Origin of the sequence: Pseudoalteromonas sp. C2R02 (genome assembly GCF_018860845.1) — a bacterium.
Classification (GTDB): Bacteria; Pseudomonadota; Gammaproteobacteria; order Enterobacterales; family Alteromonadaceae; genus Pseudoalteromonas.
In genome coordinates this window covers 1-56314 of record NZ_JAHKQC010000024.1, presented here as the reverse complement: position 1 = coordinate 56314, position 56314 = coordinate 1, and the positions used below count along the sequence as shown (strand labels likewise).

The following is a 56314-nucleotide window of genomic DNA, read 5'->3' as shown; positions in this document are numbered from 1 at the left end:
TGTATCAGCAGACCGAATTTATTAAAGAACGAAACATAAGCATAATCAACAGATTTTGCTTGGTGACAATAGCGTTTTGGACCCACCTGATCCCATGCCGAACTCAGAAGTGAAACGAAACAGCGCCGATGATAGTGTGGGGTTTCCCATGTGAAAGTAGGACATCGCCAGGCTCCTAATTAGTAGAAAGCCCAACTCAATGAGTTGGGCTTTTTGCGTTTTGGAGTTTAATATTATTCAGACTAAAGATGCCAATACATCAGGCTCCACTCTCATAATCACAAGAAGAACTCGATACAGAAATGTATTGTTTTTTTGGATTGAGATATTAATTACGAGTAACCTAATCGCAGCTCAAGGCCCGCCTACGTATGTACCTAATAAATCGTCGTTTTTATACTATTTATTAGCCTCTTTCTTTTAATAGAACTACCCGCTTCTAGCCTATTTATTACAGAAATGTTATAAAACAAAAAATAATAAAAAGAAATACTTACATGAAACTTCCAAAGGTAGGGCCAGCCGTTCTAGTTACAGCGGCATTTATAGGACCAGGTACTGTGATAACGGCTTCTCTTGCTGGGGCTAACTATGGTTTTGCATTATTATGGGCTTTGTTATTTTCTATGGTAGCGACCTTAATCTTACAGGAAATGGCATGCCGCCTAGGGGTTGTTACTCAAAAAGGTTTAGGTGAAAATATAAGAGAAGCCTGTACAAACCCATTTCTTAAACTGATAGCAATAAGCTTAACTGTTTCGGCTATTGTGATTGGCAATGGGGCTTATCAAAGTGGTAATATTTTAGGTGCAAGTTTAGGGCTTTCAAATCTCTTTTCTGATATTTACATCACAGCTAACATTTCCTTGTGGCCAATCCTTATAGGTTTTATTGCTTTTACAGTTCTAATAAAGGGTAGTTATAAAATAATTGAGCGGGCACTTATGGTACTTGTGGGTTTAATGAGTATCGCATTTATTGCAACAGCTGTTATTTCAAAGCCTGATCTTGGTATGTTCTTCTCTGGTCTTTTCATTCCAAGCATTCCTAATGGAGCAACTTTGACTGTAATTGCATTAATAGGAACGACTGTTGTACCTTATAATTTATTTTTACACTCATCTAGCGTAAGTAGTAAATGGCAATCACCAAAGCAATTACCTGAGGCGAGGAAAGATCTCTATTTTGCAATCCCTTTAGGTGGATTAATTACGATTGCAATTGTTTCTACAGCAGCATCGGCATTTTTTGGAAGAAATATATCGATTAATAACGCTGCAGATTTAGCACCCGCATTGGCTCCAATCTTTGGTGATTATTCTAGTTTATTTATTGCAATAGGGTTATTTTCTGCTGGTATCTCCTCTGCGATCACTGCGCCGCTTGCAGCAGCTTTTGCTTTAAGTGGCATTCTTAATTTAGATAAAAGTTTAAATTCATATTCATTTAAAGGTATCTGGCTTAGTATTTTATTGATCGGCGTTATAATAGCTAGTTTAGGATATAAACCTGTATCTATCATTTGGTTTGCCCAAGTTGCTAATGGTATTTTACTACCTTTAGTCGCGATTTTTTTAGTTTGGGTTATGAATTCAAAATTACTGGGTGATTATAAAAATAATAAGATACAAAATTTATTAGCTATCAGTGTTGTTTTGGTTACTCTTTTATTAAGTGGCCGAAGCTTAATGTCGGCTTTTGGGATGTTGTAATATGAAGTATATAGATATTAATTGCGATTTAGGCGAAGGTAAATCTCTAGTTGATTGTGAGCATGATGCTAGAATAATGCCTTATATTTCTAGCTGTAACATTGCTTGTGGTGGTCATGCTGGAGATGAAAGTATTATCAAACAGTCTTTACTTAATGCAAAATTAAATGGGCTTAAAATAGGTGCTCACCCAGGATATGAGGACAAAGCAAACTTTGGTCGTGTTTCTTTAGATATTTCAGTCGAAGAAGTCGTAACGAGTATCCAAAAGCAACTTGATTTTTTTCTCAGGATTTCATCAAAACTTAATATTTCAATACATCATATTAAGTTTCATGGTGCGTTATATAATGATCTAGAAAAGCAACCTCAATTAGCCTCTAAGCTAGCAGAGCTAATAAAATATAATTATCTATCCCTAAAAGTTTATGGTCTTGCCAATGGTATATTTGAAAAGCGGTGTATTGCACTCGGTATTGATTTTATAGCCGAAGGTTTTATGGACCGTACTTATGTCTCATCAGGTCATTTAACACCTAGAAGTGAAGAAAATGCTGTTTTGACTGAACAAGCTCTAAGTATCGCTCAAGCGATATCCTTAGCCAGCAATCAAGGAATTAAAACCAGTGATGGTAAAGTTATTACACCCCAGGTGAAAACAATTTGTTTGCATGGTGACAATCCTGAAGCAATTACAATCGCCAAGGCTTTACATTTTCAATTAACCTCTGCTGGATTTTTAATATAGTGAAAATTGAGCAATACGAAATAGTAATGAATGGTGATTCTGCTATTACAATATTATTTAATGATGTTATTTCAGAGGCGTTAACTAAAAATATTACTTGCTTGTCTGAGGTGTTTAGAAATAATTTTCATGAGTTAATAATAGATATTATTCCTGCATATCAAAGTTTAACTGTTTATTTTGATAATGAAAAAATTAAATTTGATAAGTTAACCAAGGATATTGAGTTATTATTAACTCATCCATTACCACAGAAAGTCTATCAGCCAAAAATAATCGAAATTCCTGTGTGTTATGAAGATGAGTTCGCTCCAGATTTAGAGTCGCTTGCCTACTATTGTAAGAAAGATACAGCGCAAGTGATCATTGAGCATACTCAAGCAACTTATTTGGTTCATATGCTTGGTTTTTTACCTGGGTTTCTATATTTGGGGGGTCTATCCGCTAATTTATCTTGCCCTAGGAAGTCGACTCCAGCTATTTCTATTCCTGCCGGTTCAGTGGGTATAGGCGGAAATCAAACCGGGATCTATCCGGTTTCAAGCCCTGGAGGTTGGCATATTATAGGACGCACACCTTTAAATTTATTTAATCCGAACTCTGAACTACCATTTATTGCAAATCCACTTGATAAAGTTAAATTTTCATCGATATCTAAAGATGAATTCTTAGCAATTAAGGAGTGTCTTTAATGAGTTTGTATTTTATAAAATCAGGAATGCAAACGAGTATTCAAGATCTTGGACGTCAAGGGCAAATGCATAATGGTATATCACATAGTGGTGCTATGGATCTTATTGCGTTGAAGGTGGCTAATTGGCTTCTATCTAATCCCTTAAATAGTGCAGTAATTGAAATCACATTAGTTGGACCAGTAATTCGATTTGAACAAGATATGTTTATTGCGATCAGCGGTGCACAATTTGAACTCAGCTTGAATAATAAATCTATTCATAACAATGAAAAAATCCAAGTCACCAGTGGAGATATTTTGTCTTTTGGTAAGTTAATTAATGGTACGAGAGCATATTTAAGTCTTTCTACAAAAATTGATGTTCCCAAGATCTTTAATAGTTATTCAACTCATTTAACAGTTAATTTTGGCGGTTATAAAGGAAGATCCTTTAAAAATGGTGAAAAATTAAATTGTCTCCTACTAGATAGAAATAAAAAAGATGACAAAAAAGTTCCCAAGTATGTAAATAACGCATATACAGGAAGCTATATTCTTAGATGTACAACATCAGTAGAAACCAATTTATTTACTGAGAAACAAAAGGCGAACTTTATCGCTAAAAAATACTCTGTTAATGCCAACTCTAATCGTATGGGAATTAGACTCAACGAAAGCGCATTAGAGTTTGAAAATCCGATAGAAATAACATCTAGTGGATTGATGCAAGGCAGTATTCAAATTACCCCGGCTGGTTTACCTATTATTTCATCTGTGGATGGGCAAACAATTGGTGGCTACCCTAGAATTGCCAATATAATTACTTCAGATCTCCCTTTATTAGGGCAACTTAAAGCGAATGATAAAGTTAGCTTTATGTTTATATCCCATAATCAAGCGAATAAAATATTTAATAAGCAACAGCAAGCATTAAACTTTTTGGATAAATAATTTAGTTCCTCTTTTACTTTGTTAAAGTATTAAATGCTTTAACTACTCTCGTCACGTCCTATTTTTAGACTTTTAATTTATATTTCTTCACAAAGAAGCAACTCATTGATTTTGTTTTTAAAGTGTCATATTTGTAAAATAATTGTTGGAATATTAAATAAAATATATTGCATGCAATGTTAATTTTGTGTTACTTTGTACCTGCTTTAGGGGAAGTATGCTTTTTATTACTGTTTGTATCGAGTAGGAAATCGAGTGTTTTAAATAAAAGCAAAAAGCATTTTATTAATAATGAAATAACAATAGAGGGTAAAATGAAATTAAATAAATTATTTGTAGCAGTATCGACACTACTCGTAGGCGCTTCAGCTTTTGCTGCACAGCAACCAAGTGCGCCTCAATCAGCACCGACAATCCATCAAGAAGAAAAGCATGTCCATGGTATTCCTGAGGTTGTAAATAAAAATACACCTCAAGCACACAGTATTTATCAGCCTATAGATACTAAGGCTTTACATAGTTTAGATAAGCACTCTGTAAATAATACAGTCATGGCTGCTGCGGCATGTGATGTCAATTCATTTACTACTTCAAATGCAAATACTTTAATTAACGCAATAAAATCTCAGGGTTCTACTTGTGTAAATGAATTATTTAATGCTTCTTCTAGCATTCAGCAATCAGCTTATTCGTCAGATAATATGTATTCAGTCGCAAACCATCTTAAAGGTCTTTCGCAATCTTATACCGGTGGAGGTGATCCGGATATTGAAGCGATGTTTTTATACTTAAGAGCAGGTTATTATGTTGAATTTTACAATAATAACGTTAACTTTGTTTCTTGGGTAAAACCGGCGGTTAAAGGTGCTATTGATGCTTTTGTTAATAACGCGCATTTTTATGATGATAATGATGGTCACGGTAAAACATTATCTGAAGTTTTAATTACTATGGATAGCTCTGAGCAACAAGATGTTTATTTACCGGTAGTTAAAGAATGGTTAAGCCGCTGGAATCAAAGTTATGGTGCTAAGTGGAATATGAGAAGCGCAGTAAATAGTATTTTTACTATTTTATTTCGTGGTCAATATAACGATAATTTTAAAGCTTTAGTTGCAAATGATACAACATTAGTTAGTCGCTTAAATAGCTTTACTCAACAGTCTTGGATGGTTAATTCTGATTCAGAATATTTAATCGCTAATGCAGCAAGAGAGCTCGGCCGCATGAAAATGTACACAGGTACTTCAATTCAGGCTACGGTTGATTCAGGCTTAAATAAAATTTTCTCTACTTATCAAATGTATGGCAATGGTGATGCTGTTTGGTTAGGTGCTGCAGATACTGCGAGTTATTATGGCAATTGTAATGATTATAATATTTGTGGGTATGGTGATCAGTTAGAAGCACAAGTACTTTCTCAAACTCATATTTGTAGCCCAACAATTAAAATTCGCTCACAAAACTTAACTGCGACTCAGCAGGCTTCAGCATGTGCCACTATGGGTGCAGAAGAAACTTATTTCCATAATAAAATGGAATCAGGCAGTGTGCCTATCCCAGGTGATAACAACGACCAGTTACAAGTTAATATATTTGATAGCTCAAATGATTATGGCAAATATGGCGGCCCAATTTTTGGTATTGATACTAATAACGGTGGCATGTATTTAGAAGGTGACCCATCAGTTGTTGGCAATATTCCAAACTTTGTTGCTTATGAAGCTGATTACGCAAAAGCAGATCACTATGTCTGGAACTTGGAACATGAATATGTTCATTATTTAGATGGCCGATTTGATTTGTTTGGTGATTTTAATACACCAACAGAAAAAGTAGTATGGTGGGCTGAAGGTGTTGCTGAATATGTTGCAAATCAAAATAATAACCAAGCTGCAATAGATACAATTCATGATGGTTCGGTTTATAGCTTGAGTGCTGTATTTGAAACAACTTACGATGGTTTTGATCAAGACCGAATTTATCGTTGGGGCTATTTAGCAGTTCGTTTTATGTTTGAAAGACATTTTAGCGAAGTTAAAGCGATGCTAGCTGAAACTCGTGCCGGTGATTGGACTGCATATAAAGCACGTTTAAATACTTGGGTCGCTAATTACAGTAATGAATTTACTACTTGGACTCAAACAGTAACGAGTGATACTGGTGGTGGCACGAATCCACCTGCAAATGAAGCACCTATCGTAGATATTAATGGTCCGTATACTGGTGATACAAATATGGCTATTAGCTTTAGTAGTAATGGTAGTTACGACCCTGATGGTACTATCTCTTCATATGCATGGGACTTTGGTGATGGTTCAACAAGTACATTAACTAACCCTAGCCATGCTTATACAAGCGCAGGTCAATATACTGTTTCTTTAACTGTATTAGACAATAACAACGCAACGGCAACAACAACTACTTCAGCAGATATATCAGGTGTAATAGTTCCTGATAACAGCTTGCAAAATGGTGTTTCGATTAATGTTGTTGGAGCGCAAGATTCAGAAACTTTCTATACGATGGAAGTACCTGCAGGAGCAACTGATTTAAGCTTTGAAACTTCAGGTGGCGCCGGTGATGCTGATTTGTATGTACGTTTTGGTTCAGCACCTACAACGAGTACATATGATTGTCGTCCATGGAAAGGTGGCAATAACGAAACATGTACTATTTCAGATGTTCAAGCTGGTACATATCATGTAATGCTACGTGGCTATAATAGTTTTGATACTAATCTTAAAGGTAGTTTTGTAGGTGGCTCTCCAGTTGGTAATATGCCTAATGCATGTGCTGTTCAAGGCCCTCAAACGGGTGGTGAATTACAAAACGGCTCAGAGGCTTGTTTAGGCAGCGGTACTACATGGTTAACTATTGGTGATGTGAGTGCACATTCAAGCATTGCTATCACGTCAGGAAATGGTACAGGTAACTTAGATTTAGAGTTTAGTAACCTAGGGTGGCCAAATAGCTCAAATACTCAAGGTGCTTCTTATAATTCAGGAAATGGTGAATGTATTTACCTAACTAATTTAAGTGAGTACTGGGGCTACATTAAAGTGTCAGGTGAATCTGATGGTGCATCAATAGTTGTTGATTTTGATACAGCAGGGTGTCGTTAATTTAGTTTCTTTATTATTCAAAAAGCCACGGTTTTCCGTGGCTTTTTTGTATTTAAACATATTTTATAATAAGGAAGTGTTGATATTACATGATGTTATAAGCTAGTGTACCTCTTTAAAGGAGAGGTTATGCTAAGTGCTAAAAGTGATTTAAGTTCAACAAATGTTGATTGGTGGTTTATGTATAAATTACCTAAAGGATGTGGGCCTGAAGATAAGGTTAGTTTAGGTAATGAGTATTTATACTTTCAATCAGGACAAAAAACAGCATTAAGTTTATCAAGCAATAAATTAGGCAATGGCCCTCAAGGGGCTTTATTTAATACTTTACAGCAGCTATTTGAAAGTCAAAGTCCTAATGTTGGTTGGATACATTATAATGATGAATATCCAGCTTCAATGCAAAATTCAGATTTTCCACCCAATGTACCTGCAAAATTCTATAGTCAAAATGCAAGAGCTAGCGACAGAGGTAAACCTATAGATCATGGGCATAATGGCCATTGTAAAGGGACATTGGCGTTTGATTTAGAATCAGATACTGCTTTTTGGTTATCTCATTCAACACCACGGATCCCTGGATTGCACTTAGACAATGAACAAGCATTTTTTTATCCTGAGTATGCAGATCAATATGCGCAAACTTTTATCTGTATTAGCTTAAAAAATGTCGCGGCAGCTCAATCAATCGCAAATGTATTACAAGAGCAACATCAACCACAAGTATTTGGTAGCCAATTACCATCAATAATCAAACAAGATTCAGAATATTCTGAGCTTTGGCAATTAGCACAAGGCTCTTTACCTCCTGCTTATAGTGAAAAATATGCTGAAAAACACGGTAAAAAAAGTCCATCAGATCTTACTTTTAAGTCAAAAGAAGGAAAGTCATTTAGGTTACTCGCAAAAAGCGGTGCTTGGTTTGATGATTTTTGGATTGATTTAGTCGGGCCTACCTTAGAAGTGGATTTACGAATAGAAACCTGGCGTAGATTAACAAAAACAGCAGTCCTCCCAACAAAAGACGGTAAAGATATCCCTGATGATTATGGTAAACAAGATTTCATAACGACTTATAAAGGGAGGGAGTATCACCATGAGTTTAAGGATTTAGGTGATAAAGAAATTATAGATGAAATCACCCATGTAGATTTACAAATGCTGAAAGACCATAAAGGAAATATGCTGAGTGATTATCACTGGTCTTATACTAAAGATCACGCTAAATGGGCTATATCTGAAGAGGCAATAGAGCGCGGTAAAACAGATAATGAAACAGATATCCCAACTCATATAAGTTGGGTATGCATTGCTGATATGAACCGAATGACTTCACAAGAAAAACGTGGTGGTGGTGCGATATGCTTTCACGAGCCGCTTCTTTGGCAAAGTTTAAACGAAATAGAAAGAATAAGCGGAAAAATAACTTAAGGAATGAAGATGAAAGTAAAAATTAATTTAGGCGATGAACCATCGGTAAAGTTGGCATTTTCCTACCCAAATATCCCTACTGATAAGCAATCATTAGCTGAAACTGTGCTTCATTGGTGCACACAAATGTTAGAACGCGATGGTTTTTCGGCTAAAGTGGTGAAGGCTGAAGTTATTGTTCAGGAACAAGATGAAAAAATTGAAGTTAAAAGCAAAGAAGATGTGGCATGTTCTGTTAATGTTGAGGCGAAAATCAATTTAAGCAAATCCCATGTTTATTTACAATTAGAAGGGGATGATACGCTTGCTGCTGATTTTGCTATTTATGCTGAAAGATTACCTAAATTACTTAATATCGGTTTAAAAGCATTAAATGATGTTTTTCCAAAATTAGAGAAGGCTGGTAAGTGGGATCCTGAAAAAACAGATAAATGGCGTTTCTTTTTACCATTAGGCTTACCTATGGTTAAACAAAAGTCATTACAATTTTTCCATTATCCGCCAATACGCTTATTAAACCCGATGCAAGATTATTTACAAGATCCTGTGCCTGTACGCTGGGAAGAGCTTTTAATGGCCAATGGCTTAATAACAAAAGCACAGACTCGACTTTATGAAACGGTAATTGATGCCACTCCGATTGCTGCACCAGACGATCAAGGCTCTAAAGTTCCAAAAAATAAAGACAAATTTAAATATGGTTTAATTCCAATAGAGTATTTTACACAGTATCAAAAAGATTTAGTTGAACTGCTATTAAATGATTCAGCTCTTGACTCAGAGTTTACTATTCCTGTTGTGATTTACGGTAAACATCCAAGAGAAGAGTTCGAAACAGTATTTCTCAAAGACACAGATCAAAAGCTAGGGATCAATAAAGTTGCGATAGCAGAAATTATTCCAGGTAAAAAAACGGCTGTTTTAGCTGCTAATCATCCTTATCGTTTCTATGCCCAAGGTCAAATTGGAGATAATTCAAATAAAAACTTTGTTGGCAGTGGTGAATTAGCACCAGGAAAAAAAGAAGGTGTAACAGCTGTTATGAAAGCGGATTTAGCCGCAGCACGTTGGCAAATACTAATGGCTGATAATCCAAATAAAAATCCACATGATTTAATTGAGGAATGCATAACATATTGGAATGATGAAGCGTTATCTGAACAGGTTAATAATCTTGTAGCACATCAAGGTTCATTGTTTTATCCTGATCCTAATTCTGAATCACTTGAGTTTGAGTTTAAAGTGCCACTTTAGTCGACTTTTAAAGAAGTCAGTTTTCTTTTACTGACTTCTTTTCTTTATACTAAACTTAATTTTATACATTCTATATATATTTTGAGCATGATAGGTTTTAGATTTTATTCACTATTATCAATTCTTCTGATTATCATTTTTTGTTTGATGATAGCTCCTGCCTCCGCAAAAAAAACACGTTATACATTAACAATTAATACGGAAGAAATGTTGCCATATAATTTCACTTCAGATTCAGGAGAAATCATAGGGATCAATGTAGATATCATTAAAGCCTTATTTTCTAATGCTGGAGTTAATTACGATATAAAGTTATATCCTTGGACCCGTGCATTTAAAAAAACGCATACCCTAGAAAAAAATGGCTTAATTTCTACAGCTCGCACGGCTGACCGAGAGCAGATGTTTAAATGGGTTGGTCCTTTAGCTTCTGGTCAAGGGTATTTATATAAATTAAAAAGTAGGGGAGATATGCATTTAACATCATTGGATGATGCAAAGAAGTATTCTGTGGCTATTGTTAGAGGCGGTGTTTACCAAGACCTATTCGAAAACTTAGGATTTAAAGTGGGCGAAAACCTGATGCCATTTTCTTATTCAAAACAATATTTTCAGCCATTTTTATTAGGAAAGGTAGATCTGATTTTAGGCTCAGATATTGTTTTACCTTATATATTTCAAAAGCTCGGTTTTAACATTGATCTAGTTGAACCAGCGGTGAAAATGATTGATACACAAGGCAACTTTTTAGCTTTGAATATAAACACTTCTGATGAAATAGTTAAAATCTTAAATGATGAATTACAAAAATTGAAAGATACTGGAGAATTTAAAAAAATAATTGATTCGTATAAATTGAATTAATACGGTTTAGGTATTAAAAAGGAAGCCGAAGCTTCCTTTTTTAAATGAAAAATTAGCTTATTTATAATAGCTTAAACATTTTTCTACTTCGTTTTTAGAGCCTAATATTACTTCAACTCTTTGGTGAATTGCTTCTGGTTCAATATCTAAGATAGGTTGGCCATTTGCAATAGCTAAACCGCCTGCATTTTCAACTAACATCGCCATTGGGTTTGCTTCATATAATAAACGTAATTTATTTGGCTTTTTAGGATCTTTAGTATCGCTAGGGTAAGTAAAAATACCACCACGACATAAAACACGATGCACATCGCCTACCATAGCTGCAATCCAACGCATGTTGAAGTTTTTAGCACGAGGACCAGTATCACCAGCAAGTAAATCATTTATGTAGTTTTGCATTGGTGCGTGCCAATGTCTTTGGTTTGACATATTAACTGCAAACTCTTGTGTATCTGCTGGGATGGTTACAGATTCTTCAGTTAATAAGAAGCTACCGTGCGTTTTATCTAATGTATATAAACGTGTTGCTTTACCTGTTGTAAGTGCCAACATCGTAGATGGGCCATACAATACATAACCTGCAGCAACTTGTTTTCTACCAGCTTGCATAAAGATGCTTGGATCAGCTGCATCAGAACCTTCAGGCGCTTCCATAATAGAGAAGATAGTACCTACCAATGAGTTAATATCGATATTTGATGAACCATCTAATGGATCAAAAGATACAATATATTTCGCATCAGGGTTACCTGCTACTGTGTAGTCTTCTTCTTCTGAAGCGATAGCTTTTACGTAACCAGACTCTAATAAAATGTCTTTCAATAATTGATTAGACAGCACATCTAATTTTTTTTGAGTTTCACCTTGAATATTTTCATCTAATGTTGAACCAAGTACGCCTGATAATGCACCTTGACCAACTCTGAATGAAATTTCTTTACAGGCAGCAAGGGTTGTTCGGATCAAAGATAGTAATTCTCTTGGACAGCCATCTTCAAGCAATACCGGTGGTAATCTACGCATTTTTAATTCCTGAAACTAATAGTATGTATGATTTTTGCAGTAGTGAGAGTGCAAAATCAGTAACGCTGGTTAATTAATTTGTTTGATAATTCTGTATATTGTGTATCATTCTAACAATATTTTTAAGTTATTAACTTAAAATATCAAACTTGAACTTAACTTTAACTACAAAAATAAAAGATAAAACTATGCTAAAACTTAAGTCTTTTGTACTTTTAACTTCACTCTTGCTGTTATCTATTGTAACTCAAGCACACGCCGCACTTAAATCTATTGACGATTTTACCAAGGATATGAACAGATTTCCTGGCTATTTCACATTTTTTTATGATGAAAATAGCGGAAATTTATACCTAAAATTAGATAAATTAGCTCAACCTTTTTTATTACAGCAAAGTTTACCCCATGGTTTAGGGTCTAACGATATTGGTTTAGATCGTGGGCAGATGGGTGAAACACGCTATGTTCAGTTTGAAAAAATGGGTAATAAAGTGATGTTAAGACAACTTAATACTTATTATCGGGCAAATACCTCAAATAAAGCTGAACAACAAAGTATCAAAGAAGCATTTGCTTCTAGCATTTTACATGGTTTTAAAGTTTCAGCGCAAAATGCTGACAGCGTTTTAATAGATTATACACCTTACTTATTATCCGATGTGCATGGTGTATCTCGTACTCTATCTAAGCGTAAACAAGGTAGTTATTCAGTCGATAAAAGCAGAAGTGCTGTATTTATGGCGCGTTCAAAGTCTTTTGCTAAAAATACAGAGCTTGAAGCTGTGTTAACTTTTAAAGGTTCAAAACCTGGTAAGCATGTTCGCCAAGTATCAGCTGATCCTTATTCAATTAGTTTAAATTTACATCATTCTTTAATTGAACTGCCCGATGATAATTATCAGCCCCGTAAATTTCATCCGCAATCAGGCTACTGGAGCATAGAACATAAAGACTATGCAGCACCATTAGGTGAATCTATGTTTGTACGTTATATCCCTCGCCATAGATTAATTAAAAAGGACCCAAGCGCTAAAATCAGTGAGCCAGTTGAACCTATTACTTATTATTTAGATCCGGGCGTACCAGAACCTGTAAAAACAGCATTATTAGAGGGTGCACGCTGGTGGGATGATGCTTTTACAGCTGCGGGCTTTAAAAATGCTTATGTAGTTAAAATATTACCTGAACACGCCGATCCTATGGACATTCGTTATAACGTAATTCAATGGGTTCATCGCGCAACACGGGGTTGGTCATATGGTTCATCTGTCATAGATCCTCGCACAGGTGAAATTATTAAAGGTCATGTGACTTTAGGTTCGTTACGTGTTCGCCAAGATATCTTATTAGCAGAATCATTAGCAGCGCCTTATAAAACAGGTAATGAGTTAAGTGATGATCCTGTTCGCGCACAATTACATAAAATGGCGCTAGATCGTATTCGCCAGTTAAGTGCGCATGAGGTTGGACATACACTAGGTATTGCACATAACTTTTCATCATCTATAAAAGACCGTGCTTCTGTAATGGATTATCCGCACCCACTTATTAGCTTTAATGAGAATGGCAGCTTAAATACACAAGCCGGTTATGCGGCAGGCATGGGCGAGTGGGATACACAAGTCGTTAAATATGGCTATAGTGAATTTGGCCAAAACGAAGCGCAAGAATTAGCTGCAATCTTAGCTGAGAATAAAAATAAAGGGTTAGAGTTTATATCTGATTCTGATGCAAGACCAACAGGCGGCGCGCATCCAACAGCGCACCTTTGGGATAATGGCAAAGCACCTGCAGCTGAATTGACTCGTTTATTATCTATTCGTAAAAAAGCGCTCAATCAGTTTGGTTTAAACAATATTAAGTCTGGTACTGCAATATCTCAATTGGAAGAAGTTTTAGTGCCTTTATATTTATTACATCGCTTTCAAGTTCAAGCGGTTGCTAAACTGATTGCTGGTGTTGATTATGATTATGAAGTTCGAACGGGTGATACTGCAAAAGGCGCTCAAATCGTAGATAAAGGAAAGCAGCTGGTGGCTTTGAATGCTTTATTAACCACGCTTGATGCAAAAGTGTTGGTTATGCCTGAATCAATATTATCTTTGATCCCGCCTAAAGCATATGGTGAATATAAAACACGTGAAAGCATTAAAGGCAGAACAGGTCTTACATTAGATGCGATGGCATTGGCAGAAACATCAATCAATCATAGTTTAAAGCAATTATTAAATAGCCAAAGACTAAACAGATTAAATCAACAAGGTGCTCGCTCAGCTAATAACCTGAACTTAGATGATTTAATATCAGCATTAAATAAAGCTGTTTTTGAGAAAAACGAAGATTCAGGGTTAACTGCTTTAGTTGCAAAACGTATTTCATATTTAACGGTAAAAGCGATTGCTGATAAAGCAGCTGATACAAATGTTGAGCCGGAAGTACAAGCACAACTAAAATTTTACTTAGTCAATTTAGCTGATGAGTTAGGCGAAGTATCATTTTGGCAAAATAAATCTGCAGCAGATAACCAGTTTAAGGTATATTTGTCACAGCAAATTAAAACGTATTTAAATACTGGAGAATGGTCTAAAGATTTTAAAGCTTTAGCTATGCCACCAGGTTCGCCAATTTAATCATGTTTTTATAATATATTTTTATTTGCCCGGTTTATCCGGGCATTTTTTTAGGATGAATTTTCTCTCTATGCATATTCATATTTTAGGTATTTGCGGCACCTTTATGGGTGGGATCGCAGCTTTGGCTAAATCTCTGGGACATACAGTTACTGGCTCAGATCAAAATGTTTACCCGCCTATGAGCACTCAACTTGAAGAGCTAGGCATTGAGTTAACACAAGGGTATGACCCAAAACAGCTAGAGCCTAAACCTGATATGGTTGTGATTGGCAATGCGATGAGTCGTGGTAATCCATGTGTGGAATATGTACTAGAAAAAGGTTTACCTTATACATCAGGTCCTGAATGGCTAAAGCATAATTTATTACAAGACTGTTGGGTATTAGCTGTATCAGGAACTCATGGCAAAACAACAACATCAAGTATGTTAGCTTGGATTTTGGAATATGCGGGATTAAAACCTGGCTTTTTAATTGGTGGCGTAGTGCAAAATTTTGGTATTTCAGCCCGATTAGGCGAAACACCATTTTTTGTAATAGAAGCTGATGAATACGATACAGCTTTTTTTGATAAGCGTAGTAAATTTGTACATTACCTACCAAGAACCTTAATTTTAAATAATCTTGAATTCGATCATGCTGATATATTTAAAGATCTAGAAGCAATTCAAACCCAATTCCATCATTTAATGCGTGTGTTACCGCAAAATGGTAAATCGATTTGGCCAAGTGAAGATAAAGCATTAGAACAAGTGATTGATAAAGGTTGTTGGAGCGAAACGGAACAATTGGGTAAAGATTGGTCATATAACTTATTAGCAGAAGATGGAAGTGAGTTTGAAGTTTTACTAGCCGGACAAGTTTTAGGAAAAGTAACTTGGCAAGCAATTGGCGAGCATAATGTAAAAAATGCCATGATGGCAATTTCAGCCGCCAGACACGTTGGGATTTCTGTTGAACACGCTATTGATGCGTTAGCTGAATTTATTTCTCCAAAACGCCGTATGGAATTATTAGAAGTAGTAAATAATATTACTGTTTATGATGATTTTGCCCATCACCCAACTGCAATCAAAACAACTTTAGCAGGTTTAAGAGCTAAAGTTGGTAATGCAAAAATACATGCTATTTTAGAGCCGAGATCTAACACAATGAAAATGGGTGTTCATCAAAATACACTGATTAATTCATTAAGTGATGCTGATAATGTTTATTTATTTGAACCTGAAAACCTTAATTGGTCATTAGCACAAGCAGCCAAAGAGGTTGATGCTGACTGCTTACAAAATATTGATGGTATAATTGCGAAAGTACTTGAAAATATCAATCAAGATGAGCATATATTGATTATGAGCAATGGCGGCTTTAACGGTATTCATCAAAAGCTGATCGGCGCATTAAAAAATAAATTTGGGATCACAAATGCTTAAAACCAACACTGAGTTTAATTCGCCAATTACTTTAGCTTTTAGTGGTGCATCTGGTGCACCATATGGTTTAAGATTATTGGAAGTATTAGTTGCTCAAAACTATCAGGTATATGTTCTGATTTCATCAGCTGCTCGCGTAGTACTTGATACTGAATCTGATATAAAACTTTCTGGTAATGAGGGTAAAGCAACTGAGCAATTAACCGCTTTGGTAAATGCGAAACCAGAACAAATAAAAGTATTTGGCAAAGACAATTGGTTTAGCCCGGTTGCTTCTGGCTCGGCTGCACCTAAAAAAATGATTGTATGTCCTTGTAGTGCAGGTACTGTATCAGCAATTGCCATGGGGGCTTCTGATAATTTATTAGAGCGCGGCGCTGATGTTGTGATTAAAGAGCGCGGCCAATTAATCTTAGTACCACGAGAAACACCCTTTAGTGAAATACACTTAGAAAACATGTTAAAACTGGCAAGAATGGGCGTCACCATAATGCCTGCCGCACCCGGTTTTTACCATAAACCACAAACAATTGATGACTTAGTAGATTTTATGGTTGGCAGAATTTTAGACCATTTATCTATTGAGCACGACCTTCAAAAACGTTGGGGCTATCAGTCCTAGTATTTCAGAAATTTATTTTTTGGTATCTGCGTCGGATACCCATAAAAAGAGAATAAAATGACAGTTGCGCTTAGTATTTCTGGTTTGAAAAAAACCTATAAAAATGGGGTTGAAGCCGTAAAAGGTATCGACTTAAAAGTAAATAAAGGTGATTTTTTTGCCTTGTTAGGTCCAAATGGTGCAGGTAAATCGACCACAATTGGGGTTATTGCTTCTCTTGTGAATAAATCACAAGGTAAAGTCGAAATTTTTGGTCATGATATTGATACTGATTTGGAGCTTGCTAAGTCTGAACTTGGTTTAGTGCCACAAGAATTTAATTTTAGTATGTTTGAAACCCTAAATAATATTTTGGTAACACAAGCAGGTTATTACGGTGTGCCACGCAAGCTTGCATTTGAGCGTGCTGAAAAATACCTAAAGCAACTAGAGCTTTTTGATAAAAAAGATATGGCTGCGCGTACTTTATCTGGCGGTATGAAGCGAAGGTTAATGATTGCACGTGCATTAATGCATGAACCTAAAGTATTGATTCTTGATGAACCAACTGCGGGTGTGGATATTGAGTTAAGGCGTTCTATGTGGGAGTTCTTGCAAGAACTTAACGAGCAAGGCGTCACAATAATATTAACCACCCATTATTTAGAAGAAGCCGAGATGCTTTGTAAGAATATTGCGATAATAGATAAAGGCATCATAGTTGAAGATACCAGCATGAAGTCTTTATTAGCAACATTGGATAAAGAAACAATCATTTTGGATTTAAAGCAGCCAGTTAAAAAAGTAAATTTGAGTGGTTATGATTTTAGAATGACTGATGATCACACATTAGAAGTTGATATTGTTAAATCTCAAGGTCTAAATAGCATTTTTGAGCAGTTAAGCGCACAAGAGAATACGGTTTTAAGTATGCGTAATAAATCTAATCGATTAGAAGAGTTATTCATTTCTTTATTAAATAAAAACAAAGCAAATAATAGTGAGGTTGCATAATGGATTTTACAGGTAACCTTATCGCGTTAAAAAGCATTTGGATTAAAGAGTGTATTCGTTTTTTACGAATTTGGGTGCAAACTTTAGTACCGCCAGCAATCACGATGACACTTTACTTTGTGATATTTGGTAATTTGATTGGTTCTCGTATTGGTGAAATGGGCGGTTTTAATTACATGGAATTTATTGTTCCAGGGTTAATTATGATGTCGGTTATTACTAACTCGTATTCCAATGTCGCCTCCGCCTTTTATTCAACTAAATTTCAAAAAAGTATTGAAGAATTGCTGGTATCTCCGGTGCCCAATTACATTATTGTATTAGGTTATATGGGCGGCGGCATGACTCGCGGCTTATTAGTTGGCTTAATTGTGACTTGTGTTTCAATGTTTTTTGTTGATATTCAAATTCATAATTTAGGCATTATTGTATTAACGGTCTTTTTAACTTCAGCAGTATTTTCATTGGCTGGGTTAATTAATGCGGTGTTTGCTAATAGCTTTGATGATATCAGCATAATCCCTACATTTATCTTAACACCACTGACTTATTTAGGTGGCGTATTTTACTCAATCACATTATTGCCTGATTTTTGGCAAACTGTATCGCAAATAAATCCTATCATTTATATGGTAAATGCTTTTAGATTTGGATTTTTAGGCTATACAGATGTGAACTTAACAGTGGCATTTACTGTATTAGTTGTATTTATTACTGTGTTATTTATTACCGCATTAACATTAATTAAAAAAGGCATAGGGCTACGTCATTAATGAATGAATCAAATTCAAATCCAGCTAATTCAAGAAGTATTACAACTAACCAGACAGGCTTAAATGAAAAGCTTGATGAGGTGGTTTTACGTCACTTAAATGCTGAATTTAAAAAGCCAATTAGCGAACATACACAAATTGCATTTGATGAAATCAATGCCAAAGTTAAAGCATTTGGCGGTGATATTATTTTAGACTCTTGCTGTGGTGTAGGTGAAAGCACAGCTAATATCGCTAAGTTGCACCCTGATGCTCTGATTATCGGGATAGATAAGTCTGCGCATAGGTTAGAAAAGCACGATGTTGAGTACAAACAAACTGAAGAAGGCCAGTATATTTTAGCTCGTGCAGATTTAAATGATTTTTGGCGTTTGGCTGTTGAGCATAAATGGAATATTAGTCACCATTATTTGTTATATCCAAACCCTTGGCCTAAAGCAAAGCATTTACAGCGTCGTTGGCACGGTGCTGCTGTTTTCCCTTATATCATTCAATTAGGTGGCAAGTTGGAACTGAGAAGTAATTGGAAAACTTATGTTGATGAATTCGCTCGTGCATTAGAACTTGCAAAGCTTAAAACGCAAGTGGAGCTCTATCAATCAGATGAGTCAATTACACCATTTGAGCGAAAGTATTGGGCTAGTGGCCAAAAGAGCCATAGGCTTGTTATAGCGTTATAGCTTACAAGATATAAAGCGGACTATTATGTTCGCTTTTTTTATGACCAAATTTCAATCTATGGAAGTGATTTTAAAAACAAGTTTGCTTAATTTTTATTTATAAATTCGCAATATTTGATATTTTAGTTACAAATAGACTGACAAATTTAGCTAATAACGAGACATTTTATAGATTTTTGAGTAAAGTTAACGAAATTTGCTAAGACCTTAACCGTGATTAGATCAAATTGTTTACTTAAAGACAGTCAATGAACGAGCAACAAATGAATATAAAGCGCAGTGCAGTAGCTTCTGAAGAAAGTTTAATGCGGATTTTTACCGCTCCCGAAGCGCCGGGATCAACTTTAAATAGAATCGAAAAAGAAATTTCAAGTAACTTAGTGGGTTTTTTAAATGAAAACATAGCCGCTATTGAAAAACCTTTACATGAAATTGAGAAAGACTTTCAAGACTCACAAATACCAGAGCAACCCACATTTGTTTCTGATCATGCTAATACCATTATGGAAAAGCTTGTTGCTCATTCTGTTCATACGGCTGCGCCTAGTTTTGTTGGCCATATGACCTCTGCTTTACCACATTTTGTTTTACCTTTATCTAAGCTAATGGTTGGTCTAAATCAAAACTTAGTGAAAATTGAAACATCAAAAGCATTTACGCCATTAGAAAGACAAGTTTTAGGCATGATGCATCATTTAGTATATGGCGAAAATAATGACTTTTATCAGAAGTGGATGCACAGCGCTAAAAACTCCTTAGGTGCTTTTTGTTCTGGCGGTACTATCGCTAATATTTCTGCATTATGGATCGCACGCAATCGTTTATTAAAATCTGATGGTGACTTTAAAGGCATTACAAGTGAAGGCTTGATGGCTGCAATGTTGCATTATGGTTATAAAGGACTCGCTGTTTTAGTATCTGAGCGAGCCCATTACTCTTTGGGTAAAGCTGCAGATATTTTAGGTGTTGGTCGAAACAACTTTATTGCGATTGAAACTGCTGATGACAATAAAGTTAATGTACAGGCTATGCGAGAAAAAGCACATGAGCTTGAAAGCCAAGGCATTAAAGTGATGGCTATCGTGGGTGTTGCTGGTACTACTGAAACGGGCAACATAGATCCTTTAATAGAATTAGCGGATTTAAGTGAAGAGCTAGACTGTCATTTTCATGTTGATGCAGCTTGGGGTGGCGCAACTTTATTATCGAACAACAATAGACATTTGCTCAAAGGCGTAGAAAGAGCTGATTCAATTACGATAGATGCACATAAACAAATGTATGTGCCTATGGGATCTGGATTAGTTTTGTTTAAAAACCCTGAAGCTTCAAATGTAATAGAGCATCATGCTGAATATATCTTAAGAAAAGGTTCAAAAGATTTAGGTAGCCATACATTAGAGGGAAGTCGCCCTGGAATGGCAATGCTAGTGCATGCATGTTTGCAGATCATTGGCCGTGAAGGCTATGAAATGTTGATTGATAAAGGCATAGAAAAAGCCCGTTTTTTTGCTGATTTAATTCATTCATCAAATGATTTTGAGGTGGTTACTGAGCCTGAACTGTGTATTTTAACTTACAGGTATGTACCACAAAAAATTAAACAACTGTTACTCGCAGAAGGTGAAGACGCCTTAGATGAGCAAACAAAGTTAGATATCTATATCGCATTGAATCGATTAACAGCAAGTATTCAAAAGAGACAAAGGGAACAAGGGTTTTCATTTGTATCTCGTACACGATTAACACCTGCTCAGTATAATAAATTACCAACAGTTGTATTTAGAGTTGTTTTGGCAAATCCTTTAACTTCTGAGCAGATATTGAAAGATATTCTTGAAGAACAAAAAGAGTTAGCTGCGAGTGACCCTATTTTCAAAAAATACTTAAGTAAATATTGCGAATAAAGGACATTTTAGCGAAGCTTCATCATAATGAGCTTCGCTAAAGTTATTTTATCTTTGATAAAGGCGATAACTTACTTGCCCTGCATTTTTTTCTTTTATTAATTGCCAGTTGTTGGGTGCTTTAAATCCTTTTAAGTCACTTTCTATTTCTAAATATATTAATGCATCTTCATTGAGTAGAGAAAAATCTTCTAGTTTTTGGCAACTTATTTGTGCAAGGTCTTGTCTAAATGGCGGATCTACAAATACTAAGTCAAACTTTTCATTTAACTGTTCTAATAATTTCAATGTATCACCTACAAATAGCTGCGCATTTTCAACTTTTAGCGTTTGTAAATTGTCTTTAAGCTGTTTAGCTGCCCCTTGATCTAACTCTAAAAAAGTCGCACTTTTTGCGAACCTTGATAAAGCTTCAAAACCTAAACCGCCAGAGCCTGAAAAGCAATCCAGCACCTTGGCATCTCTGATATCTGTCATTAGCCAATTAAAAACGGTTTCTTTTACACGATCAGTTGTTGGTCGTAATCCTGTTACATCTTGCACTGGTAGTTTACGACCACGATATTGACCGCTAATGATCCGAATATGACCTGCATTGCTTTTATTTGATTTAGTCGTCTTTTTCTTCATCTTATGTGAAAGTCTTCTATGAAAGTGTTAACATTGCAAGATTGCGTATATATACATTTTATCAGATTTATTTGAGTGGTTATTAACAAGCATGGCAAAAAAAAATAAATTTCTTTCTTGGTTAGGTTTTGGCGGCAAAAAAGATAACGAAGAAACACAAAAAGCAGAAGAGTTAGCAGCACAAGAAGCCGCTGAACAAGCAAAAATTGAAGCAGAACGTTTGGTACAAGAAAAAGCTGAACTATTAGCAAAAGAACAAGCTGCAGAGCAAGAACGAATTGAAGCTGAGCGTTTAGCGCAAGAAAAAGCTGAACTGTTAGCAAAAGAGCAAGCTGCAGAACAAGCTCGAGTTGAAGCGCAGCGTTTAGCGCAAGAAAAAGCTGAACTATTAGCAAAAGAACAAGCTGCAGAGCAAGAACGAATTGAAGCGCAGCGTTTAGCACAAGAAAAAGCTGAACAGTTAGCAAAAGAGCAAGAACGAATTGAAGCTGAGCGTTTAGCGCAAAAAAAAGCTGAACTATTAGTAAAAGAACAAGCTGCAGAGCAAGAACGAATTGAAGCAGAGCGTTTGGCTCAAGAAAAAGCTGAACAGTTAGCAAAAGAGCAAGCTGCAGAGCAAGAACGAATTGAAGCTGAGCGTTTAGCGCAAGAAAAAGCTGAACTATTAGCAAAAGAGCAAGCTGCAGAGCAAGAACAAGTTGAAACGCAGCGTTTAGCGCAAGAACAGGCAATAGTTGAAGCAGAACGTTTGGCTCAAGAACAAGCTGCAGAACAGGCAATAGTTGAAGCAGAGCGTTTGGCTCAAGAACAAGCTTCAGAACAGGCGCGTATTGAAGCAGAGCGTTTGGCTCAAGAACAAGCTGCAGAACAAGATCGTATTGAAGCAGAGCGTTTGGCTCAAGAACAAGCTGCAGAGCAAGCTCGTATTGAAGCAGAGCGTTTGGCTCAAGAACAAGCTGCAGAACAGGCTCGTATTGAAGCAGAGCGTTTGGCTCAAGAACAAGCTGCAGAGCAGGCTCGTATTGAAGCAAAGCGTTTGGCTCAAGAACAAGCTGCAGAGCAAGCTCGTATTGAAGCAGAACGTTTAGCACAAGAACAAGCTGCAGAACAGGCTCGTATTGAAGCAGAGCGTTTGGCTCAAGAACAAACTGCAGAACAGGCGCGTATTGAAGCAGAGCGTTTAGCACAAGAACAAGCTGAGCAAGAAGCTGCGGAACAAGCAAAACTTGAAGCAGAACGTTTAGAGCAAGAAAAAGCAGAAAAACCGAAAAAGAAACAAGGTTTTTTCAGCAAACTAAAAAATAGCTTAATAAAAACCAAGCAAAATTTAGGTTCTGGTTTAGCGAGTATATTTTCAGGTAAAAAAATTGATGATGATTTATTTGAAGACTTGGAAACTCAACTATTAACTGCCGATTTAGGTGTTGATACAACCGTTAAGTTAATTGATGGATTAACTAAAACCGCTGATCGTAAACAACTTAAAGACGGTGAAGCTTTATATGAAATTCTAAAACAAGATATGGCTAATATGCTTGAGCAAGCAGAAAAACCACTTGATATAGAATTAGAAGAACATACGCCTTTTGTTATCTTAATGGTAGGTGTAAATGGTGTTGGTAAAACAACAACCATAGGTAAACTTGCTAAGCAGTTTCAAGAACAAGGTAAATCAGTTATGTTAGCTGCTGGTGATACCTTTAGAGCCGCAGCTGTTGAGCAGTTACAAGTTTGGGGTGAAAGAAATGATATCCCTGTAATTGCACAGCATACAGGGGCTGATAGTGCATCAGTTGTATTTGATGCGTTAGAAGCTGCAAGAGCACGTAAAGTAGATGTTTTAATTGCAGATACCGCTGGGCGTTTACAAAATAAAGACCACTTAATGGTAGAACTTGAAAAAATATCTCGAGTGATGAAAAAGTTAGATCCAAACGCGCCACATGAAGTAATGCTTACAATAGATGCTGGTACTGGTCAAAACGCCATTAGCCAAGTTGATTTATTTAATAAGGCTGTAGGGCTAACTGGTATTACATTAACTAAGTTAGATGGTACTGCAAAGGGTGGCGTTATCTTTGCGGTTGCAGATAAATTTAATATTCCAATTAGATACATAGGTGTTGGTGAAGGCATTGATGATTTAAGACCTTTCAAAAGCAAAGATTTTATAGATGCTTTATTTAGTCAAGATACTGAAAATCAAAAATAATGCTTAATGAATGAAATAAAGATATAGTAGAGGGGCGCTTAGCGCCCTTTTTTATATCTATTAATATATTAACTTAATGAAATAACTTAAATAAAAAATAATAATGATAAATTTTCAGGAAGTAAGTAAGACATATCCCGGCGGACATACTGCGCTAGAGAAAGTAAGCTTTCATCTTAAAGCAGGTGAGTTAGCTTTTTTAACAGGTCATAGTGGTGCAGGGAAAAGCACATTATTAAAACTTATCAGTGTAATGGAGCGACCTTCAGCCGGTAATGTGATGATCAATGGCGTGGATTTAAATTCAATTTCTAAATCACAAGTTCCTTTCGTGCGACGTGATATTGGCATGATCTTTCAAAATCACAGACTATTAGCGAGGCACAATATTTTTGATAATGTTGCACTACCTTTAGTGATAGAAGGTATGCATCGTAAAAATATTACAAAACGCGTACATGCTGCCTTAGATAAAGTTGGCTTACTTAGTAAAGTTAAGTGTTATCCTGAAACTTTATCTGGTGGAGAGCAACAAAGAGTCGGTATTGCCCGTGCAATTGTAAATTCTCCCCCTATTTTATTAGCTGATGAACCTACGGGTAATTTAGATCCTGAGCTATCCTGGGAGATCCTTAAGTTATTTGAAGACTTTAATCGCCATGGCACAACGGTGCTTATTGCGACTCATGATCTAGGGTTAATTGCACGTATGAAATACCACAATTTAACACTCAATAAAGGCAAATTGTTATTAGATCCGCTTAAGGCAGATATATCATGAGTTTATTATTTAAAAGCAGAGTAACTCAAGCCACTAATACAGATACTTCTTTAGTTATGACCTGGTACTTTGTTGTATTAAATATTATGCGTCAAGGTGTGCATAGTTTAGGTGAAATGTGGCGTACGACAACAGCATCTATGATGACGATTGCTGTATTAGGCGTGAGTTTAACCTTACCAACAACACTTTACCTAGTTGTTAAAAATGTTCAGCAAGTGAGTAGTGGTTTTGAAAATGCCAGTGAAATATCGTTATTTGTAAAACAAGGCTTGTCAGAGAAAGAAACAAATAGCTTAGTTAAACGCTTAAATTTATATCCAGAAATATCTGCTGTAACCTACATTTCAAATGATACTGCTCTAAAAGAGTTCAAACAGGTTTCAGGTTTTGGTCAGGCATTAGACTATTTAGATTCAAATCCTTTGCCAAGTGTTATCTCAGTAACGCCAACTAAACGGCACTCTCAACCAGAAACTGCTCGTAAATTACTTGCTAAACTTGAAGATGAACGTGAGATAGATTTTGGAAAATTAGACATAGAGTGGCTTGAGCGCCTTAACGCTTTATTGAGTTTATTACGCGAAAGCGTTATCACCATCGCATTTTTATTACTTACATCGGTGATTTTGATAATCGGTAATACAATCAGATTATCAATTATGGATAAGAAAGAAGAAATTCAGGTAATGAAGCTTGTAGGTGCAACAAATCAATTTATTCAAACGCCATTTTTATGGACTGGTATTTGGTATGGTGTTATTGGCGGTTTCTTTGCTTATATCTGTATTGAGTTAATGATGTGGTGGTTAGGCTCTGCGGTTTCTGAAGTTGCAGGTGTTTATCAAGCAGAGTTTTTATTACAAGGCTTATCTTTTTTTGAATTTATGAATTTAATAATTTTAGCTGTCTTATTGGGGCTTTTTGGCTCTTTTCTTTCGGTTAAACGTTATATTAAAACAATAGAGCCAGATAAAATCTAATAAAATTAAATAATTAGCACTCTCACTATGTAGAGTGCTAAAAGACATGATTTGTAACACTTATGCCCTCGCTTTCACTCACCTTCTTTAGTTATTCTTATATTGAAAATTCATTTGAACTTAAGGCTTGACATTTAGGTCAAAAGAATTAAATTGAAGTTAGCACTCTTAGAGAAAGACTGCTAAAATGATTTAAAAGATGGATCCTAGAGGTTAAATATGAGCGATAATTTACATACATTAGCATTAACTGTTCCTCAAAGTGCAGGTAGCCATGAAGCTTACCTACAAACTGTGGGCACTATCCCTATGCTAACTGCTGAAGAAGAAAAATCATTGGCTGTTAAATTACAACAAGAAGGTGATTTGTCTGCTGCTAAGCAACTAATTGTTTCTCACTTAAGATTTGTAGCTCATATTGCTAAAAGTTATTCAGGCTATGGTTTAGCACAAGCTGATTTGATGCAAGAAGGTAATATTGGATTGATGAAAGCGGTTAAACGATTTGACCCAACTGTAGGTGTGCGTTTAGTCTCATTTGCAGTTCATTGGATCAAAGCTGAAATCCATGAATTTGTATTAAAAAATTGGCGCATTGTTAAAGTTGCGACCACTAAAGCGCAACGTAAATTGTTTTTTAATCTAAGAAAAAACAAAAAGCGTCTTGGTTGGTTTAATCAAGATGAAGTAAGCACTGTAGCAGATGCTCTGGGTGTGAGTGAAAAAGAAGTACGTGAGATGGAATCTCGTATGAGTAGCCAAGATATGGCATTTGATATGGGCTCTGATGATACTGATGATTCATCTGAAGCAACATCTTACTCTCCAGTTCAGTACTTAACAGATAATAGCTTAGATTTAGCTGATGGTGTAGAACAAGACCAGTATAAAAAACAATCTCAAAACCGTTTGTTTGCTGCTATTAATACACTTGATGAACGTGCAAAAGATATTGTAAGTTCTCGTTGGTTAATGGACCAAAAGGCTACATTACAAGAATTAGCGCAAAAATATGACGTTTCAGCTGAACGTATTCGCCAGCTAGAAAAAACAGCAATGAAAAAACTACAAGCAACTATGGTTGCTTAATAGAATTGGTATAGCGTCATTCTAAAAAAGACTTAATAAAAAGGTTTGCTCCAAGGCAAACCTTTTTTAGTTTGGTTGACAAATTAGTTGGCTATAGTTCAGATTTTTTAGCCGATGCCAGTTTCACATATTTATTTTCAACAAGTTGAGATAAAGGCACAAGTTTAATGCCTTGGGCTTTAAGTTTAGGTAGCTCTGTTTGTAAAAATGCAAGTGTCTCTGGGTAAGGGTGAGCAATCGCAATGGCATAATCTCGCTTATTGGCAATGCGGATCAATTGCCTCATACGGAATTTCATTTGTTTTTCTGTAGGTATATTATCTAAAAACACATGTCTGCCAACATTATCTACATTAAAGAGATTAGCCATATTCTGAGCTTGGCTTTTTGTTGTCGTTTTACTATCTAAAAAATATAACCCTCTTTCTTGCAGCACTTCCATGGTCCATGCCATAGGTTGTATTTGTTGCGTTAAAAAAGAGCCCATATGATTATTTACGCCTTTTACATATGGATGCTCATTTAAAGCTTTCTTTAAAGTATTTTGAATTTGAGACTTTGTCATTTCTTCAGTAAGTGCACCAGGACCTAGTGCTTTACCACTTACAGCTTGCATTGGAATATGTAATAGAAGCTCTTTATTTCTCTCTCTTGCTTGTTCGGAAAATGCTTTTGCAAAAGGGGTATAAGGTAAAATGGAATAGGATATACTCCCTGGAAGCTTGACCGCTTCCAAGTCGTTTTTGTGATAACCAATATCATCAATAATGATTGCGACTTGGTTTGCCTTAGCCATACTGCATTGCGTTAGCAGCATTAAAGCGAGTAATTTTGATTTTAAGTGCACTTTTTATTCTTATTATTATTTTTTATTACAACCTAAGTTAAATCAATAATATCTATTGTTTTAACTTAGGTAAATGCTACTTTGTTTAAAAGTGGCGATTATTGCTCTAGTATTTTTTGTGCTTTAGCTAATTGCACATCTTTAAAAGTTGAAGTAAATACTTGGTTTTCTTTACCTTTACTTAGGTTCATTATAGCTAATTTATCTGATTGAGGAAGGCTTGATTGTGTAATAGGGATATCAGGTGTAATGCCTATGCCATCAATTGAAATACCTGAAGGTGTATAATATTTAGCTGTAGTAAGTTTTAATGCTGTTTGACCATTGCCTAGTGGGATAAGAGATTGCACTGAACCTTTGCCATATGAGCGAGTGCCTACTATCGTTGCACGTTTATTATCCTTTAAGGCGCCGGCTAAAATTTCAGCCGCTGATGCCGAACCTTTGTTAATTAATACCACCATAGGTGCACCATTTAATATATCTGAATTACTTGCTGTAAAAACCTGGTTAGCGTCATAAAAACGACCTTTAGTTGATACTATAATACCGCCTCGCAAAAATAAATCTGAAATAGCAACCGCACTATCTAAAATACCGCCAGGGTTATCTCTTAAATCAATTAGCAGCCCTTTTAGAGGCAAACCATTTTCAGTTTTCAATCTTGCTATATGTCTGGCAACATCATGCAGTGTATGGTTATTAAAACTCACGATGCGTAAATAGGCATAACCTGCAATATCCACCTTACTTGTGACAGTTTCTAATTCTATTATTTGACGTTCAACTTCAAAGTCTAGGGGGGTTGAAAATCCAGATCTGGCTATGCTTAAGTTTACAGCGGACGTTTCTGTTTTACTGATCAAACTCGCAACTTGTTTAATTGGTTTATTGATCACCGTTTGACCATTGATAGACAGTAAAATATCGCCTTTTTGCAAACCCGCTTGCGCTGCAGGGGAGTTGTTTAAAGATGCGATGATTACGATATGCTCATCACGCATTTCGACTTCTATTCCTAGGCCTGTATATTGGCCATTGGTTATATTAAATAGGTCTTCGAGCTCTTGTTCGTCTAAGTACTCAGAGTAGGGATCTAATTGCTTTAAAACTGAATCAACAGCTGAACTATTGAGTTTTTGGGGATTTACTTCGTCAACATAAAAAGTTTGGATATGCTCCAAAATATGTTTCATATTAGCATTAGTAAGCTTTGAACTTGTTTCCCCTGAACTGACAGGTGAAAAATAAAGTGCTAATAGAATGATGATAAAGCTAAGAAACTGATTAAATTTTAATGATATATGCATTGGCTACTCCCGGGGTTGGGGGTGTAGCCAATTAAAGTCTTAAATTCGCTTACACCATTTTGTAGGATTGATAGCTTGTCCCTTATGCCGTATTTCGAAGTATAGACCAGGATTCTCTTGTCCACCGCTTTGACCGACTAAAGCGATCAATTCACCTTGAGAAACTTCCTCTCCAACACTTTTTAATAATGCCTGATTATGGCCATATAAACTCATAAACCCTTTGCCATGATCTATCACGATTACCCAACCAAAACCTTTTAGCCAGTCAGCAAAAACAACCTTACCATTATGAATGGTTGTAACTGAAGCACCTTCTTTGGCGTTAATAAGCACTCCTTTCCATTTTAATTTTCCATACTTTCTTTGGCCAAATTTATGTTTTAATCGACCTCTACTTGGCCATTTTAACTTGCCTTTAGTACTTTTTAGTCCTTCAAACGTAAGCTGTTGTTTTATATCTTCTTGTAAGTTTTTTAGGGTTTCAATTAAAATTTGTTCATTTTTTTTCAAATATTCAACTGAGCTAGTTGTATTTGTGAATTGTTTTTTTAATAAAGCTAAATTTCCTTTTCTTTGGTTTTTTGCAATTAATAGCGATTTCCTTTTTTGTTTTTGTTCGGCTAATAATGTCAGCAATTTGGCTTGGGTCTGTGCTAATTCATTTTGTTTTTCTTCTAATTGAATAAGCGTAATCTTTAACTTATCAAGCTGGGTTAATCGTGCTTTATTAAGATAACTGTAATAGGTGAGAGTTCTTTCAAATGTTGCTATATTTTCTTGATTTAATAAAAGTTTACTATAGTCATGACTGCCTGTCATATAAGCACTTTTTAATTGACTTGATAGCGCTTTTTGTTGCTGTTTTTTATTTTGAGTGAGCTTTTTTATTTGTTTTTGTAATTGGTTCTGTTCACTTCTATTAAGCTCGATAGAAAAATCAAGTTCATTAAGTGACTTTGAGTTTTTGGCTATCGCTAATTCTGATTCTTTTAATGTGCTTTCAATCTTATTTATTTTTTGTTTTTGCGTTTTAAGTTTATCGACACTAGATTTTAGCGTTTCTTGTATTTGATTTAAGTCTTGCTCAGTCTGTTTTTCGGTTGCACTAACAGGTGTTAGTGAAACCGAAATTAAACAAACAGTTAAAGCAAGTAACTGTTTAATAGTTCGCATAAATAAACCAGTTATTTAAGCTGCATGATGACTGAACCTGTCATTTCTTCAGGTTGCTCCATGCCCATAAGGTGCAGCATAGTAGGCGCAACATCACTGAGCACTTTACCTTCAAGAGCTTGCGCATTTCTGCCAACATAAATAAAAGGTACAGGCTCATTTGTGTGGGCTGTGTGTGCTTGACCTGTTTCAGGGTTTTGCATCAGCTCTGCATTACCGTGATCTGCGGTGATTAAAGCTTCACTGCCTGTTTCTTCAAGTGCTTTTACGATACGACCAATACAGTGGTCAACTGCTTCACAGGCTTTTACTGCTGCATCAAATACACCTGAATGACCAACCATATCACCATTTGGATAGTTACAAATAATGGCATCATGTTCGCCGCTATGGATTGCTGCTACTAATTTATCGGTGAGTAACTCTGAATTCATTTCTGGCTGTAAATCATATGTCGCAACTTTAGGTGATGGGATAAGTTCCCTCGTTTCACCTTTAAATAAGTCTTCTTTGCCGCCACTGAAAAAGAAAGTAACGTGGGCATATTTTTCTGTTTCAGATATACGTAACTGTGTTTTATTATGTTTTTCTAACCATTCACCTAATACATTGTCTAATTTATTTGGTGGAAATGCTTTTGATGTTTCTATATCTGCTGCATATTCAGTAAGCATCACAAAATCAGCTAACTTTGGCGCTTTTTGTTTAGTAAAACCAGAGAAATCAGCATCAACAAATGCACGTGTCATTTCACGAGCGCGATCGGCTCTAAAGTTCATAAAAATAACTGCATCGCCATCATTTATAGTGGCAGGTGAATCAGTTTCACTTTGAATGCTTGTAGCCGCTACAAATTCATCATTTTCATCTCGCGCATAGGCAGCTTCTAGTGCTTCATTCGCAGTCGCATAGGTAAATTGTGATTCACCCGTTACCATTAAGTTATATGCTTGTTCTACACGATCCCAGCGATTATCTCTATCCATTGCAAAATAGCGTCCAATAATGCTTGCTGTACGACCTTTGCCTATTGATGCAAACTTCTCATCTACCGCAGTTAATGAGTTACTTGCGCTTCTAGGTGGCGTATCTCGACCGTCTAAAAATGCGTGTAAGTAAATCTCGTTAGCGCCACGTTCTGCCGCTAAATCAATTGCTGCTAATATATGTTCTTCGTGGCTATGAACACCGCCTGGGCTTAAAAGTCCCATTAAATGCACTGCTTTGTTATTTTTGACTGCTTTATCGATTGCTTTTACTAATACAGGATTGTGATTAAACTCACCATCTTGTATAGATTTAGTAATGCGCGTGAAGTCTTGATAAACGATTCTGCCGGCACCTAAATTGACATGACCTACTTCTGAATTACCCATTTGCCCGTCAGGAAGTCCAACATCCAAACCTGAACCTGAAATTAAAGTACTTGGGTAATCTTGCCAAAGTTTATCAATTACAGGTGTATTGGCAGCTAAAATAGCATTACTTTGCGTTTTTTCGCTATAGCCCCAACCATCTAAAATAATAAGTACAAGTGGCTTTTTTTGCAGTGTCATTGGTGATCCTTGTTTAATAAAAGCAAGACGAAGAATTAAATTTTGATTTATCAGGTCTTAGCTTACCGCTTTTTGCTGATAAAATCCGCAAAGAAATTCTGATATTAAAATAATTCACTTAAGCTGTATTTATTTTAATTTGAAAAATTACTCCGTTGGTATTGAGAGAAAGGAGCATGTATACTGCTGCTTTTGTTTTATATGCAAATGAATTAATTGGAAGGTCAATGGAACAATATATCGAATTTATTACAAATAATATTGGGTTAAGTTTAATTTGGGTTGGTATTGCAGTAATGCTAATCATGAGCTGGTTTAAATCTAAGTTTTCTCCTATAAAACAGGTTAACCCTCAGCAATTAACGATGGCAGTTAACCGTGAAAATGCAGTTATTTTAGATATAAGAGCTCAAGCTGACTTTAATAAAGGTCATATTGCAAACTCAGTTCATTTAGCTTCAGAAAAAGCAAAACAAAAAGAGTTTTCAACTATTGAAAAGCATAAAAACGATCCCATTATAGTTGTATGTGTCACAGGTATGACGGCATCAGGTGTTGCAGATAGCTTATTTAAAGCTGGCTTTACGCAAGTTTCTACCCTTACAGGTGGTATTGGAGCTTGGCAAGGCGCTGGTTTACCGATGACTTCAGGTAAGTAGGAATTGAAAATGAAAAATGTTGTTATTTACACTAAAGCATATTGCCCATACTGTGTCAGAGCTAAGGCTTTATTAAACCATAAAAATATTGAATTTACTGAATTCGATATTGGTCAGCAGCCTGAACTCAGAAATGAAATGATAGATAAAGCTAACGGCAGTTATACTGTGCCACAGATATTTGTTGGTGAACAACATATCGGTGGTTGCGATGATATGATGCATTTAGAAGCGCAAGGTAAATTAGATACATTACTAAATTAGTAATAAGTTTTACCAAAGAATTTTAAAATAATTAAATAGATTTCAATAGGAAATAACAATGTCAGAAGAACAAAGCGTAGCACAAGAACAACAAGCTCCACAGTTTTCAATTCAACGTATCTTTACAAAAGACGTATCTTTTGAAACGCCAAATTCTCCAGCTATTTTCCAAAAAGAATGGACGCCAGAAGTTAAACTTGATTTAGATACGCGTTCTAACAAATTAGACGAAGGTGTATTTGAAGTTGTTCTTTCTCTTACTGTGACTGCATCTTTAGGTGAAGAAACAGCATTCTTATGTGAAGTACAACAAGCTGGTATTTTTGCTATTGCTGAGCTTGAAGAAGGTCAAATGGCGCATATGTTAGGTGCTTTCTGCCCGAACGTTTTATTCCCATATGCACGTGAAACAGTAGCTAACTTAGTTAACCGTGGTACTTTTCCACAGCTTAACCTTGCACCAGTTAACTTTGACGCATTATTTGGTCAATATGTACAGCAACGTGCTGCACAAGCTGAACAGCAAGCAACTGAAGCAAACGCTTAAGTTATGACTATTACAGCAAAAAATGCTGTGACAGTATTGGGGGCGGGCTCTTACGGGACCGCCCTTGCTATTTGTTTAGCGAGAAATGGACACCCTATACGCTTATGGGGGAGAGACTCAGGTGCGATTAATGAACTTGAATCAACTCGCACTAATCAGCGTTACCTGCCAGATGTAACTTTTCCGGAATCTCTTTCTTTAGAGTCAGATATCGAAAAAGCAGTCAGTGATTGCCCAATCGTTTTGGTTGTGGTACCAAGTCATGCATTTGCCGATACATTAAAAAGCATTAAACCATTTTTACAGCCAGGCACTAAAATTGTTTGGGCTACAAAAGGTTTAGAGCCAAATACAGGGCGTTTATTACAAGATGTCGCAAAAGATGCATTAGGTGATGAAGTGTCTTTAGGTGTATTGTCTGGACCGACATTTGCTAAGGAAATGGCATTAGGTTTACCAACTGCAATTTCTTTATCTTCAACTGATACAGATTTAATCGATTCATTATCTGATTTATTGCATTGTTGTCGTTCGTTCCGTGTTTATACTAATAATGATTTTGTTGGTGTGCAACTGGGCGGTGCGGTTAAAAATGTAATTGCAATTGGTGCGGGAGTTTCTGATGGTACTGGCTTTGGTGCCAATGCCAGAACAGCTTTGATCACCCGTGGTTTAGCTGAAATGTGTCGTTTAGGATCTGCTTTAGGTGCAAAACCAGAAACCTTTATGGGTATGGCCGGTTTAGGCGACTTAATCTTAACCTGTACGGATAATCAATCTAGAAATAGACGTTTTGGTTTAGCGTTAGGTAAAGGCTCTGCTGTTGAGCAGGCAATTACTGAAATTGGCCAGGTTGTTGAAGGTTATCGTAATACCAAAGAAGTATATAACTTAGCACAAAGAGTCGGAGTTGAAATGCCGATCACTGAACAAATTTATCAAGTATTGTATCAAGGTAAAGATGTTAAAGATGCTGCTATGTCATTACTTGGCAGAGAGAAAAAAGCTGAAAGTTAGCTATTTTGTATTTTAGCCGGCTGTTTGATTAAGTTAATCACATCACTCGCTGGTATTGGTCGGCTAAAATAATATCCTTGAATAACCTGACACCCCATTATATGTAATAAATAAGCCTGCTCTTTAGTTTCAACGCCTTCAGCAATCACCTCAATATTTAAATATTTTGCTAACTGAATGATAGTTGAAGTGATATTTCTATCTTGTTCAGAGTTTGTAATATCTATTATAAAAGACCTATCAATTTTCAATCTATCTATGGGAAATTTTTTTAAATAACTTAAAGATGAATGACCGGTACCAAAATCATCAAGTGCGATTGTAAACCCTAGCGCTTTTAGTTTTTTCATTTGCTTTAAAGCAAAGTCAGGATTGTCCATCATCGCACTTTCAGTGACTTCTAATTCAATTGTACGCCCACTAATATTATAAACGGCAAGACAATGAGTCAGATCTTTAACCAAATCTACTTGCTGAAAATGCCTAGCCGATAAATTGATGGCAATGCGACCATTTAAATCAATACTACTTCGCCATAGTTTGATTTGTTTGCAGGCTTGTTTAAATAAGCTTAAAGTGAGAGGTACTATCATGCCGTTACTCTCAGCGATGGGAATAAAGTTATCAGGACTTACCATAGTGCCATCTAGCTGTGGCCAGCGTGCTAAGGCCTCAAAACCAATTATTTTATTTTGCTTTGTATTATATTTTGGCTGATAAAATAGCACTAACTCTTCGTTTTCGATTCCTTGTGATAAGTTATGTTCTTGGCTTAAAAGTTCAGGAGTAGATTTACTTTGTGACTTATCAAAAAACTGGAAGCTGTTTTTACCATTCTTTTTTGCGTGCACTAAAGCTGTATCTGCACTTCTCATCAGCATCTCGCAATTGACCCCATCCTCAGGAAAGCGAGAAATACCTATGCTGGTGGTAATTGAAATGTCAATTCCTTCTAAGTTAAATGGTGATTTACATAAAGATAAAATACTGTCGGCGACACGTTTTGCATAAAATAAAGTCATACCAGAATATAAATAGGGAGGGATCAATACTGCAAACTCATCACCACCTAATCGTGCTATGGTAAAACCCTTATCTAATTTAGATTTTAATCGTGTAGCAAGTTTCTCTATTAATAAGTCGCCTTGGCTATGGCCTAGAGAATCGTTGATTTTATGAAAATTATCTAAATCAATAAATAATAATGCAAAAGTGGGAAAGGTCTGAGTGCATGAGCTAATTGCTTTATCTAAATGTTCAATAAAAAGAGTTCGGTTAGGTAGTTGAGTGATCGGATCTCTGGTTGCTAATAGTCTTAACTCTCTTTCATTGCATTTACGAATTGTTATATCTGAAAACATGCCAACATATTGGTAATCAGGTATTGAATTATGGTCACTTTTATTTACTTTTGTAATGGATAAATCAAGAGAGTATTCTTCGCCATTTTTTCTACAACTCCAAACCTCACCGGACCAAAAGTTATTTTCTTCTAACTCTTGCTGAATAAGACGTTCTAATTTTTTATTACGGCCTTTTGCTGAGTAAATTCGTGGGTTTTTATTGATGATGCTTGACTCATCAAAGCCTGTGATTTGAGTGAAAATGTCATTAACTTTTTGAATTTTAAATTCATTATTAGCGATCCAAATCGCTTCTTTTGTTTGTTTTAATAAAGCCGAAGTTAAGGTATCGGGAGTCGATTTTATTATTTTAAATTTAATAATTTGATAAATAGCTAAAAGCAGGCAGATACTAGTCAATAGTACATACCATAATAATGAAAATGGTGTTTTTTCAACTACAAAAGTAATTTGGGTATTTTTTATTAATGGGTCATTTGCATTATGAATTTGCAATATGTGTTGGCCTGAAGGTAAATGAGATAAGGTAAGCGTTGAATTTCCTTTACCTAAAGAAAGCCAGCTAGATTGATTTGATAATCGATATTCAAAATTATAATCACGATTTAAATTACCTAAATAATCCGCTATTTTAACTTGAACTGTATTGATATCACTAGGTAGATTATTAATAGTCTGTGGAAATATTTTAATATGTTTATTATCAAATTTATCATAATAACTAATAGAAGAAATTTTAGGCGATGAGTTTAAATAATGACTTTGTCTGCTTTGTAAACTAATGATAGTGTGATTGAGTATTACTTTATTGTTTAATTGAATTATCTGTTTTTTTAGCTGATTTATTTCGACTTCATTTTCATAGGTAAACCTATTAGTTAAGATATTGAATAGTTTTAATTTGTTGTTAATCACTACCCATAAGGCATTTTTTTCAGAGGCGTATATCTTAGATGTATCCCCTGAGGCGACTTTATTAAATAACAAATTCGACTCACTTTGTAATATGGCGCTCCATACTCCCTCTTTTGTAGCTAACCATATAAGGTCTGTATTTTTATTATAATAACTGTCCTGAATTGAGCCTAAGTCATTATTTGGCTCAATTATTTGCTCTATTTTTTGATTTTTAAGGATATAAAGCGAATTTTTAGTTGTTGCTATTACCTGTTCATCATTGATTTCACTAATCGCTATTACGTTTTTAATTCGGTAGGTGCTGATTATTTTTTTTGTTAATAAATCAAATGAATATAGTAATCTGTCATCGCTAAACCATAACTTGTTTGCATTGGAGTAATACATGTTTTTAATGTTTTTTATATTGCTCAGTTGAAATATATCGTGATTATTCGACTTTAAATATAAACCAAAATCATTTGAAGCAAGCCAGTTTTTATCATTGATGTTTATGATGTGATTAATGTTAGGTACTTTATGATTCAGTATTTTTAAGCTAGCGTGCATTGATTTATTTAACTGTGAAGTTTTTACAATTGGGATGATGTAATTTTGCCAATCTCCATTTTGCCTTTGTAACCATAAGCTATTTTTTTGATCTAAAAATATATTGTGAATTGGGTATTTATCTGAATTTATAACTTCTTGAGTTGTTTGTGAGTTGAGATTGTGAACAAACGCACCTTTGCTATTGTAAAAATATAAAAAACCATCATGAGATGAAATGACTCTATACATCCTTTGTGAGATGAGCGGTTGATAATCTACTAAAGTATTATTTTTAATATATTTCAGCTTAAAATCATTATTGAGTAACCAAACAGTACCTTGTTTGTTTTTTGTTAGGCTGATAAAAGCTTGGTTTAAGGTTATTACCTCTTTTGTTTTATTCGATGATAAATCATATTTTATAAGGTTATTTTCTTTATTGATCAACCATATTAAATTATTTTCTAATAAGATGAATGATTGAATAAAGCCGACATCAGCAGAGCTCAGAATTGTTGTTATTTCAGCGTTTTTATATGTTTTTAATTCTCCAGAATTAATAAACCATAATTGACCATTTTCGCTCAATTTTGGCATTTGAGCTGCTTGAGACGTAATCGTTTTACTTATTTGAGATACAGTATTAATTTGCTCTATACCGACATCGGAGATCAGCCAAATCAGATTTTTGTTTGTCAAAATATGTTTATAAGAAAAGCCTTTTAATCCAGGGATAATATGCGAGGTTATTTTTTGAGAGTGCAGTCCATCAAAGCGATATACGCCAGTGTCTGTAGATAACCAGAAGTCACCTCTAGGATCTTGGGATATATGCTTACTGAATTGATTATCAAGAGATGCTTGAGTAATAACAATGGGTGATTGTGCCTGGGTTACAGGTGAAACAATAAGAAATAAAAAAATAGAAAAAAAGAGCGTAAAACGACAAAATTTATGCGCATTTACAGATGTCATATTTCAACAAGCCAAGTCCTTTTGTAATTAGAGCTTAGCTTGTTTTTTTATAAATGCGAGTTTAGCAATTAACGTTAATGAATCTAACTTGCGCCTTTAAAGCCAAGTTGTCTCCAAGATTCATAAACAAAAACAGATACAGCATTTGATAAATTCATGCTTCGGCTGTTTGGTTGCATTGGAATTCTGAGTCTTTGCTCTTCAGGTAATGCATTAATTGTTTCTATTGGTAATCCACGGGTTTCTGGACCGAATAACAAACAGTCACCAGCTTCAAATGGGGCTTCATGAAAAAATTTAGTACCTTTTGTTGTACAAGCATATATCTTATTTGGTTTTTCACTTTCAATATAAGCTTCTAAGTTAGCGTGTCTTTTTACATTGCTAAATTCATGATAATCCAAACCTGCTCGCTTTATACGTTTATCATCCCATTCAAAACCTAAAGGCTCTATTAAATGTAATGCGTAACCTGTATTGGCACATAAACGAATAATATTACCCGTATTTGGTGGAATTTCAGGTTGGTAAAGTACGATATCTAACATAAAAATCTCGGCTTATTAAGTTATAAACATCATAACAAATTTAGTAAAAATGGTATGCTATCAATTCGAGTAATTAAATGAGAATTTTTATATATGCAAGATAAAGGATATGATTTTTGGGTAAAGCTTGCGAGCTGGACAGCCATTGTCATGGTCAGTTTAATGATAGTTGCAAAGGTATGGGCTTGGCTTTCAACGGGTTCATCTGCAATGCTAGGTTCATTAACCGATTCTTTATTGGATATCACTGCAACACTTATTAATTTCTTTGTATTACGCTATGCCTTAATGCCAGCTGATGATGATCATAGATATGGCCATGGTAAAGCTGAGCCGCTAGCTGGGCTTGCACAATCGGCATTTATAGCGGGCAGTGCATGTTTATTAGCATTTCATGGTATTGAAAGGCTAATTAACCCTGTGGAAATCTCAAGTTCAGGCTTTAATATAGGCATAGGCGTGAGTATATTTGCAATTGTTTGTACTTTAATTTTAATTTCTGTTCAAAATTTGGTTGTTAAAAAAACAGGTTCGATTGCGATAAAAGCTGATTCTTTACACTATAAAGGCGACTTGTTATTAAATGCGAGCGTTATGGCTGCGATGATCTTAGCAAGTTTTGGTTGGGTTATTGCTGATCCTATCTTTACCATAGGTGTAGCAATATTTTTGCTTTATAACGCATGGGAAGTTGGCGTAGAAAGCGGGGCGCATTTAATGGATAAAGAACTGCCTGATGAAGAAAAACAAGTCATAAAGCGGTTAGTTAATAGTCATTCAAAAGTACATGGTTTACACGATATAAGAACACGACAAGCAGGTAAAACTAAGTTTATTCAATTTCATGTGGAGTTAGATGATGACTTACCACTTCTTATCGCTCATCAGGTAGCTGAAGAGGTTGAGATTTTATTAAAAGAGGGTATTGATGGCGAGCTTGATATTATAATACATCAGGACCCATTATCTGTTTTGTCACAAAACTCATAAATTAATGAAAGTGTTTTTTGTCTAATATCATCAGTTTCACATAGTAATTCATGTTTGCCATTTTCTAAAATAACCAATTTGGAAAGTGGCATTTTATTATGCACTAATGTTTGGGCTTGATTACAAACTATGGTATCTGCCTGTGCTTGTAATATTAAACTTGGTATATCAATTGGTTTATTAAGTACTTTAGCCATAGATTTAAAAGCGCCATTTAGCCAAGCAATGCTAGTTCCACCTAACTTTATACTTTCATTATTTTGATAACAGTCTGTGAAAACCTGATAGCGTGCTTTGCTTTGTGTAAGTTCATTATCATTAAAATCTTTAGCTTGGTAATTTGATTGACCTGGTGCGTATCTTTCGCCAAACCCCAGCTTATTTAAGCTAACCGCTAAAAACTTAGCTAACCATAAAGGTATATTACCTGTATTAATACCAAACATAGGGGCGCAAAAAATGGCTTTTTCAAATGAATGTTTATATTCATTTAAGTAATTATGAGCAATGGCTGAACCCATAGAGTGGGCTAACAGAATTTTTTTTCCTTTTGAATACTTATCAACAACTTGTAAGTTAAACCGGTTAAAATCAGTAGAGTATTGAGAGAAATCCTTAATATGCCCGATGTGTGCATTTTTTAATGTGCGTTCTGATAACCCTTGACCTCTATGGTCCAGTATAAAAACTGCAATGTTATTGTTATAAAATTCCCAAATAAGCTCTTTATATTTTAATAAAGACTCTATCCTACCAGAGCTTACTACTATGGTATATTTAACCTGTTCAGGGATAACATAAGCAAAGGCTAAGTTAGCACCTGAGGTCGGTAATATGTTTTGCTGTACTTTATTTTGCCAAAAACTTTCTATTGTCTTTTGGTTACTTACAAGTTCACTTTCTCTACTGTAAAACATTAAATCTCTTCAGTGTTTGTTGGTAATTTTATTATGACAGATAACCCTGAATCTTTTTGGTTGTGTAATTTTATGCTGCCGTTATGGGCTAAAATAGCATGTTTACAAATTGCCAAACCTAAACCTGTACCGCCAGAGTTTCGCTGTCTTGATTGCGAAACCCTAAAGAAAGGTTCAAATAAATTATTTAAATCCTCTTCCGGTACGCCTGGTCCATCATCAGATATCGTAATTTCAATGTCATCTTTAGTTTGTTTTAACTTAACAGTGATCTCGTTATTTGCGTATTTAATTGCATTTCTTAATACATTATCTAGAGCACTTGAAAGAATTTGACCATCAAATGAAAATTCACTATTTTGCTCACCAATAATGTTAAGTGACTTATTATTCTGCTTAGCTTCAAATTTAGCATCAGATAAAACTAGTTTTAATACTAAACTAAAGGGCTGTTGTTCTTTATTTAGCATTTGGCTTTGGGCTTCTAATCTTGATAACTTTAAAACATCGCCTATCATCTCATCTAGTGTATTAGCTTCTTTTTCTATGCGGGCGAGATAGTTACTCTCTTTTGAGTCTTGTTGCATTTGTGCTAAACCCGCAGCCATTTGCAAGCGAGTTAAGGGAGATCTTAATTCGTGGGATATATCCGCTAATAACCTTTTTTGACTTGTCATCAGTTTCTCTAAATTTTCAGCCATTTTATTAAAGTCATTGGTCAGTTGTGCTAATTCATCATTACGGTTTGGCTTTACCTTTATACGTGTTTTTAATTTGCCATCAGCTAATGCAAATGCGGCATTTTTTAGTGAGTTAATAGGCCTAATTAAGGTACGACTAAATAGTAAACTTAAGCCCAGTGATGCGATTATAGATACAGCTAACTTTTGCCAAGTTGGCATTAATTTCAGCTTAATTCCTAAACTTTGTCTGCCATTAGGTTTTACTTCATAAACCCAGTATAAATCTTCTTTTACTTCCACTTTAATAGGCCCAAAAGCGTGAAACTCTTTGGCGAAAATAGCTTGAGGTTGCAAGTCTTTGCTAAAGCTAAGTAAACTCGCATCAAACCCTTTTACTTCTTTACGGTTCAAAAAGCTATTCTCAGGATTTTCAGCTTTAAAATATAAACTGCGGTATCTTTTTATTCTTGGATGATCTGCAATTTTTTGGATGTCTGTATCTCGTTTTTTAGACATGCGTTCAATATTGTGCGCAATATGCTGTAAATTTTTTAGCTTAGGGCCTTTCAGGGGTTCAAAAGCAATATCGTTAATTACAATATTACTTAAGAAAATTAATAAACTAACAGTAGCGACTAAAGTTAACCAAAACCATAAAAATATTTTAAAAAATAAATACCGTCTAGGATCAATTGAGGAGATTTTCATTTTTACTCCCCTGATAAAAAGATATAGCCAGAGCCTCTGACCGTTTTTATCTTTTCACCTTGGCTATGCTCAGCGATTTTTTTTCTAATATTACTCACATGCATATCTATAGAGCGATCAAAAGCCACGAGTCTGCGACCCAAAACTTGGTTACTGATATCATCTTTACTGATGATCTCATTGGCATTTTTTATAAGTAGTAATAAAATTTCATACTCGGTACCTGTTAGCATGAGTACATTTTCATTAGCGAAGACTTCACGGCTCTTTGGGCAAACTCTAATACTATTCATATTAAGACTTGGAGTTTTATTTAAGCTATTTATATGATCGATTCTTCGAGTGATAGCTTTTACACGTGCAAGTAATTCTCTGTGGTTAAATGGTTTAGCTAAGTAATCATCTGCCCCGAGTTCTAAACCAAAAATACGGTCAAAATCTTCACCACGTGCGGTCAGCATAATTAAAGGAGTCAATTTTTTTTGCCTAAACTGTTTTAGTACTTCAAAACCATCAAGTTTTGGTAACATTACATCTAATAAAATGAGTGCAAAATCATCTTTTAAAGCACGTTCTAAACCGGCTTTTCCATCATTTTCAGTTACAATATCAAAGCCATGTGCCCCTAAGTATTCACTTAAAAGATTACATAGTTCAATATCATCATCAATTAATAAGATTTGCATTAAATTATCCTAAACTTCTTTTATATAATCATACCGTTTTTTAGGTAAAGCTGTTTATCTTTACACAATCTTTACTTACGTTTGCGTTACTTTTCATTGCAGTGATTATACTTTTAATCGTTCCCCAACTAATAGGAAGATTAATTATGAAATTATCAAATGTATTTTTAATAGCTGCATTATCAGTGGCTTCACTTAGCAGTCTTTCAGTTATTGCTAAACCCGGTATGTCACCTGAACGCATGTTGTTATCTGATCGTGCAAAATCGTTTTTATCTTTAACAGATGCACAGCAATCACAAATTAAATCAATTATAGAGCAACAAAAGTCGGCTTTAGAGCAATATAAAGAAGCGGGTAAAGAGACTCGTCAGCAACATAAAGCATTAATACACAGCGAAACATTTGATGAGCAAGCTTTTCGTGACTTTTTACTCAGTAATCAAGATAGCAAATTAGAAATATCTGTTATTAAAGCCAGAGGTAAACATCAAATCTGGAATATATTAGATGAAGAGCAACAAGAAAAACTGCAAAAAATGATGAAGCACAGAAAAAATAAAATGCGTAATAAATATTCAAAATAATTACGACTTATTTAGCCTGCATGTCTAGTGCAGGCTTGTTTTTATTGTGTCTTTTTTATGTTCTCTTGGTAATTTAGCTGTTATAAATACGAGACATAATATTAATATAAAAGTAAAACTATTAGCACCAGCTTGAAGTGAGTAGTCTACTGTGGAATGTAATAACATATATATAATGGCAACAGCACAACCAAAAGAAACTCCTTGATATAATGGTGTTTTCCTTTTCATCATAGTTTTAAATGAAATAAATAAAGCAATTAGAATTATACCTCCTAGCGTTAAAGTCATAGGTACGCCAAACTCTATTGAGAATTGAATGTAATCATTATGGGCATTATCATAATTGCCTGAATAAACTTCAGCTTGGTATTTAGGGAATGCGGTATAAAATGTGCCCCCGCCAGTTCCTAAAAAAAAGTTGTCAACAATAATAGGAATAGAATCTCTTATAACTTCGTCTCTTGTTTCAGATTCTAAACTGGTTTGACTTAACCGCTCATGTACTTTATCAACACCAAATAATGCACCAACAATTACAATATCTATTATGAAAAAGCTAATAATTAAAGGTCTTAAGGAAACAGGCTTTTTGTTATAAAAGAAAAATGAAAATATACTCACAATCGCTAATGCGATAAAAAATGCAGAATTTCCCATTCTTGAACGCGTTAATATTAATGCAATTATCATTAATATGAGTGCGCCTCTTAATAACATTTTTGAACTTAAAATAATGCTAACTATATCTCTAATATTATTTTTCAAATTCTTTTGTGAATTAACTAATGATAATTGACTGATCAACAAGCCCATACCTATAGATAAGCATATTGCTAAATAGTTAGCTAAAAAGTTCTGATATGAAAAAGAGCCCGTCGCTCTTGGCTCGAATGGATAATTGAATACAAGGCTACTTAAACCGGGATTTAAATTTAAGAATGTTGCATATAAAGCCTGAATTAATCCACCTAATACAATTGAATACACTATCTTAACTAAAGCTTTATAGTGATCGCAGTAACTAAATAATAACCAGCTGAAAAGCAACATAGTAATAGTTTTTAATAATGTAATTTGTGTTTGTATAGGGTCTATACTGATTACGCTTAAACCGCCTGATAGACTTGTATTTAGTCCTGGAATTAATTGAATTAATAGAAGGTTACTTACACAAGTTAAAGGAACAATAACCCATAAAGAGTATTTTGGAGGGAATAACTTTTTTTGTTTTTTTATTGAGAGTATCAAATGTAATAAAAATATCACTGATATGAAAAAGCTAAATAGCAAAATAGCCCAAGGTCGATAACTTCCAAGAGGGATCGGTAGCCATACCAATAAAAAGCAAAGACAATACAAAATGGTTGTTTTCAAAGAGCGTGATTCCGGTGTTTTTTTATTAAAAAGCCCCATTTAAGGGGCTGTTTACTTATAGGATACTGCAGAAGGCTTTAGTTATTTATCATATTTTTTATGCTCAGAGATCCCGCCAGCGCCTCCGCCTCCGCCATTTCCACCTTTTGAGTTACTTGGTGTATAACCTGCTTGGTTAGTTCGTCTATTTGAATTGTTATATGCAGACGTTTCTTCTGAAGCGAGTGTAGGATCAATATTATTAGCGATTGCAATTGCTGTCACTAAATCAGGATCAATACCTGTGTGCCTTGCGGATAATATAATATCTTTTACTTTTGCCGATTCTGTACCAACCATAGCAATAGCTACAGCTAAAATGCTAGGCGCTAATTCAGGGTTAGTGATAATTGAACTTTTTACTATATCAGCTAAATCAGAGCACTCTTTAAAAGTTTCTTCTTCAATTGCAGAGTAAGGTGCAGAAGCTGAAGATTTGCTCACATGATTTGTTATTGCAATAGATCTTACTTTATAGGCCGGGATAAATGCATTGATAGATGAGTGTAAAATATTTTGAATTTGATTTGAATCTGAACCAACCATCAATATTGCGGATGAAATTATACTATCAGCTGACTCAGGGTTTACTAATAAGTTTTCTAAAACAGACTTTTCAAGTGAGAAACATGCTTCCTTGTTAGATAAGTAACCAATAGCTTCATCTATAACTATCTTTTCTTCTGATTTAGCAAAAGCGGGAGAGACAGTAAAGTTTATAATTACTGCTAAAGAGAGCAAGCTAGCTATAATGAGCTTTATCATGGTTTTTCCTTATTTAGCCATGTTTTAATTGGGTACAAAAAAGGATTCTAATTGAAATGAAATATTAGTGCTATTGTTATTTTTGTCATAAATAAAAAAGAAGAGAGGTAATAATTTATTATCATAATAAATTTTTAGGTTGTTTTAATTCTCCTCTTTCCATGCGTAAGATGAGATTACTCCAAGCAGATATTCCACGAGAATTATTAACTTTGATGTCTTTTCCCTTTGTTTTATTCATCCATAAACCAGAACCATTAAAACTATAAATGGGGCGCAAATCGGGCCTTGAGTTCGCAGGTTTTATTTTTTGATTGTAATTATCTAAAATAAGCGGAATTGAAGTCGGATGTTCAAAGTATATCAAAACCATGTGAGGTGTATTTGTTGTTAGTTGGCGTACATACATTAATCGCAATTTATCTTCAGGTACTCCTAGTGCGATTAAAGAAAAAAATTTCGCAATTGCAAAATCTTCACAATCACCAAAACCTGACCCTAAGGTTTCAATTGGGGTTGACCAATAATCATTCTTCCCCCAAAGAGCTAAGTCTGAAGCATAAGTTATATTTTTATTAATAAAAGAATTAGTAATATGTAACTTTTTCCACTCAGATTCAGAGTTCTGTTCTTTAATTAATTTATACCACTGTTTTGTCCTGTTTTCACCTTGGGTACCATAAGTCGGGGCTATCTTATTTAGAAAAGTAAATAAACTTGAACTTTGTAGTTTTTGTGTGAAAAGCAAACAAATTAAAATAAGAAACCTTGCCAAGTTAAAGCCTTGAAAATATTGGTTATTTGAATTTAAACAGGTACATTTTACGTTGAGTGTTTAGATGTTGCAAATAGAAAATATGCTTTTATATAGGTACTTAATTCACTGGTTAACTATAATGTGAGTGAAAAGAAGCTTTAAATTTGTATATGTAATAGTAACAAGTTCTAATGAAATATTATTACTTTTTTTGTTGATATAAAGGGTCCAAGTATATATAGTGTGCGCCTTCAGGAATTGATAAAAGTATTTGAATAAGGAAATTCACCCTGCCGTGAGTCCTTTTCTTACTTGAAATTAAAATGTAAGGAAACACATTATGAAGGTTAAAAAAGCGATATTGCCAGTAGCTGGCTTGGGAACTCGTATGTTGCCAGCAACTAAAGCTATCCCTAAAGAAATGTTACCTTTAGTTGATAAACCTCTTATTCAATATGTAGTAAATGAAGCTGTCTCTGCTGGAATTAAAGAAATAGTTATTGTTACTCATTCCTCTAAAAATTCAATAGAAAATCATTTTGATACCAGCTTTGAACTTGAAGCGACATTGGAATCTCGTGTTAAGCGTAGCCTTTTAGAAGAAGTGCGCTCTATTGTACCTAAAGACGTGACGGTTATATCTGTAAGGCAATCTGCTCCGTTAGGTTTAGGTCATGCCGTATTAGCCGCTAGACCAATTGTGGGTAATAATCCATTTGTTGTTTTACTGCCTGATGTCATTATCGATCAATATCAGTCTAATCATAAGCAAGATAACCTAGCAGAAATGATCTCTAGGTTTGAAACCAGTAAAAATAGTCAAATTATGGTTGAGTCAGTACCACATGATAAAGTTGATCAGTACGGTGTTGTTGATTTAAAAGGTACTGGTTTAAATGGTGGAGACAGCGCTGTCATTCACGACATGGTTGAGAAACCAAATTTAGATGATGCGCCAAGTAACTTTGCAATCACTGGGCGATATGTTTTATCAGAAAATATTTGGGATTTACTTGAGTTTACACCACCAGGTGCTGGTGGTGAAATACAGCTCACTGATGCTTTACACCAACTCAATTTACTTGAAACGTTAGAAGCTTACCATATTAAAGGTAAGTCACATGATTGTGGCTCTAAATTAGGTTATATGATGGCTAACGTTGAATATGGCCTGAAATGTGGTCGTTTAGGCGAAGAGTTTAGAGCTAACTTAGAAAGTTTCTTAGCAATAGAAGATGCAAAGCTTTCCTCAAAACCCGTTACGAATAAAACCGATAAAGTAAACTAATTTAATATCATAGATGGAACTTGATAAATTATGAGTAATGCTCAGAGTGTTGGTGTCGCAATTGTTAATTATAAAACTGCGGAATTAGTTAAAGATTGTTTAACATCTTTATCTTATGAATTGGTTCACTTACCTAACCTTAAAGTAATCGTTGTTGATAATGATTCACCCGATGATTCTTTCTCTGAGTTATCTTTATTTGTAAAAGATAACAATTGGCGAAGCTGGATTGAAGTTGTTTCTTCCGGTAATAATGGTGGCTTTGCATTTGGTAATAATGTTGCTATCAAACCTTTTATGAATCAAAACAAAGATTATATTTGGCTGCTAAACCCAGATACTTTTATTACTGAAAAAGCAGGGCTATCTCTTGTTGAGTTTCTAGAAACAAATTCTCAATCGGGCATTGCTGGTAGTCATCAACAAGATGAAAATGGTAATACGCTAGTATCAGCTTTTAATTCCCCATCGGTATTTGGTGAATTTATTGGTGCTTTAAAGTTAGGTGTATTAGATAAAATATTTAAATCCAAAGTAATATCTAATCATGAGCCAGTTAATCATAAATCCTACGATTGGATGTCAGGTGCTTCTTTAATGGTTAGGCGAGAAGTATTTGAGAATGTCGGAATTATGGATGAAAAATATTTCTTATATTTCGAAGAAGTTGATTTTTGTTTTAAAGTAAAAAAGCATGGTTACTCAATTAATTATGTCAAAGACAGTTGTATATCACACTATGTTGGTGCCTCTACAAATATAACAGATGTAAAACGTCCTAAACCAAAATTTTGGTTTGATTCTAGACGTCGTTATTTTGTTAAAAATCATGGCAGAATTTTGGCTGCATTAGCTGATATTAATCATCTTTTAGGTTTGTCATTTTATAGATTAAAACAAAAAATAAAAGGTACTGAGGACGATACACCGCCTGAATATTTCAAAGACTTTATAAAGTATTCGTCAATTATTTATAAGCAAGATTAAAATGAATGATTATCTAACAGGTGCAGGCCATTTTGGAATCGGTTTTTCGCTAGGTTTTTTGATAATGATACTGTTATACAAAGTTAAAAAGAATAATTTAGCAGTGCAATTATACGCTGCTTTTGTTCCTTTTATTATAGGCTTTATAGCGAGTTTACCTTATATATTTTTAGATGTTAAAAGTAGCGAACCATGGCTGAACTTTTTTCTGTTTTATGATTTTTTGCATTTTAATGAGCTGGCTATCACTCTCTTTGGGCGACTGCATTTAGTGACATTATTATGTGGTTTGATGTATTTATATATCTTAATTCGATATATAGCTTTAGTTAAACATTGCAGAAGATTTGGTTGGAGAAAGGGTGTTTAGTTATGCCAGAAAAGCATTTTTATTTTTCAATTGGCGCAGCTCTTGGTACTTGTGTGTCTTATTTAATAGGAAGGCATCGCCATACATTACAAAACCAAATCTATATTTTCAAAATGATAAATAAAAGAAGTCGTCACTGGTTTTTGTATTTTCCTATCGTTATTTTTGTTTTTGGTCTTTGGGGACTCATTCCAGACATCATCCATGCAAGCGGTTTATTAAGTAAGGAAACAACTAGAGGTGACTTATTTGATATATTTTTCTTTCATTCATTATTTGAGAGATTAGAGGATTCAAATAAAGCATTCGATCAGGTTTTTAATTGGATAGGACAACTTATTTTGGTTGTTGTATCACTAGGGGTTATGGTTTTTTATATAAGAACAATAAAAAAAATAATAAAAAGCCGCAAGAGTAATAAGTTAAACCAATCATCACATACGGAAAATAGTTAATGAGCCAAAATTATTTGATCATTTCTCCTTGTAGAAATGAAGAACAATACATGCGTCAGACACTAGATAGTGTTGTAAATCAAACGGTAAAACCTAAGAAATGGATCATTGTTGATGATGGCTCTACTGATGCAACACCCGAGATATTAAATGAATATGCACAAAAGCATGACTTTATTCAAATTGTAAAACGCAAAAATAGAGGTCACAGAAGTGTTGGTCCAGGTGTAATTGAAGCTTTTTATGAAGGTTATAATAATATAAAAATTGATGATTATGACTACATTTGTAAGTTGGATTTAGACTTAGATTTACCTTTAGCATATTTTCAAATATTAATTGAAAAAATGGAAAAAGAGCCTAGGTTAGGTACTTATAGCGGTAAACCTTATTTTATTCACGATAAAACAAAAAAACTTGTAGCAGAAGTGTGTGGTGATGAATCATCTGTAGGCATGACTAAATTTTATAGAGTGCAATGTTTTAAACAAATTGGCGGTTTTGTAAAACAAGTAATGTGGGATGGTATTGATAGCCATAGGTGTCGTTTATTAGGTTGGATCTCAGCAAGTGAAGATGATCCTAGGATTCGTTTTACCCATTTAAGACCTATGGGCTCGAGTCAAAAGAGCATAATTACAGGTCGTGTCAGGCATGGTTTTGGTCAATACTTCATGGGTACAAGTTTTATTTATATGTTTGCATCTGTTGTTTTTAGGCTCAACAAAAAACCTTATGTAATGGGTTCTCTTGCAACTTTATGGGGTTATATTAAAAGTGCATTTACGCGAGTTGAGCGTTTAGATGATCCAAAAATGATTAAGCTTATGAGGCGTTTTCAATGGAGTTGTTTAATAAATGGTAAAACCAAGGCTGTTGCTAAGATAAATAATAAAACCTCGGAAAATTGGGATCCTGAAAAAGAAGTGTATCAAATTCCAAGTAAGGCTAGTTAATGTCACCTAGTAAACCTAAAGTATTATTCTTAGCACCTGAAATCCCTGCATTATCAGCGACTTTTGTATATAAGGAGTTGTTGAAATTAAGAGATTTTAATACAGATGTTATGGCAGCTTCAGTGCATGTGCCTAAAGCAAAAGCAACTCAAGATGTTAAAGAGGACATTGGTGATGTTTATGTTGTTTATAATCAAAAATTTTTAAGCTTTATCATTTCTTTCTTTGTGATGCTGTTTAGTAATCCAATAAAAATGCTCAAGGCAATCTCGCTGTTGATAAGAGATGTGTTTTCAATAGGAATCATTACCCGAAATAGTGCTGGATTGGTTTTTAGGTTTTTAGCTGCATGTGGATTTTCTCGTTATTTGAAAAAGCATGAAATTACACATGTTCACGTTCACTTTGCCCATGTACCAACAGATATTGCTATGTATGCAACTAAAATCGCAAATATTGACTTCAGTGTGCAAGCACATGCTAATGATATTTTTGAAAGAGGCTATTTATTAGAGCAAAAAATTAATCGCGCTAAGTTTTTTTCAACAATTTCAAATTTCAATAAAAAATATCTATCACAATTTGATAAAGAGTTAAAAGTGAAAGTTGTTCGTTGTGGTGTGGATGAAAATAAATTTGTACCTAGAGAAGCCCAGCCAAATAATCCTGTACAACGTGTTGGTGTTTTGGGACGTTTAGTAGAAAAAAAAGGTATTCATATATTACTAGAAGCACTTCCTAAACTTAAAAAACATTATTCATATGTAATTGAAATAGTTGGCGATGGCCCTGAAAAAGACAAGTTAGAATCTTTAGTCGCAAAGCATGAATTGCAAGAGCAAGTTATTTTTAAAGGTGTAATGGCGAATAACCAGGTTGCTCAATGGTTACAGGAATTAGATTTTTTTATATTACCCTGTGTTCAAGACTCTAACGGGGATATGGATGGTATTCCAGTTTCCTTAATGGAAGCTATGTTAAAAGGTGTACCTGTTATTTCTTCCGATATTTCAGGTGTTCCTGAGTTAGTAATTAATAACAAAACAGGGTTTAGTGCGATTAGCGGTGACGTAAAAGCTTGTGCTTTAAGTTTAGAGCAAGCTTTAGGTTGCAATAATCAAATGAGAGAGCAGATCTCAAATCAAGCAATTAAACATGTGAAGGAAAGTTTTTCTCTTAGTGGAAACACACAATATTTAGCAGAGTTGATACATGGATAAAATAAAAACAGCATTAGTGGTTTTAGATAACTGCACATTACATGATGCGTTAGCGAAAACACAATCTCTTGCTAATAGTGAGGGAAGTGATTATATCGTTACTCCTAACATTGATCATTTAACTAGACTGGTCATTCCCCTAGAAGCTAAGACTTTACAGCCAATTTATGATAATGCTTCATTGAATTTATGTGACAGCCGAGTTTTGGAAAAAATATTAAAGCTAAAAGGACACAAAGTTAAGGAAGTGATCCCAGGCAGTACATTAACACAAAAACTTTTTGATGATGAATTAAATGAAGACTCAAAAATTCTTGTTGTGGGTGGCAATGATGATGTAATGATACGTTTAAAAGCTAAATATAATCACTTAACGATTCAACATTACAATCCACCTATGGGCTTTATTAATAAACCTGAAGAAGTGAACAAAACACTTGATGTAATTAAAGGTTCAAATGCACAATATGTTTTCTTGGCAGTTGGCTCTCCTCGCCAAGAAGTGTTAGCTAAATTAATAAAAGATCATAATTTAATTAATGGTGTTGCTTTATGTATTGGTGCTTCCATTTTATTTTTAGTTGGAGAAGAAAAACGCGCACCTAAAATTTTGCAAACACTGCATTTAGAGTGGGCATATAGGATGATGCAAGATCCTAAAAGGTTAGTTAAACGCTATTTTGATAACTTTCTTAAGCTTCCTAAGCTGTACGTAAAGTTGTAAATAAATGCCAAATATTTTTGCTTATGTCATGCTTATTGCGTGGCCAATATTTAGTATTTTCTTTTATAAAAAACTAGACACTATTACTGCAACATTTTTGACTATTGTTGGCGGGTATTTATTGCTGCCTGTTAGAGTTGAAATTGACCTACCATTAGTTCCTGCTCTAGATCAAAACACAATACCGGCAATAGCAGCCATTTTATGTTGTCGATTTATAAAAAATATTGATATTAATTTAATTCCTAGTTCAGGAGCTGAAAGATGGATTGTTATTCTACTATTACTTTTACCTCTAGTTACGATTTTAACTAACTCTGAACCTGTATTTAATGGTGTTGTATGGAAGTCAGGTCTAACTATATATGACTCAATATCAGCCATTATACTTGCTTACTTAAAAATATTACCTTTTATTGTGGCTGGACAAATTATCAAAAGTCACGAAGATTTAACGCTTTTGATAAAGCTGATTATTATATCTGGATTGTTTTATTCTATATTAGTTTTATTTGAAATCAGAATGAGCCCAAAGTTACATACTTGGATTTATGGTTTCTTCCCTCACTCTTGGGGACAACAAGCTAGGTTTGGTGGGTTTCGTGCTATTGTATTTATGGGGCACGGGCTTTTAGTTTCAATGTTTTTAGCTGTCTGTTTAGCTGCTGCAGTGATTAACTTTAAAAATAAAATAAGAGCATTTTATATACCACCCATATTAATAGTTATTTACTTTTTAATTGTATTAATTTTAAACAAGTCTGTTGGTTCTGTTATTTTTGGGTCTTTACTTGTTTTGTGCATCGCTCTTTTACCTATTTATCTAATTAAACGAATTACTCAGTTAATTATAAGCTTAGTTATTTTATACCCTTTACTCTCTATGTTTGGATTATTTCCTCATTTTGAGATAATTGAATTTGCTAATGAAATGAGTCCTCAAAGAGCACAGTCTTTAGAATTTCGCTTTTTTCATGAAATGAAGCTACTTGAGCATGCTCAAGAGAAGTTATTTTTTGGGTGGGGTGCCTGGGGAAGGAATCGTCTATCTGATTCAGTGACTGATGGATATTGGATCATTGCTTTAAGTTCTTATGGAATAATCGGTTTTAGCTTATTATTTGGTTTAGCTGTTGTATCGATTCAAAAAAGTATCAAAGCAAGTACTCTTATCTCAAATAAATCACAGCAGCTATCAATTGTTAGCTTTGCATTATTACTTTCAATTATCATGTTAGATCAAATTCCCAATTCATCCTTACATAGCTGGTCTTGGTTTCTTATTGGAGCACTTATTGGTCGTTCAAACTATATATTTGAACAGGGAAAGCGTCCAAAATTCAATCACAAGGTGGCATGTTAAGTGTTCGTTTTATCAATAAATAAAATTAAAAATAAAGTATCTGGTTTCAAAAATAGCCAAAATTCAGCTTCTCGCATCGGTAGAAGTGCTGCTTGGACATTTGTAGGTTTTGGCGGAAGTATGTTTTTGAGAATGGTTAGTAGTTTAATACTAACCCGTATTTTTATGCCTGAAATATTTGGTTTGATGGCAATAATTTCGGCGATCACTATTGGAATTGCTTTGTTTTCTGATTTTGGAATTTCAACCAGCATTATTCAAAACCCAAAAGGAAGGGAGATTGGTTTTCTTAAAACAGCTTGGACATTACAGGTAATGAGAGGCTTTATTTTATGGGGGGGGGTTTCACTCTTATCAACTCCTTTAGCGAGCCTATATGGAGAGGCTGAACTTAAGTATATTCTACCAGTTATTGGTTTTTCATTTGTTATAGCTGGCTTCACATCAACGAGCATTCCACTTCATCAAAAAGACTTGAAGATAAAGCCTATTGTTATATTAGAGTTGTTTAGCCAATTATTAACACTAATTTTTACAATTCTTTTAGCGATGGTATATAAAAATATATGGGCATTTGTATTTAGCGGATTAATTTCTGCCCTGATAAAGCTAATTGGTAGTTACTTAATAAAAGGTGGTGTTGTTGGTTTTAAATGGCAGCGCTCTACAGTTTCTGAGATGGTTCGGTTCGGGAAATGGATATTTATAGCGACAATTTTTACTTTTTTAGTAGGAAAGGGAGACCGTTTGTTACTCGGAACTGTCATTTCAAAATCTGAACTTGGTTTATATAATTTAGCTGCGCTTTTTTCTCAAATTGCTTTGGGGCTATTATCTGCCTTAATAAGTAAAACGATTATGCCTGCTATTGCTTCAGTTGCAGATAATGAACGTCAACAATTAAGTTTGAAATTTAATAAGGTAAGGATATATATTTTATCAGCTTTAATCCCTTTAGTTGTATTTATTGCAATCACTGGGGATCTGATAATAAAGCTACTTTACGAGCAGCCTTATTATAATGCAGGCTGGATGTTACAGGTACTATCGGCTGGTATGGTGGTTCGTATATTGTGCATGACTATTTCTCCTATCTTTCTTTCAAAAGGGGATTCTTTCTTTCATATGCTTTCTTATGCTGCTTGGTCGATTATTTTTATTTTATCAATGTTGCTAGGTTATTACTTTTATGGCTTAGCTGGAGTGATCTTTGGAGTTTCTTTTGCTCCAATTATATGGTTACCAATTATATATTGTTTGGCAAAGAAATATGTGGATTTGGACTGTAGGTTAGATGTTTTAATTGCTCTCGGTACTGGGCTTTTAATTTGTTGTTTTTGGTGGTTCTTTGGTTTAAATATCAATATCTAATTGAGAATTTAAAAAATATTATAGTAAGGGTGTATTGGTATGGAATGGTCTGCAGATAAAATAAACGAAACAGTCAATAGCCTTTGTATTGACTACGATAAAGCTGAAATTCTTTCTAATAATAAAGATAAAATAATAGCAAGATATAAAACTTCTAATGCAGAAACGATTATTATTAAGCTTTGGAGTCGTCAGCATTTAGGTGGAAAGTTTCGAAGGTTAATAGGAAGTTCATTAGCAGAAAATGAGTGGAACGCGCTTAATCATGCTAAGTCTTTGAATATAAATGTTCCGAAGGCATTTGGTTGGTGTCAACTCGTAAATCAACCAAAAAATTTTACAGAGGCATTAATTATTGAAGATTTAGGGGATTGTAGAATAGCTGATGAGTATATCAAACATTGTTTTTCTGAAAATGCGATAGATGATTTAATCGCTTTTGAAAGAAGTGTTATAGAAATGACTGCAAAGATGGTGGAAGGAAAGTTACTGGATGTTGATCACTCTTTGATTAATATTGTAATGAGTAATGATAATACCCCATATAGAATAGATTTTGAACTTGCTAAATCAGTTAATACTTTTAATTGGCACTTTTATTCTTACGGTAAAATGCTTGGAAGGTTGCTTGCAACATACTCTTTTGCTGTACAGCCCCAGACTTATAGAGTACCAGAGTTTTTTGAACAGTTATGTAAAGATATATCTGTACCATCTTTGACAATTTGGGTTGCCAAAAGGCACTTCAATGAGTTTATGGATAAACAAGAAGCTCAGTATAATATTAAATCAGAAATTAGGCTTTAAGCAGTTTTAATTTTTAACTTCAAATTATATGAAATAAATAATTTTAAAGAGAATGTTTATGAATAAATTGGTCTCTATTGGAATTGTCGTTATCGGCAGAAATGAAGGTGAAAGGCTTAAGCTTTGTTTACAGTCAGTTAGAAAAGCTAAATGTAAAGTTGTTTACGTAGACTCCGACTCCAAGGATGGTAGCGCTGAATTTGCTGATTCTTTAGGTATTTCAGTTGTAAGGTTAAACGATGATAAACCGATAAATGCAGCTATAGCACGCAATGCAGGGTTTAAACAAATAACGAGTGAATCACCTGAGCTTGAATTTATTCATTTTATTGATGCTGATTGTGAGCTTAATGCAGGTTGGCTTAAACATGCTTTAACGGTATTAACTGATGATGATAAGCTATCAGCAGTTTGTGGGCGATTACGCGAAAAAAATGTTAAAGAATCTATTTATACACAACTATGTGATATGAGTTGGTATATAAGGCCTGGAATTATAGATTCATGCGGTGGTATAGCGACAATAAAGGTTGATATATTTAAGCAATTTAATGGTTTTAATGAAACGCTTATAGCAGGTGAAGAGCCTGAGTTTTATAGCCGAGTCAGAGAAAAAGGTTATACAGTACGTTGTTTAGATATAGCTATGGGGACTCACGATTGTGCGATGGTATCATTCAAACAATGGTGGATGAGAACGGTAAAAACAGGTTTTGGTTTTGCTAATGGCTCTCAGTGGGGAGCATGGAATAAAAGACAGCATAGTATTCTTATTTGGGTTTTACTTATCCCCATAACTATTTTATGTGGAAGCATTATTGAGCCTTGGTTACTGATTAGTGCATTAATTTTCCCTATTCAAATACTAAAAATAGGCATTAAATCAACAATACCTTATTCCTTTAAAGATAAATTATTGGATGCGACTTTTTGTATTTTTGCGAAACTTCCTCAGTTTGTTGGAATGGTAAAATATCAAGTTAGTAGGTTCTCAAAAGAGCAAAATAAAAATATAGAATATAAAGCTTAAATATAA

50 protein-coding genes and 1 rRNA gene are annotated in these 56314 nt (G+C 34.7%); 37 read left to right on the top strand and 14 right to left on the bottom strand.

Annotation, left to right across the window (positions count from 1 at the left end; translation table 11 throughout):
• Nucleotides 1-58: 58 nt before the first annotated feature.
• The 9 genes from rrf to KO527_RS08115 all read left to right on the top strand — a co-directional run bounded on the left by rrf (nt 59) and on the right by KO527_RS08115 (nt 10758).
• Nucleotides 59-173, top strand: a 5S ribosomal RNA gene (rrf, locus tag KO527_RS08155).
• A 324-nt stretch (nt 174-497) separates the two neighbouring features.
• Nucleotides 498-1712 (top strand): Nramp family divalent metal transporter, encoded by a 1215-nt coding sequence (locus KO527_RS08150; protein WP_216039838.1) that lies wholly within the window; start codon nt 498-500, stop codon nt 1710-1712.
• 1 nt (nt 1713) lies between these two features.
• Nucleotides 1714-2460 carry a 5-oxoprolinase subunit PxpA gene (pxpA, locus tag KO527_RS08145; RefSeq protein WP_216039837.1) on the top strand — a complete coding sequence of 249 codons (747 nt, stop codon included), beginning with the start codon at nt 1714-1716 and terminating at the stop codon, nt 2458-2460.
• The gene (gene pxpB / locus KO527_RS08140; protein WP_216039836.1) at nt 2460-3152 is read left to right on the top strand and encodes a 5-oxoprolinase subunit PxpB; all 693 of its coding nucleotides are present in this window, start codon (nt 2460-2462) and stop codon (nt 3150-3152) included. Before pxpA ends, pxpB begins: the two co-directional genes overlap by 1 nt.
• On the top strand, nt 3152-4084 hold the full coding sequence (locus tag KO527_RS08135) for a biotin-dependent carboxyltransferase family protein (RefSeq protein WP_216039835.1): 933 nt from the start codon (nt 3152-3154) through the stop codon (nt 4082-4084). Before pxpB ends, KO527_RS08135 begins: the two co-directional genes overlap by 1 nt.
• Before the next feature lie 314 nt (nt 4085-4398).
• Nucleotides 4399-7209: a collagenase gene (locus KO527_RS08130; protein WP_216039834.1), complete on the top strand. Its 2811-nt coding sequence runs from the start codon at nt 4399-4401 to the stop codon at nt 7207-7209.
• Between the two features lie 129 nt (nt 7210-7338).
• Complete coding sequence (locus KO527_RS08125; protein WP_216039833.1) at nt 7339-8640, top strand: deoxyribonuclease II family protein; 1302 nt, start codon at nt 7339-7341, stop codon at nt 8638-8640.
• 9 nt (nt 8641-8649) lie between these two features.
• Nucleotides 8650-9894 (top strand): hypothetical protein, encoded by a 1245-nt coding sequence (locus tag KO527_RS08120; protein WP_216039832.1) that lies wholly within the window; start codon nt 8650-8652, stop codon nt 9892-9894.
• A gap of 87 nt (nt 9895-9981) precedes the next feature.
• Nucleotides 9982-10758: a transporter substrate-binding domain-containing protein gene (locus KO527_RS08115; RefSeq protein WP_216039831.1), complete on the top strand. Its 777-nt coding sequence runs from the start codon at nt 9982-9984 to the stop codon at nt 10756-10758.
• 57 nt (nt 10759-10815) lie between these two features.
• On the opposite strand, the gene KO527_RS08110 is transcribed toward KO527_RS08115, so the two are convergent.
• Entirely contained in the window at nt 10816-11784 is a 969-nt protein-coding gene (locus KO527_RS08110) for a class 1 fructose-bisphosphatase (protein ID WP_042148249.1), read from the bottom strand.
• A gap of 188 nt (nt 11785-11972) precedes the next feature.
• Between KO527_RS08110 and KO527_RS08105 the strand changes: the two genes are divergently transcribed.
• From KO527_RS08105 to panP, 7 genes are all read left to right on the top strand, one after another.
• Nucleotides 11973-14414, top strand: coding sequence for a zinc-dependent metalloprotease (locus KO527_RS08105; protein ID WP_216039830.1), 2442 nt, complete (start codon nt 11973-11975; stop codon nt 14412-14414).
• 70 nt (nt 14415-14484) lie between these two features.
• Nucleotides 14485-15846, top strand: a complete 1362-nt coding sequence (mpl, locus tag KO527_RS08100) for a UDP-N-acetylmuramate:L-alanyl-gamma-D-glutamyl-meso-diaminopimelate ligase (protein ID WP_216039829.1) — start codon at nt 14485-14487, stop codon at nt 15844-15846.
• Nucleotides 15839-16468 (top strand): flavin prenyltransferase UbiX, encoded by a 630-nt coding sequence (locus KO527_RS08095; RefSeq protein WP_216039828.1) that lies wholly within the window; start codon nt 15839-15841, stop codon nt 16466-16468. The genes mpl and KO527_RS08095 overlap by 8 nt, the downstream gene beginning before the upstream one ends.
• A 57-nt stretch (nt 16469-16525) precedes the next feature.
• Nucleotides 16526-17461, top strand: a complete 936-nt coding sequence (locus KO527_RS08090; protein ID WP_216039827.1) for an ABC transporter ATP-binding protein — start codon at nt 16526-16528, stop codon at nt 17459-17461.
• Complete coding sequence (locus tag KO527_RS08085) at nt 17461-18234, top strand: ABC transporter permease (RefSeq protein ID WP_216039826.1); 774 nt, start codon at nt 17461-17463, stop codon at nt 18232-18234. The genes KO527_RS08090 and KO527_RS08085 overlap by 1 nt, the downstream gene beginning before the upstream one ends.
• Nucleotides 18234-18914 (top strand): SAM-dependent methyltransferase, encoded by a 681-nt coding sequence (locus KO527_RS08080; RefSeq protein ID WP_216039825.1) that lies wholly within the window; start codon nt 18234-18236, stop codon nt 18912-18914. The genes KO527_RS08085 and KO527_RS08080 overlap by 1 nt, the downstream gene beginning before the upstream one ends.
• 263 nt (nt 18915-19177) lie before the next feature.
• Nucleotides 19178-20821 carry a pyridoxal-dependent aspartate 1-decarboxylase PanP gene (gene panP, locus KO527_RS08075; protein ID WP_216039840.1) on the top strand — a complete coding sequence of 548 codons (1644 nt, stop codon included), beginning with the start codon at nt 19178-19180 and terminating at the stop codon, nt 20819-20821.
• 48 nt (nt 20822-20869) lie between these two features.
• Here panP and rsmD read toward each other — a convergent pair whose 3' ends face one another.
• Nucleotides 20870-21451: a 16S rRNA (guanine(966)-N(2))-methyltransferase RsmD gene (gene rsmD, locus KO527_RS08070; RefSeq protein ID WP_216039824.1), complete on the bottom strand. Its 582-nt coding sequence runs from the start codon at nt 21449-21451 to the stop codon at nt 20870-20872.
• 91 nt (nt 21452-21542) lie between these two features.
• Between rsmD and ftsY the strand changes: the two genes are divergently transcribed.
• The 4 genes from ftsY to rpoH all read left to right on the top strand — a co-directional run bounded on the left by ftsY (nt 21543) and on the right by rpoH (nt 26516).
• A complete protein-coding gene (ftsY, locus tag KO527_RS08065; RefSeq protein ID WP_216039823.1) occupies nt 21543-23663 on the top strand; it encodes a signal recognition particle-docking protein FtsY in 2121 nt (706 codons plus the stop codon).
• A gap of 103 nt (nt 23664-23766) precedes the next feature.
• The gene (ftsE, locus tag KO527_RS08060; protein ID WP_042148173.1) at nt 23767-24444 is read left to right on the top strand and encodes a cell division ATP-binding protein FtsE; all 678 of its coding nucleotides are present in this window, start codon (nt 23767-23769) and stop codon (nt 24442-24444) included.
• Nucleotides 24441-25427 (top strand): permease-like cell division protein FtsX, encoded by a 987-nt coding sequence (gene ftsX / locus KO527_RS08055; protein ID WP_216039822.1) that lies wholly within the window; start codon nt 24441-24443, stop codon nt 25425-25427. The genes ftsE and ftsX overlap by 4 nt, the downstream gene beginning before the upstream one ends.
• A 219-nt stretch (nt 25428-25646) precedes the next feature.
• Nucleotides 25647-26516 carry an RNA polymerase sigma factor RpoH gene (gene rpoH, locus KO527_RS08050; protein WP_042148167.1) on the top strand — a complete coding sequence of 290 codons (870 nt, stop codon included), beginning with the start codon at nt 25647-25649 and terminating at the stop codon, nt 26514-26516.
• A 91-nt stretch (nt 26517-26607) separates the two neighbouring features.
• On the opposite strand, the gene KO527_RS08045 is transcribed toward rpoH, so the two are convergent.
• From KO527_RS08045 to gpmM, 4 genes are all read right to left on the bottom strand, one after another.
• Nucleotides 26608-27333: a divergent polysaccharide deacetylase family protein gene (locus KO527_RS08045; protein ID WP_216039839.1), complete on the bottom strand. Its 726-nt coding sequence runs from the start codon at nt 27331-27333 to the stop codon at nt 26608-26610.
• A 128-nt stretch (nt 27334-27461) separates the two neighbouring features.
• Nucleotides 27462-28673 (bottom strand): S41 family peptidase, encoded by a 1212-nt coding sequence (locus tag KO527_RS08040; protein WP_216039821.1) that lies wholly within the window; start codon nt 28671-28673, stop codon nt 27462-27464.
• 39 nt (nt 28674-28712) lie between these two features.
• Complete coding sequence (locus tag KO527_RS08035; RefSeq protein WP_216039820.1) at nt 28713-29849, bottom strand: peptidoglycan DD-metalloendopeptidase family protein; 1137 nt, start codon at nt 29847-29849, stop codon at nt 28713-28715.
• 11 nt (nt 29850-29860) lie between these two features.
• Nucleotides 29861-31405, bottom strand: coding sequence for a 2,3-bisphosphoglycerate-independent phosphoglycerate mutase (gene gpmM / locus KO527_RS08030; protein ID WP_216039819.1), 1545 nt, complete (start codon nt 31403-31405; stop codon nt 29861-29863).
• Between the two features lie 227 nt (nt 31406-31632).
• Here gpmM and KO527_RS08025 point away from each other — a divergent pair, with 227 nt between their 5' ends.
• The 4 genes from KO527_RS08025 to gpsA are packed head-to-tail and all read left to right on the top strand — an operon-like array spanning nt 31633 to nt 33892.
• A complete protein-coding gene (locus tag KO527_RS08025; protein WP_216039818.1) occupies nt 31633-32064 on the top strand; it encodes a rhodanese-like domain-containing protein in 432 nt (143 codons plus the stop codon).
• Between the two features lie 9 nt (nt 32065-32073).
• Nucleotides 32074-32328: a glutaredoxin 3 gene (gene grxC / locus KO527_RS08020; protein WP_216039817.1), complete on the top strand. Its 255-nt coding sequence runs from the start codon at nt 32074-32076 to the stop codon at nt 32326-32328.
• A gap of 58 nt (nt 32329-32386) precedes the next feature.
• Nucleotides 32387-32875 carry a protein-export chaperone SecB gene (gene secB / locus KO527_RS08015; RefSeq protein WP_216039816.1) on the top strand — a complete coding sequence of 163 codons (489 nt, stop codon included), beginning with the start codon at nt 32387-32389 and terminating at the stop codon, nt 32873-32875.
• A gap of 3 nt (nt 32876-32878) precedes the next feature.
• Nucleotides 32879-33892 carry an NAD(P)H-dependent glycerol-3-phosphate dehydrogenase gene (gene gpsA, locus KO527_RS08010; RefSeq protein ID WP_216039815.1) on the top strand — a complete coding sequence of 338 codons (1014 nt, stop codon included), beginning with the start codon at nt 32879-32881 and terminating at the stop codon, nt 33890-33892.
• Here the strand turns inward: gpsA and KO527_RS08005 are convergent.
• Nucleotides 33889-37680 (bottom strand): EAL domain-containing protein, encoded by a 3792-nt coding sequence (locus KO527_RS08005; RefSeq protein WP_216039814.1) that lies wholly within the window; start codon nt 37678-37680, stop codon nt 33889-33891. The two genes, gpsA and KO527_RS08005, sit on opposite strands and share 4 nt — an antisense overlap.
• Before the next feature lie 83 nt (nt 37681-37763).
• Nucleotides 37764-38228, bottom strand: a complete 465-nt coding sequence (gene trmL / locus KO527_RS08000; RefSeq protein WP_042148148.1) for a tRNA (uridine(34)/cytosine(34)/5-carboxymethylaminomethyluridine(34)-2'-O)-methyltransferase TrmL — start codon at nt 38226-38228, stop codon at nt 37764-37766.
• A 93-nt stretch (nt 38229-38321) separates the two neighbouring features.
• Between trmL and KO527_RS07995 the strand changes: the two genes are divergently transcribed.
• Nucleotides 38322-39218, top strand: a complete 897-nt coding sequence (locus tag KO527_RS07995; RefSeq protein ID WP_216039813.1) for a cation diffusion facilitator family transporter — start codon at nt 38322-38324, stop codon at nt 39216-39218.
• Here the strand turns inward: KO527_RS07995 and KO527_RS07990 are convergent.
• From KO527_RS07990 to KO527_RS07980, 3 genes are read right to left on the bottom strand one after another with little or no spacing between them, the layout of a single operon-like run.
• Nucleotides 39182-40135 carry an alpha/beta fold hydrolase gene (locus tag KO527_RS07990; protein WP_216039812.1) on the bottom strand — a complete coding sequence of 318 codons (954 nt, stop codon included), beginning with the start codon at nt 40133-40135 and terminating at the stop codon, nt 39182-39184. The two genes, KO527_RS07995 and KO527_RS07990, sit on opposite strands and share 37 nt — an antisense overlap.
• Nucleotides 40135-41526: an ATP-binding protein gene (locus KO527_RS07985; protein WP_216039811.1), complete on the bottom strand. Its 1392-nt coding sequence runs from the start codon at nt 41524-41526 to the stop codon at nt 40135-40137. The genes KO527_RS07990 and KO527_RS07985 overlap by 1 nt, the downstream gene beginning before the upstream one ends.
• Nucleotides 41527-41528: 2 nt before the next feature.
• Nucleotides 41529-42212 (bottom strand): response regulator, encoded by a 684-nt coding sequence (locus KO527_RS07980; RefSeq protein ID WP_216039810.1) that lies wholly within the window; start codon nt 42210-42212, stop codon nt 41529-41531.
• Nucleotides 42213-42358: 146 nt separating this feature from the next.
• Between KO527_RS07980 and KO527_RS07975 the strand changes: the two genes are divergently transcribed.
• Nucleotides 42359-42799: a Spy/CpxP family protein refolding chaperone gene (locus KO527_RS07975; RefSeq protein ID WP_216039809.1), complete on the top strand. Its 441-nt coding sequence runs from the start codon at nt 42359-42361 to the stop codon at nt 42797-42799.
• 24 nt (nt 42800-42823) lie between these two features.
• On the opposite strand, the gene KO527_RS07970 is transcribed toward KO527_RS07975, so the two are convergent.
• The 3 genes from KO527_RS07970 to KO527_RS07960 form a co-directional block, all read right to left on the bottom strand.
• A complete protein-coding gene (locus KO527_RS07970; protein ID WP_252733556.1) occupies nt 42824-44176 on the bottom strand; it encodes an O-antigen ligase family protein in 1353 nt (450 codons plus the stop codon).
• 81 nt (nt 44177-44257) lie between these two features.
• Complete coding sequence (locus tag KO527_RS07965) at nt 44258-44980, bottom strand: hypothetical protein (protein ID WP_216039807.1); 723 nt, start codon at nt 44978-44980, stop codon at nt 44258-44260.
• A 121-nt stretch (nt 44981-45101) separates the two neighbouring features.
• Complete coding sequence (locus KO527_RS07960; RefSeq protein WP_216039806.1) at nt 45102-45755, bottom strand: transglutaminase-like cysteine peptidase; 654 nt, start codon at nt 45753-45755, stop codon at nt 45102-45104.
• Between the two features lie 322 nt (nt 45756-46077).
• Here KO527_RS07960 and galU point away from each other — a divergent pair, with 322 nt between their 5' ends.
• Genes galU through KO527_RS07905 form a run of 11 tightly spaced genes read left to right on the top strand, consistent with a single transcriptional unit; the run spans nt 46078 to nt 56308 of the window.
• Nucleotides 46078-47025, top strand: a complete 948-nt coding sequence (gene galU / locus KO527_RS07955) for a UTP--glucose-1-phosphate uridylyltransferase GalU (RefSeq protein WP_216039805.1) — start codon at nt 46078-46080, stop codon at nt 47023-47025.
• Nucleotides 47026-47055: 30 nt separating this feature from the next.
• Entirely contained in the window at nt 47056-48012 is a 957-nt protein-coding gene (locus KO527_RS07950) for a glycosyltransferase family 2 protein (protein ID WP_216039804.1), read from the top strand.
• Between the two features lies 1 nt (nt 48013).
• On the top strand, nt 48014-48382 hold the full coding sequence (locus tag KO527_RS07945) for a hypothetical protein (protein ID WP_216039803.1): 369 nt from the start codon (nt 48014-48016) through the stop codon (nt 48380-48382).
• 2 nt (nt 48383-48384) lie between these two features.
• Nucleotides 48385-48837 carry a hypothetical protein gene (locus KO527_RS07940; protein WP_216039802.1) on the top strand — a complete coding sequence of 151 codons (453 nt, stop codon included), beginning with the start codon at nt 48385-48387 and terminating at the stop codon, nt 48835-48837.
• Complete coding sequence (locus KO527_RS07935; protein ID WP_216039801.1) at nt 48837-49793, top strand: glycosyltransferase family 2 protein; 957 nt, start codon at nt 48837-48839, stop codon at nt 49791-49793. The genes KO527_RS07940 and KO527_RS07935 overlap by 1 nt, the downstream gene beginning before the upstream one ends.
• Nucleotides 49793-51013 (top strand): glycosyltransferase family 4 protein, encoded by a 1221-nt coding sequence (locus KO527_RS07930; protein ID WP_216039800.1) that lies wholly within the window; start codon nt 49793-49795, stop codon nt 51011-51013. The genes KO527_RS07935 and KO527_RS07930 overlap by 1 nt, the downstream gene beginning before the upstream one ends.
• Entirely contained in the window at nt 51006-51737 is a 732-nt protein-coding gene (locus KO527_RS07925; protein WP_216039799.1) for a WecB/TagA/CpsF family glycosyltransferase, read from the top strand. The genes KO527_RS07930 and KO527_RS07925 overlap by 8 nt, the downstream gene beginning before the upstream one ends.
• Before the next feature lie 4 nt (nt 51738-51741).
• Nucleotides 51742-53100: a hypothetical protein gene (locus KO527_RS07920; RefSeq protein WP_216039798.1), complete on the top strand. Its 1359-nt coding sequence runs from the start codon at nt 51742-51744 to the stop codon at nt 53098-53100.
• Nucleotides 53101-54471 (top strand): oligosaccharide flippase family protein, encoded by a 1371-nt coding sequence (locus tag KO527_RS07915; protein ID WP_216039797.1) that lies wholly within the window; start codon nt 53101-53103, stop codon nt 54469-54471.
• A gap of 39 nt (nt 54472-54510) precedes the next feature.
• Complete coding sequence (locus KO527_RS07910; RefSeq protein WP_216039796.1) at nt 54511-55278, top strand: hypothetical protein; 768 nt, start codon at nt 54511-54513, stop codon at nt 55276-55278.
• Between the two features lie 58 nt (nt 55279-55336).
• Nucleotides 55337-56308 carry a glycosyltransferase family A protein gene (locus KO527_RS07905; protein WP_216039795.1) on the top strand — a complete coding sequence of 324 codons (972 nt, stop codon included), beginning with the start codon at nt 55337-55339 and terminating at the stop codon, nt 56306-56308.
• The last annotated feature ends 6 nt before the right edge of the window (nt 56309-56314 follow it).

Excerpts from the sequence above, each read along its gene's own strand:
- KO527_RS07990 (WP_216039812.1), bottom strand. The coding sequence starts at position 40,135 with ATGTTTTACAGTAGAGAAAGTGAACTTGTAAGTAACCAAAAGACAATA.
- KO527_RS07925 (WP_216039799.1), top strand. The coding sequence starts at position 51,006 with ATGGATAAAATAAAAACAGCATTAGTGGTTTTAGATAACTGCACATTA.
- gpsA (WP_216039815.1), top strand. The coding sequence starts at position 32,879 with ATGACTATTACAGCAAAAAATGCTGTGACAGTATTGGGGGCGGGCTCT.
- KO527_RS07905 (WP_216039795.1), top strand. The coding sequence starts at position 55,337 with ATGAATAAATTGGTCTCTATTGGAATTGTCGTTATCGGCAGAAATGAA.
- KO527_RS08120 (WP_216039832.1), top strand. The coding sequence starts at position 8,650 with ATGAAAGTAAAAATTAATTTAGGCGATGAACCATCGGTAAAGTTGGCA.
- KO527_RS07995 (WP_216039813.1), top strand. The coding sequence starts at position 38,322 with ATGCAAGATAAAGGATATGATTTTTGGGTAAAGCTTGCGAGCTGGACA.
- KO527_RS08135 (WP_216039835.1), top strand. The coding sequence starts at position 3,152 with ATGAGTTTGTATTTTATAAAATCAGGAATGCAAACGAGTATTCAAGAT.
- grxC (WP_216039817.1), top strand. The coding sequence starts at position 32,074 with ATGAAAAATGTTGTTATTTACACTAAAGCATATTGCCCATACTGTGTC.
- rpoH (WP_042148167.1), top strand. The coding sequence starts at position 25,647 with ATGAGCGATAATTTACATACATTAGCATTAACTGTTCCTCAAAGTGCA.
- KO527_RS08105 (WP_216039830.1), top strand. The coding sequence starts at position 11,973 with ATGCTAAAACTTAAGTCTTTTGTACTTTTAACTTCACTCTTGCTGTTA.
- ftsY (WP_216039823.1), top strand. The coding sequence starts at position 21,543 with ATGGCAAAAAAAAATAAATTTCTTTCTTGGTTAGGTTTTGGCGGCAAA.
- KO527_RS08045 (WP_216039839.1), bottom strand. The coding sequence starts at position 27,333 with ATGCTGCTAACGCAATGCAGTATGGCTAAGGCAAACCAAGTCGCAATC.
- KO527_RS07945 (WP_216039803.1), top strand. The coding sequence starts at position 48,014 with ATGAATGATTATCTAACAGGTGCAGGCCATTTTGGAATCGGTTTTTCG.
- KO527_RS07930 (WP_216039800.1), top strand. The coding sequence starts at position 49,793 with ATGTCACCTAGTAAACCTAAAGTATTATTCTTAGCACCTGAAATCCCT.
- KO527_RS07980 (WP_216039810.1), bottom strand. The coding sequence starts at position 42,212 with ATGCAAATCTTATTAATTGATGATGATATTGAACTATGTAATCTTTTA.
- KO527_RS07920 (WP_216039798.1), top strand. The coding sequence starts at position 51,742 with ATGCCAAATATTTTTGCTTATGTCATGCTTATTGCGTGGCCAATATTT.
- KO527_RS08110 (WP_042148249.1), bottom strand. The coding sequence starts at position 11,784 with ATGCGTAGATTACCACCGGTATTGCTTGAAGATGGCTGTCCAAGAGAA.
- KO527_RS07910 (WP_216039796.1), top strand. The coding sequence starts at position 54,511 with ATGGAATGGTCTGCAGATAAAATAAACGAAACAGTCAATAGCCTTTGT.
- KO527_RS07965 (WP_216039807.1), bottom strand. The coding sequence starts at position 44,980 with ATGATAAAGCTCATTATAGCTAGCTTGCTCTCTTTAGCAGTAATTATA.
- KO527_RS08115 (WP_216039831.1), top strand. The coding sequence starts at position 9,982 with ATGATAGGTTTTAGATTTTATTCACTATTATCAATTCTTCTGATTATC.
- galU (WP_216039805.1), top strand. The coding sequence starts at position 46,078 with ATGAAGGTTAAAAAAGCGATATTGCCAGTAGCTGGCTTGGGAACTCGT.
- ftsE (WP_042148173.1), top strand. The coding sequence starts at position 23,767 with ATGATAAATTTTCAGGAAGTAAGTAAGACATATCCCGGCGGACATACT.
- KO527_RS08005 (WP_216039814.1), bottom strand. The coding sequence starts at position 37,680 with ATGACATCTGTAAATGCGCATAAATTTTGTCGTTTTACGCTCTTTTTT.
- KO527_RS07950 (WP_216039804.1), top strand. The coding sequence starts at position 47,056 with ATGAGTAATGCTCAGAGTGTTGGTGTCGCAATTGTTAATTATAAAACT.
- KO527_RS08150 (WP_216039838.1), top strand. The coding sequence starts at position 498 with ATGAAACTTCCAAAGGTAGGGCCAGCCGTTCTAGTTACAGCGGCATTT.
- KO527_RS07935 (WP_216039801.1), top strand. The coding sequence starts at position 48,837 with ATGAGCCAAAATTATTTGATCATTTCTCCTTGTAGAAATGAAGAACAA.
- gpmM (WP_216039819.1), bottom strand. The coding sequence starts at position 31,405 with ATGACACTGCAAAAAAAGCCACTTGTACTTATTATTTTAGATGGTTGG.
- KO527_RS07985 (WP_216039811.1), bottom strand. The coding sequence starts at position 41,526 with ATGAAAATCTCCTCAATTGATCCTAGACGGTATTTATTTTTTAAAATA.
- KO527_RS08095 (WP_216039828.1), top strand. The coding sequence starts at position 15,839 with ATGCTTAAAACCAACACTGAGTTTAATTCGCCAATTACTTTAGCTTTT.
- KO527_RS08040 (WP_216039821.1), bottom strand. The coding sequence starts at position 28,673 with ATGCATATATCATTAAAATTTAATCAGTTTCTTAGCTTTATCATCATT.
- rsmD (WP_216039824.1), bottom strand. The coding sequence starts at position 21,451 with ATGAAGAAAAAGACGACTAAATCAAATAAAAGCAATGCAGGTCATATT.
- mpl (WP_216039829.1), top strand. The coding sequence starts at position 14,485 with ATGCATATTCATATTTTAGGTATTTGCGGCACCTTTATGGGTGGGATC.
- KO527_RS08085 (WP_216039826.1), top strand. The coding sequence starts at position 17,461 with ATGGATTTTACAGGTAACCTTATCGCGTTAAAAAGCATTTGGATTAAA.
- KO527_RS08130 (WP_216039834.1), top strand. The coding sequence starts at position 4,399 with ATGAAATTAAATAAATTATTTGTAGCAGTATCGACACTACTCGTAGGC.
- pxpA (WP_216039837.1), top strand. The coding sequence starts at position 1,714 with ATGAAGTATATAGATATTAATTGCGATTTAGGCGAAGGTAAATCTCTA.
- secB (WP_216039816.1), top strand. The coding sequence starts at position 32,387 with ATGTCAGAAGAACAAAGCGTAGCACAAGAACAACAAGCTCCACAGTTT.
- KO527_RS07975 (WP_216039809.1), top strand. The coding sequence starts at position 42,359 with ATGAAATTATCAAATGTATTTTTAATAGCTGCATTATCAGTGGCTTCA.
- KO527_RS08035 (WP_216039820.1), bottom strand. The coding sequence starts at position 29,849 with ATGCGAACTATTAAACAGTTACTTGCTTTAACTGTTTGTTTAATTTCG.
- KO527_RS08125 (WP_216039833.1), top strand. The coding sequence starts at position 7,339 with ATGCTAAGTGCTAAAAGTGATTTAAGTTCAACAAATGTTGATTGGTGG.
- ftsX (WP_216039822.1), top strand. The coding sequence starts at position 24,441 with ATGAGTTTATTATTTAAAAGCAGAGTAACTCAAGCCACTAATACAGAT.
- KO527_RS08090 (WP_216039827.1), top strand. The coding sequence starts at position 16,526 with ATGACAGTTGCGCTTAGTATTTCTGGTTTGAAAAAAACCTATAAAAAT.
- trmL (WP_042148148.1), bottom strand. The coding sequence starts at position 38,228 with ATGTTAGATATCGTACTTTACCAACCTGAAATTCCACCAAATACGGGT.
- KO527_RS07940 (WP_216039802.1), top strand. The coding sequence starts at position 48,385 with ATGCCAGAAAAGCATTTTTATTTTTCAATTGGCGCAGCTCTTGGTACT.
- KO527_RS08080 (WP_216039825.1), top strand. The coding sequence starts at position 18,234 with ATGAATGAATCAAATTCAAATCCAGCTAATTCAAGAAGTATTACAACT.
- KO527_RS08025 (WP_216039818.1), top strand. The coding sequence starts at position 31,633 with ATGGAACAATATATCGAATTTATTACAAATAATATTGGGTTAAGTTTA.
- panP (WP_216039840.1), top strand. The coding sequence starts at position 19,178 with ATGAATATAAAGCGCAGTGCAGTAGCTTCTGAAGAAAGTTTAATGCGG.